General features: G+C 67.6%; 50 protein-coding genes, 2 pseudogenes and 1 other annotated feature (1 of these 53 running past the window's edge). Of the genes and pseudogenes, 27 read left to right on the top strand and 25 right to left on the bottom strand.

Features of this window, described 5'->3' with window-relative positions:
* Positions 1-278 (top strand): IS30 family transposase (locus AB0H12_RS30875; RefSeq protein ID WP_499627928.1); only part of this gene is annotated, 278 nt, incomplete at its 5' end.
* Positions 279-285: 7 nt separating this feature from the next.
* Here the strand turns inward: AB0H12_RS30875 and AB0H12_RS30880 are convergent.
* Positions 286-1,220, bottom strand: a pseudogene (locus tag AB0H12_RS30880) (IS3 family transposase); the annotation flags it as partial.
* Positions 814-945: a sequence feature (AL1L pseudoknot), on the bottom strand. It overlaps the preceding pseudogene by 132 nt.
* A gap of 768 nt (positions 1,221-1,988) precedes the next feature.
* Here AB0H12_RS30880 and AB0H12_RS30885 point away from each other — a divergent pair.
* The 3 genes and pseudogenes from AB0H12_RS30885 to AB0H12_RS30895 form a co-directional block, all read left to right on the top strand.
* The gene (locus tag AB0H12_RS30885; RefSeq protein WP_499627700.1) at positions 1,989-2,675 is read left to right on the top strand and encodes a hypothetical protein; all 687 of its coding nucleotides are present in this window, start codon (positions 1,989-1,991) and stop codon (positions 2,673-2,675) included.
* The gene (locus AB0H12_RS30890; protein WP_499627702.1) at positions 2,672-6,037 is read left to right on the top strand and encodes an ATP-binding protein; all 3,366 of its coding nucleotides are present in this window, start codon (positions 2,672-2,674) and stop codon (positions 6,035-6,037) included. The genes AB0H12_RS30885 and AB0H12_RS30890 overlap by 4 nt, the downstream gene beginning before the upstream one ends.
* 899 nt (positions 6,038-6,936) lie before the next feature.
* Positions 6,937-7,760, top strand: a pseudogene (locus AB0H12_RS30895) (phosphorothioated DNA-binding restriction endonuclease); the annotation flags it as partial.
* A 326-nt stretch (positions 7,761-8,086) separates the two neighbouring features.
* On the opposite strand, the gene AB0H12_RS30900 reads toward AB0H12_RS30895, so the two are convergent.
* On the bottom strand, positions 8,087-9,169 hold the full coding sequence (locus tag AB0H12_RS30900) for a restriction endonuclease (RefSeq protein WP_499627704.1): 1,083 nt from the start codon (positions 9,167-9,169) through the stop codon (positions 8,087-8,089).
* 1,246 nt (positions 9,170-10,415) lie between these two features.
* Positions 10,416-10,682 (bottom strand): hypothetical protein, encoded by a 267-nt coding sequence (locus tag AB0H12_RS30905; protein WP_499627705.1) that lies wholly within the window; start codon positions 10,680-10,682, stop codon positions 10,416-10,418.
* A gap of 419 nt (positions 10,683-11,101) precedes the next feature.
* Here AB0H12_RS30905 and AB0H12_RS30910 point away from each other — a divergent pair, with 419 nt between their 5' ends.
* The 5 genes from AB0H12_RS30910 to AB0H12_RS30930 all read left to right on the top strand — a co-directional run bounded on the left by AB0H12_RS30910 (position 11,102) and on the right by AB0H12_RS30930 (position 16,052).
* Positions 11,102-12,001: a RuBisCO large subunit C-terminal-like domain-containing protein gene (locus AB0H12_RS30910; RefSeq protein WP_499627930.1), complete on the top strand. Its 900-nt coding sequence runs from the start codon at positions 11,102-11,104 to the stop codon at positions 11,999-12,001.
* Positions 11,998-12,636, top strand: a complete 639-nt coding sequence (locus AB0H12_RS30915) for a histidine phosphatase family protein (RefSeq protein ID WP_499627707.1) — start codon at positions 11,998-12,000, stop codon at positions 12,634-12,636. The genes AB0H12_RS30910 and AB0H12_RS30915 overlap by 4 nt, the downstream gene beginning before the upstream one ends.
* 173 nt (positions 12,637-12,809) lie before the next feature.
* Entirely contained in the window at positions 12,810-13,754 is a 945-nt protein-coding gene (locus tag AB0H12_RS30920; RefSeq protein WP_499627709.1) for a hypothetical protein, read from the top strand.
* Complete coding sequence (locus AB0H12_RS30925; protein WP_499627711.1) at positions 13,741-14,211, top strand: RpiB/LacA/LacB family sugar-phosphate isomerase; 471 nt, start codon at positions 13,741-13,743, stop codon at positions 14,209-14,211. Before AB0H12_RS30920 ends, AB0H12_RS30925 begins: the two co-directional genes overlap by 14 nt.
* 842 nt (positions 14,212-15,053) lie before the next feature.
* Positions 15,054-16,052, top strand: a complete 999-nt coding sequence (locus AB0H12_RS30930) for an IS481 family transposase (protein ID WP_499627713.1) — start codon at positions 15,054-15,056, stop codon at positions 16,050-16,052.
* 167 nt (positions 16,053-16,219) lie between these two features.
* Here AB0H12_RS30930 and AB0H12_RS30935 read toward each other — a convergent pair whose 3' ends face one another.
* Positions 16,220-17,227 (bottom strand): TRM11 family SAM-dependent methyltransferase, encoded by a 1,008-nt coding sequence (locus AB0H12_RS30935; RefSeq protein ID WP_499627715.1) that lies wholly within the window; start codon positions 17,225-17,227, stop codon positions 16,220-16,222.
* Between the two features lie 471 nt (positions 17,228-17,698).
* Between AB0H12_RS30935 and AB0H12_RS30940 the strand changes: the two genes are divergently transcribed.
* From AB0H12_RS30940 to AB0H12_RS30950, 3 genes are all read left to right on the top strand, one after another.
* Complete coding sequence (locus AB0H12_RS30940; protein ID WP_499627716.1) at positions 17,699-18,748, top strand: tyrosine-type recombinase/integrase; 1,050 nt, start codon at positions 17,699-17,701, stop codon at positions 18,746-18,748.
* Positions 18,749-19,075 (top strand): helix-turn-helix domain-containing protein, encoded by a 327-nt coding sequence (locus tag AB0H12_RS30945; RefSeq protein WP_499627718.1) that lies wholly within the window; start codon positions 18,749-18,751, stop codon positions 19,073-19,075.
* Positions 19,076-19,618: 543 nt separating this feature from the next.
* A complete protein-coding gene (locus AB0H12_RS30950) occupies positions 19,619-20,701 on the top strand; it encodes a hypothetical protein (protein WP_499627720.1) in 1,083 nt (360 codons plus the stop codon).
* Here the strand turns inward: AB0H12_RS30950 and AB0H12_RS30955 are convergent.
* A complete protein-coding gene (locus AB0H12_RS30955; RefSeq protein WP_499627722.1) occupies positions 20,617-21,342 on the bottom strand; it encodes a hypothetical protein in 726 nt (241 codons plus the stop codon). The genes AB0H12_RS30950 and AB0H12_RS30955 overlap by 85 nt on opposite strands.
* A 220-nt stretch (positions 21,343-21,562) precedes the next feature.
* Here AB0H12_RS30955 and AB0H12_RS30960 point away from each other — a divergent pair, with 220 nt between their 5' ends.
* The 9 genes from AB0H12_RS30960 (at position 21,563) to AB0H12_RS31000 (ending at position 33,766) form a co-directional block, all read left to right on the top strand.
* Positions 21,563-21,781 carry a hypothetical protein gene (locus AB0H12_RS30960; RefSeq protein WP_499627723.1) on the top strand — a complete coding sequence of 73 codons (219 nt, stop codon included), beginning with the start codon at positions 21,563-21,565 and terminating at the stop codon, positions 21,779-21,781.
* A 519-nt stretch (positions 21,782-22,300) separates the two neighbouring features.
* Positions 22,301-23,335 (top strand): hypothetical protein, encoded by a 1,035-nt coding sequence (locus AB0H12_RS30965; RefSeq protein WP_499627725.1) that lies wholly within the window; start codon positions 22,301-22,303, stop codon positions 23,333-23,335.
* A 191-nt stretch (positions 23,336-23,526) separates the two neighbouring features.
* Positions 23,527-23,844, top strand: a complete 318-nt coding sequence (locus AB0H12_RS30970; protein WP_499627727.1) for a pilin — start codon at positions 23,527-23,529, stop codon at positions 23,842-23,844.
* 530 nt (positions 23,845-24,374) lie between these two features.
* A complete protein-coding gene (locus AB0H12_RS30975; RefSeq protein WP_499627729.1) occupies positions 24,375-25,904 on the top strand; it encodes a TrbL/VirB6 family protein in 1,530 nt (509 codons plus the stop codon).
* Positions 25,901-27,022, top strand: coding sequence for a PrgI family protein (locus AB0H12_RS30980; RefSeq protein WP_499627732.1), 1,122 nt, complete (start codon positions 25,901-25,903; stop codon positions 27,020-27,022). The genes AB0H12_RS30975 and AB0H12_RS30980 overlap by 4 nt, the downstream gene beginning before the upstream one ends.
* On the top strand, positions 27,022-28,965 hold the full coding sequence (locus tag AB0H12_RS30985) for a VirB4 family type IV secretion system protein (protein ID WP_499627733.1): 1,944 nt from the start codon (positions 27,022-27,024) through the stop codon (positions 28,963-28,965). Before AB0H12_RS30980 ends, AB0H12_RS30985 begins: the two co-directional genes overlap by 1 nt.
* A gap of 32 nt (positions 28,966-28,997) precedes the next feature.
* Positions 28,998-31,610 (top strand): type IV secretory system conjugative DNA transfer family protein, encoded by a 2,613-nt coding sequence (locus tag AB0H12_RS30990; protein ID WP_499627735.1) that lies wholly within the window; start codon positions 28,998-29,000, stop codon positions 31,608-31,610.
* 92 nt (positions 31,611-31,702) lie between these two features.
* The gene (locus AB0H12_RS30995) at positions 31,703-32,761 is read left to right on the top strand and encodes a replication-relaxation family protein (protein ID WP_499627738.1); all 1,059 of its coding nucleotides are present in this window, start codon (positions 31,703-31,705) and stop codon (positions 32,759-32,761) included.
* Positions 32,762-32,782: 21 nt separating this feature from the next.
* A complete protein-coding gene (locus AB0H12_RS31000) occupies positions 32,783-33,766 on the top strand; it encodes a C40 family peptidase (protein WP_499627932.1) in 984 nt (327 codons plus the stop codon).
* Between the two features lie 967 nt (positions 33,767-34,733).
* Here AB0H12_RS31000 and AB0H12_RS31005 read toward each other — a convergent pair.
* The 3 genes from AB0H12_RS31005 to AB0H12_RS31015 all read right to left on the bottom strand — a co-directional run bounded on the left by AB0H12_RS31005 (position 34,734) and on the right by AB0H12_RS31015 (position 36,354).
* A complete protein-coding gene (locus tag AB0H12_RS31005) occupies positions 34,734-35,066 on the bottom strand; it encodes a PadR family transcriptional regulator (RefSeq protein WP_499627741.1) in 333 nt (110 codons plus the stop codon).
* Positions 35,063-35,380 carry a PadR family transcriptional regulator gene (locus tag AB0H12_RS31010; RefSeq protein ID WP_499627742.1) on the bottom strand — a complete coding sequence of 106 codons (318 nt, stop codon included), beginning with the start codon at positions 35,378-35,380 and terminating at the stop codon, positions 35,063-35,065. Before AB0H12_RS31010 ends, AB0H12_RS31005 begins: the two co-directional genes overlap by 4 nt.
* A gap of 278 nt (positions 35,381-35,658) precedes the next feature.
* A complete protein-coding gene (locus AB0H12_RS31015; RefSeq protein ID WP_499627744.1) occupies positions 35,659-36,354 on the bottom strand; it encodes an MBL fold metallo-hydrolase in 696 nt (231 codons plus the stop codon).
* Positions 36,355-36,930: 576 nt separating this feature from the next.
* On the opposite strand from AB0H12_RS31015, the gene AB0H12_RS31020 reads away from it, so the two are divergent.
* From AB0H12_RS31020 to AB0H12_RS31040, 5 genes are all read left to right on the top strand, one after another.
* Positions 36,931-37,572, top strand: coding sequence for a MarR family transcriptional regulator (locus tag AB0H12_RS31020; protein WP_499627746.1), 642 nt, complete (start codon positions 36,931-36,933; stop codon positions 37,570-37,572).
* Positions 37,573-37,637: 65 nt separating this feature from the next.
* Positions 37,638-38,570 carry a DUF4192 domain-containing protein gene (locus AB0H12_RS31025; RefSeq protein WP_499627747.1) on the top strand — a complete coding sequence of 311 codons (933 nt, stop codon included), beginning with the start codon at positions 37,638-37,640 and terminating at the stop codon, positions 38,568-38,570.
* Positions 38,571-39,938: 1,368 nt separating this feature from the next.
* Positions 39,939-40,280, top strand: coding sequence for an SAV_915 family protein (locus AB0H12_RS31030; protein WP_499627934.1), 342 nt, complete (start codon positions 39,939-39,941; stop codon positions 40,278-40,280).
* On the top strand, positions 40,277-40,573 hold the full coding sequence (locus tag AB0H12_RS31035) for a DUF6317 family protein (protein ID WP_499627748.1): 297 nt from the start codon (positions 40,277-40,279) through the stop codon (positions 40,571-40,573). Before AB0H12_RS31030 ends, AB0H12_RS31035 begins: the two co-directional genes overlap by 4 nt.
* Before the next feature lie 113 nt (positions 40,574-40,686).
* Positions 40,687-41,646, top strand: coding sequence for a hypothetical protein (locus AB0H12_RS31040; protein ID WP_499627750.1), 960 nt, complete (start codon positions 40,687-40,689; stop codon positions 41,644-41,646).
* Positions 41,647-41,712: 66 nt separating this feature from the next.
* On the opposite strand, the gene AB0H12_RS31045 is transcribed toward AB0H12_RS31040, so the two are convergent.
* The 5 genes from AB0H12_RS31045 to AB0H12_RS31065 all read right to left on the bottom strand — a co-directional run bounded on the left by AB0H12_RS31045 (position 41,713) and on the right by AB0H12_RS31065 (position 45,818).
* A complete protein-coding gene (locus tag AB0H12_RS31045) occupies positions 41,713-42,087 on the bottom strand; it encodes a hypothetical protein (RefSeq protein ID WP_499627752.1) in 375 nt (124 codons plus the stop codon).
* A gap of 122 nt (positions 42,088-42,209) precedes the next feature.
* Entirely contained in the window at positions 42,210-42,467 is a 258-nt protein-coding gene (locus AB0H12_RS31050; RefSeq protein ID WP_499627754.1) for a hypothetical protein, read from the bottom strand.
* Between the two features lie 79 nt (positions 42,468-42,546).
* Positions 42,547-44,358, bottom strand: a complete 1,812-nt coding sequence (locus tag AB0H12_RS31055) for a hypothetical protein (protein WP_499627756.1) — start codon at positions 44,356-44,358, stop codon at positions 42,547-42,549.
* A gap of 49 nt (positions 44,359-44,407) precedes the next feature.
* Positions 44,408-45,649: an AAA family ATPase gene (locus AB0H12_RS31060; RefSeq protein ID WP_499627757.1), complete on the bottom strand. Its 1,242-nt coding sequence runs from the start codon at positions 45,647-45,649 to the stop codon at positions 44,408-44,410.
* Between the two features lie 34 nt (positions 45,650-45,683).
* Positions 45,684-45,818 carry a hypothetical protein gene (locus AB0H12_RS31065; RefSeq protein ID WP_499627759.1) on the bottom strand — a complete coding sequence of 45 codons (135 nt, stop codon included), beginning with the start codon at positions 45,816-45,818 and terminating at the stop codon, positions 45,684-45,686.
* A 964-nt stretch (positions 45,819-46,782) separates the two neighbouring features.
* Between AB0H12_RS31065 and AB0H12_RS31070 the strand changes: the two genes are divergently transcribed.
* Positions 46,783-47,058 (top strand): hypothetical protein, encoded by a 276-nt coding sequence (locus AB0H12_RS31070; protein ID WP_499627761.1) that lies wholly within the window; start codon positions 46,783-46,785, stop codon positions 47,056-47,058.
* 32 nt (positions 47,059-47,090) lie between these two features.
* Here AB0H12_RS31070 and AB0H12_RS31075 read toward each other — a convergent pair whose 3' ends face one another.
* From AB0H12_RS31075 to AB0H12_RS31130, 12 genes are all read right to left on the bottom strand, one after another.
* Positions 47,091-50,282 (bottom strand): AfsR/SARP family transcriptional regulator, encoded by a 3,192-nt coding sequence (locus AB0H12_RS31075; RefSeq protein WP_499627763.1) that lies wholly within the window; start codon positions 50,280-50,282, stop codon positions 47,091-47,093.
* 113 nt (positions 50,283-50,395) lie between these two features.
* A complete protein-coding gene (locus AB0H12_RS31080) occupies positions 50,396-50,815 on the bottom strand; it encodes a hypothetical protein (protein WP_499627765.1) in 420 nt (139 codons plus the stop codon).
* A 50-nt stretch (positions 50,816-50,865) separates the two neighbouring features.
* Entirely contained in the window at positions 50,866-51,345 is a 480-nt protein-coding gene (locus AB0H12_RS31085; RefSeq protein WP_499627767.1) for a hypothetical protein, read from the bottom strand.
* Positions 51,342-51,749 (bottom strand): pilus assembly protein TadE, encoded by a 408-nt coding sequence (locus AB0H12_RS31090; RefSeq protein ID WP_499627768.1) that lies wholly within the window; start codon positions 51,747-51,749, stop codon positions 51,342-51,344. The genes AB0H12_RS31085 and AB0H12_RS31090 overlap by 4 nt, the downstream gene beginning before the upstream one ends.
* Before the next feature lie 138 nt (positions 51,750-51,887).
* Entirely contained in the window at positions 51,888-52,271 is a 384-nt protein-coding gene (locus tag AB0H12_RS31095) for a TadE/TadG family type IV pilus assembly protein (protein WP_499627936.1), read from the bottom strand.
* A 71-nt stretch (positions 52,272-52,342) separates the two neighbouring features.
* Positions 52,343-52,531 carry a hypothetical protein gene (locus tag AB0H12_RS31100; protein WP_054044579.1) on the bottom strand — a complete coding sequence of 63 codons (189 nt, stop codon included), beginning with the start codon at positions 52,529-52,531 and terminating at the stop codon, positions 52,343-52,345.
* A gap of 50 nt (positions 52,532-52,581) precedes the next feature.
* Positions 52,582-53,475 carry a type II secretion system F family protein gene (locus AB0H12_RS31105; RefSeq protein WP_499627770.1) on the bottom strand — a complete coding sequence of 298 codons (894 nt, stop codon included), beginning with the start codon at positions 53,473-53,475 and terminating at the stop codon, positions 52,582-52,584.
* Between the two features lie 5 nt (positions 53,476-53,480).
* Positions 53,481-54,416: a type II secretion system F family protein gene (locus tag AB0H12_RS31110; RefSeq protein WP_499627772.1), complete on the bottom strand. Its 936-nt coding sequence runs from the start codon at positions 54,414-54,416 to the stop codon at positions 53,481-53,483.
* Positions 54,404-55,777: a TadA family conjugal transfer-associated ATPase gene (locus AB0H12_RS31115; protein WP_499627938.1), complete on the bottom strand. Its 1,374-nt coding sequence runs from the start codon at positions 55,775-55,777 to the stop codon at positions 54,404-54,406. The genes AB0H12_RS31110 and AB0H12_RS31115 overlap by 13 nt, the downstream gene beginning before the upstream one ends.
* Before the next feature lie 104 nt (positions 55,778-55,881).
* Positions 55,882-56,784 (bottom strand): MinD/ParA family ATP-binding protein, encoded by a 903-nt coding sequence (locus tag AB0H12_RS31120; protein WP_499627774.1) that lies wholly within the window; start codon positions 56,782-56,784, stop codon positions 55,882-55,884.
* Entirely contained in the window at positions 56,784-57,368 is a 585-nt protein-coding gene (locus tag AB0H12_RS31125) for an SAF domain-containing protein (protein WP_499627776.1), read from the bottom strand. Before AB0H12_RS31125 ends, AB0H12_RS31120 begins: the two co-directional genes overlap by 1 nt.
* 251 nt (positions 57,369-57,619) lie before the next feature.
* A protein-coding gene (locus tag AB0H12_RS31130; protein WP_499627778.1) for a hypothetical protein crosses the window boundary here: on the bottom strand, positions 57,620-57,671 show its 3' end. Its footprint extends 773 nt past the window's final position; 52 of the gene's 825 nt are visible here — the last part of the coding sequence; the start codon falls outside the window, past its right edge; the stop codon is at positions 57,620-57,622.

Raw genomic sequence — 57,671 nt, forward strand, 5'->3', positions numbered from 1 at the left:
GGCACGCGCAGCTGCGGATCGAGACCGGGTTGACGGTCTACTTCGCCGATCCGCACAGCCCGTGGCAGCGCGGCACGAACGAGAACACCAATGGCCTGCTGTGCCAGTACTTTCCCAAAGGAACCGACCTCTCCCGATGGGACTTCGACGAGATCGAAGCCGTCGCCGCCGCACTGAACAGCAGACCTCGCAAGACCCTCGGCTGGAGGACGCCTGCGGAAGCCTTGAACGATCATCTATCCTCGCTCCAACAAGCCGGTGTTGCGACGACCGATTGAATCCGCCCTGGCTGCCCGCGTCGGAGTGGTGGACCAGGCCGGGGCCTGCGGGGCGGCCGGCGTGGTCGCGGGTCCACAAGGCCATCTCCAGCGCGTCGAGCACCAGGCCGGTGCGCATCCGGGTGTCGGCCTTCCAGCCCACGATCCGGCGGGAGAACACGTCGATCACAAACGCGACGTAGACGGTGCCCGACCGGGTGGCCACGTAGGTGAAGTCGGCCACCCACAAGGCATTCGGGCGTTCGGCCGTGAACCTCCGATCGACCAGGTCACCGGCGCGCACGCCGTCCGCGGCGGGAACGGTGGTGCGCTTGGCCTTGCCGCGCGTGGCGCCGGTGATGCCCAGCTCGCGCATCAGCCGCTCGACCGTGCACCTGGCCACACTGATTCCCTTGCGGTGCAGGGCCTGCCATACCTTCCGCGCCCCGTAGACCTCGTAGTTGTTCTTCCACACCGTCGTGATCTCGACCGACAGCCACTCGTCACGGCGAGCCCGCACCGACGGCGGACGCGACTTGGCCGCGTAGTAGCTGCTCGGGGCGATCGCGACTCCCGCCTGGCGCAGGACGGCGCAGATCGGCTCGACCCCGAATCGATCCCTGTGCACGTCGATGTAGGCGATCACCTGGTGTGTGGGCGGTCGAGCTCCGCCGCGAAGAAACTGGCCGCGGACTTCAGGATCTCGTTGGCCCGCTTGAGCTCCGCGTTCTCGCGCCGCAACCGCTTGAGCTCCGCCGCCTCGTCCGTCGTGGTCCCCGGACGTTGTCCGCCGTCGACCTCGGTCTGACGCACCCAGTTGCGCAGCGTCTCGCCGGACACCCCGAACTTCTCCGCGATCGAGCAGATCGCCGCCCACTCCGACCGGTACTCGTCACGGTGCTCCCGGACCAGACGCACCGCGCGCTCCCGCACCTCGACCGGGTGCCGTGAAGGTCGTGCCATGACTCCATCCTCTCAAGGAATGGAGCCTCCACCACAACCGGAGCGCTTCATGGTCGCGGTCGAACGAAACTCAGGTCACCAGCAGCAAGCCCACCCGACCCCAGGAGGTCAGGAGCAGGTAAATGATCAATCCGAGTTCCTGACCGAACGTGAAGTGGAACGGTCCACCATCCGGATTGTCCGCGAGTTGAGCAGGCCGCCCCGCTCACGCATCAAGATCAGGACTTCGAACGCCCCGCGAGCGCGTCACGCGCCTACCTACGCACAGGTTCGTCTCCCAGGCGGGAGTACTGAAAGCTTGGAACAGGGGCCGACCAGCAGATTATCGCAGCAGTCCAGTGGTCGAAGGCCGCTTGGGCTCCAGCTGTCCGAGTGAGTGACTAGCGGTGGGCGGAGCGTGACCGAACCGCCCACCGCTTACCTGCTGCTCGGCTCCGGTGCACCCTGCCGAGACCGGACACGTTGTGCACTTGATCGGGCGGCTCCCTGCAGCTGTTTGCCTCGTCTTGTCGGCCCTCGGCGTAGCGTGCATGGTCATCGCGAAGGGAGTCGCGGAGATCGGTCGGTCACGCTGCCACAGGTGGTTCTGCTGGGAAGCATGGCACGGGTATCCCGGCCCCGGTGAGGTACGCATGAAGAAGATCGGCGTGGGTCCGCACGTCGGCGACAACGGTTTCGCTGGGACTGTAACGCTCCGCGACGTAGACCGATGTGCCTTTTGTAGGCAGTGCGGAGGTTGCGGATCGGCTGACCGGAGTATCAATGAACGTGGATACCGCTGAGCAGGACCGTCTGATCGAAGCGATCATCGGGCCTGCTAGTGAGGCCTACTACTCGGATCGAGTGCGATCGAGTGGGGCGGCACGAGTCAGGGCGCAAGCTGCCCAGTCCGCCACCACGGTGTTCTTTGGCGGCCTTGTTGCAACCTTCACTGCCACCGCATTGGCGGAGCGGCCACTTGAAATCCGCATCGCGGGATTCGTGGCTGTGGCGCTATGGTTGAGTGCGGGAATTTTGTACCTGTGGGCAGTGGCCGCGCCTGTGCGCGAATCGACTGACGGCCGTCATGTGAAAAGTCGGCACGAATTGATAGCCCACGTTCTGAAGAAAGCCGACAATGAAGCGAAGCAGGTGGACACCCGGCAGCGGTGGGCCAATTTAGTTGTCCTGCTTGCGATGACTGCGACTGTGGCCTGCTTCGGTCTGTTTGTCTTCGGCTCCGCTGACAGAACAGCTCACGGCGAGCTGGTGGTGAGCTCTAAACAGGTCGAAGAGCTGAAAAAGCTCTGCGGTGCACTCGAGGACCGAATAAAAGGTTTAATTGACAAAGAGTCTCTTGGTGCACAGTTTGTCAAAGTTGACGTGGTCGCTAGCGGGTGCAATCCGGTGAAGTTTACATTGCATGTTCCTAGGGGCGAAGTGATCGCCATTCTCCTGGAGGGATCTGCAGGATGAACGAATCTGTGCATGTGCTCCCCTTGTTCGGCGGTTCTACTGATCCAGAGGTGCTTGACGCCCTCCGGAGATGTACGAAAACACACGTCGACAAAGCAAGCCAACTCGGCGGAATTATCGATCTCGTTCTTCTTTTCAGTGCAGGGTCTGCTCATTTTGTCGACGGCCGAGGTGGTGCTCTCGTAGATGCGATACTTGAAGGTTTCGTGGATGCGGGAGCCGCTGACCTGCCAGTAATCGTCCCAGTCCCGGGGCCTGGTGATGTCTGCTCTGTTCCTCAGGGGCGCATGCTGTTCGATGCGCTTGTGAACCGATGGCCTGAAATCGGGGAAAGGCTGTGGTCGGGGGAACAGGAGGACGTCCTTGAAGGGATTGAGGGGTCTGTTTTCTCAAGCTTCAACTCCTGGCGGCAGGGCTTCTTTGAAGATCCACCTTTTTGGCGAAGCGGTGCCCTACCGGGTGAGGGTAGCTTCCTGGTCGAATCTGCTGACCGGAGTCTTGGCATCGCTGTCGTCAATTCAGTGTTTCGCGACGTCGATGGACGGCCGCTTGGCGGGCGTGGCACTCTCGTGAGCCCACAGCTGGATAAAGTTGCCGGAGGCTCATGGGAAAGCTGGGTCAACCAGAATGATCTGACCATCGTGGCTTCTGGTGTCGCCGTACCTCCGCCGGACTTGCTTGATGGTGGTGCACCCACGCTGCTCATCGCGGGGCAGCACCTCGCGGCCGAGCAGCAGCGCGGCCAGCGGAACTGGTTTGTCGTGAACTCCGAAAACTCGGCGCTGCTGAGGATCGAGTTCAGCGATGAGCGTCCTACGCGAGTTGAGGAGATCTCGGGCTCACGAAGCAGAGGTGTCGGACTTCTACGTACCAGTAATAAAGTTTCCACGAAATCCAGAAGCGAGACGGATCTCAGCGATGGAGCCGATGCAGAGCAGGCGCTGTCGGAATTCTATCGCCAGCTTGAGTCCGGACAGATGATCGCGGTAGTAGTTTCGGGTCTCGACGGCAGCGATGCCGGTGAGCTCGATTCAATCTTCCATCAGTTGGCGATTGATGCGTTCGGTCGAATGCCGCAGCCTCAACCTACGCAGGATGAGATTTGGCGCGCTGCGCGCGATCGGCTGAGTGAAAGCCAGTTGACTGCGCGTTTTCAAGGGCTGGCCGGTGTCGATGGAGTCAACTATCCGGATTTATACCGGGTCTTCAACTCGCCGTGGTGGCGTACCTATGACTTCTCGGCGACTGGAGCGTCCAGGTCATTGGTGTCCGCGTTCCCCTCCATGTTGCTGACCAATGCTATTGCGGAGAAACCCGCCGGGCGCAAGGGTGCCATCGAGATAATTGTTATGAATGGAAGTTTCGATGGCGGGGTCGAATCGGTCGAGTTCGGCTCTTCGTTGCTGGAGTCGGCAACCGCTCGTTCGATGTGGTTCCACCGCCTGAAGGCGGAATTAGCGTGCCATCCGGTGGTATTCTTCGCTGATTCCGCTCACAGTGCTTCGCTGTGGAACGTTCTCGCCTCGTTGACCGTGTCGTCTGGGCAAGATTATCCTCGCTTCGTGGTTGCGCCGAAAGCGGATCTCTCCACAGCGTCCCGCCTCAAGCACAATGATCTCATTCACATTGCAGAGTCGCCCACCGAGTTTTCTCGGTCGAGGCTGCTTCCGGGCGATCAGCGGCTCTTGCAGGGCAAGCGACGTCTGACGGAGTCGCTGGCGATACGCAATGAAGCCACTGGCATTTCACTCGTCTCGACGATGCTGGGCAATATGAAGAACGGTTCTAAGGAATTTCTGAAAGGTCGAGAGCCTGACTGGGGTGACATAACCGGAAGCTTTGCGGCGACGCTGTCGATGACGGACAGGGTTCTACGCGGACGCGAAAAATTTGCGTCTGGGGCTCCCGCGATAGTTCTCTTACGCGGAGGCGCCGGGTCGGGCAAGACGACCGCGATGATGCAATGTGCTCACCAGCTTCATCGCGACGGAAAAGTTGTTGGATGGATTGATCGATCGGCTACCAAGTCGCTCGAAAAGATTCGCGCCGAAGCGGCCGAGCTGGAGCTCGATGCAATATTCGTCGATGATGTTGACATATTCGGCAGAGGCGCCGCCGAAATGATGCGGGAGTTCGCACGAGGAGGAAAGACCGTAGTGTTTGCCGCGGTCAGGAGCACTAGGATCGAGTTCATTCCAAGTGCCCTTCCAGCGGTGGAGATCTACGCGGATGACCCGCTCGATGATGATGACCTGAAGGCCTTGATCAAGGTCTTGAAGAGCAATGGCCTTGATGGAGTGCTGAAGCGGTACAAGTGGTCACCTGAGAAGCGGATGCAAAAGCTGCGCGAAATGTGCGAGCGAAGCCTGCTGGCCGCAATGATTCAAATTGTCACGGGCAAGCCATTTGAAGAGAAGGTAAAAAGCGAGTTCGAGGAGCTCGACTCTACCCAGGCGCAAGTGTACGCCGCCGTGTGCATTCTTGAGTCAGCTGAAGTCTACAAGAGTCGTGGAATCGATTTCGTGGACCTGTTGCAGGTGGTTTCCCAAGGGGCTGCCATCTCCGTGGTGCGAGATGCGATTAGATCGTTGGTGAGATCGAGGCTTGTGGTGCAGGATGCAAGCGGATTGATACGCTGCAGGCAACGAGCAATTGCGGACACCGTTGTTCAGGTAGTCCTGAAGAAGCGTCCTGAGCTGATGGGCAGCGTAGTGAAGGAGCTGCTCTACTTTTATGCGGGTTATGCGGGACACATTCGTGACAGTAATGATCCCTATCGCCGCACTATGATCCGCTTGTTGAACCACACGATGATGATCGACTTGCGCTTGCCGGACGCTATGGTGCGCGATGTGTACGACTCGGTCCTCGTTTTTCTTGAGGACGACTTCCACTACTGGTTACAGCGTGGCGAGTTCGAACTGCAGCGCAACTGTCTTGACGTCGCTGCCAACTATTTCCAGGCAGCGCGAGGCTGTGGTGGAGATGGTGACTACAAAGTCGACACTGGCTGGGCTTCTGTTACTCTGCGCCGGTCGGCGAGATATCCTGAGGATTCTGCACAAATTCGGGCTGCGCTTGACGTTTTGAAGACTTTGGAAGGGGTCTGCCGTAGTCGTGGCACGTCTTCAGAACACAGCTTCGTGGTAATGATAAGAGTGGGGACTGAATGGCTTGAGAAGGTCCACAAGAGCCTTCTTGACGAGGACTTTTCTTTTGCGGTCGGCATAATTCGGGGTGTTATCGATCTTGGGCGCAAGATACGCCTTCGTGACAATAACTTGCAGTTCGACGGCGCGATGCGCGCGTACGAGCCGAGGTTGATGGCCGTGATTGACCGCCACCAGGGGATCCCGACCTAGCCCGGAACTTTCACGTGGGTGACGTCCCGGCTTGAGAGCGTGTCCGGTGGCGGTCGGGCGTCCCACGATGCGCATCTCGGGCAGCTGTTCTGGGTGTCCCACGCCGCGGCGCACCGGGTCGTCGACACCGTCGGCCCCACTGCTCGCCTTGGCCCCGGTCCAGCGTCGGCATGTCGACCAGGTCGCGATCACAGACGGCACCCATGCACCCGTGCACCCGTGCACCCGTGCAGACGATTTCGGCGGCGTATCGCTCTACTCAGCACAGCCGCCGCTAGTCCGACGACCATCGCTCCCACCAAGGTCCGCACGGCGCGCCCTCGGCCGGGATCGAGGTGGCGTCCGGCCAGAGAAGTCGCGTCTCCCGCATGTTCGGGATGGCCCGGCGGCTCGTGATCCTGGCGTCCCAAAACCCATCCCACCGACGACGGTGAGTGCCAAGAAGACGAACGCTGACTGGGATGCAGACCGCTGACCGAAGAAGAGCCGTTCGTCGTGGGCTCTCCGCCGGTGCGGACCAGCAGGTTGGCACTGCTGGGGTAGCCCAGGGCGCGGATCTCGGCGAGCAGCTGGGTGACCGGGACGTCGGGTTGCCGCGCCAGACGAGCACGCAGGGGTCGCGATAGGAGTCGACCATGCTGCGCCGGTATAGAGGCGGGCGCCGCAGATCCTCGGTCGAGGCGACGCGGCGCGTGTAGCGCTTGCCCGTGTTGAGCGATATGCAGAGCCGTCGTGCGCACTCCAGCAGCCCGACACCCTGGTCGAGCAGTCGTGGACCGCGGCGTGCGGCTGCAGAGCCCGCTCCTTCCCCACATGGGTGCGCCGCTGCGGCCCGACATACCAGCACCTGCTGTGCGCGGTCACAGTTTCTCCGCCGCCGCGACCAGGTTGGTCCACATGGTGGGAAGCGGTCGCCGCACAAGCCGCTGCTGGCGTTAGGGCGGTTGACGAACTCCGGCACAAGCACGCTGTCCTGGGCGGCGGACGCGGGGAAGCTGGCGGCCTTGATCCGGGACTTCGGTCCGCCTTCGACGACCCAGCCTGCGCAAGCCGCCGCGTACCCGTTCACCCGCCTGCGCTCGGACGGCATCTGGACCCTCGACCACGACGTGCCCATGGACCGTGTCCAGCCGCTCGCCGCCAAGAATGTCGTCGGCTGGCTGGACCGAGGCTCGAACGCGCCCTGCGCGACCCGCGCGTCGCCGCCGCGGCGGCCCGGCACCTGGTCGAGTCCGAGTTCCCGCCCACCGTCGCACCGGACGTCCTCGCTGCGGTCAGCCTGGACCCCGACACGGTCCTCGGCGCCACCGGCACACCGGCAACCCGACGACAGCGGCAGAGCTCGTGGCCCTCGGCGGTGCTGCAGGCGTGGGACCGGCAGTGCGCCTTCTGCGGCTTCGACGGACAACTCGGCGCGGCCACCGTCGGCGTCGAGGCCGCGCACATCCGCTGGTTCGCCTTCGGCGGACCCGACAACCTCGACAACGGCCTGGCCCTGTGCTCCCTGCACCACAAACTGTTCGACCACGGCGTCCTCGGCCTTAACCTCGACCTGCGCAGCACCGTGTCCGCCAAGTTCACCAGCCGCACCACCACGGGACGAACCATCTACCAGCTGCGCCAACGCCCACTCAAACCCAGACGCGGCACCACCCCACCCGCCCCGACCCACATCGCCTGGCACACCGACGAAGTCTTCAAGAAGCTGGCGCTGACCACCTGACCACCTGACGACCGGCCGAATCCTTGATGTCGACATCAAGGCAATGAGGAATCCCTCACCTCGCGGTGTTCGACTCGACCGCACCGGGCCCAGAAATCATCTTTGCCCAGAGAAGGCTCAGCGGTCGCCGCGAGAGCAGGAGCGCGGACATCGCCCCGGGTGTGCTGCAGTTCGGGCTTCTTGTGGAAGCCCGGACGTGCGCGGTGGACCGGTCAGAAGGTCGTCCGAGTGGATGCTTCCGGGCGATCGTCGCCCGTCCGGCAGGTGGTCCTCGAACGGTGTTCCTTCCTGCATGCACTGCGCGCTTGGGCCCGTCGGGCGCGCGGTCAGCCGGTCTCCTCCACCAGGGTCCACACCTGCTTGAGCGGGAGGTCGGCCCGCACGTCCGCGGGCAGCGCGGCGTAGTGCTGGAACACCCGCGCCAGGAGGTCTTCGGAGTTCCAGACTTTGATGGCGAACCGCTGTGTGGACAGGTACTGGCGGGCCTGTTTGGTGATGCCGCCCCAGGCGACGAGCAGGCCGACCGCGCCGTGGGCGGCCATCGCGCCCTGCAACTGTTGCACCACCGGGAGGCCGACCTGCCCCGCTTCGGACTTGACCTGCACCACGAGCCTGGGTTCGCCCAGGCCGAGTGTCCCAGTGCCGGCGATGATGTCGACGCCCTGATCGGTCCCCTCCGGGGAGACCTCGCAGGTGAAGCCGTCGGCCTGTAACACTGCCGCGGTCAGGTCGGCGAGGCGGTGTCCGGCGAAGGTCTCGATCAGGCGGCTGGCGATCCGGTCGATGGCGTACTGCTCGACGTCCACCCCGAGCTGCGCTGAGTCGGTGGCATCGTCGACCGCGTCGTCACCGGCGCCGTTGCTCTTCCTGCCCGTTTTGACCGACGCCATCGGGGTGCGCGAGCCGGGGTCACGACCGTCGGTGAGCAGCTGCTGCAGGCGCCAGGCGGCGTCGTTACGGGACAGCTCGCACACCGTGGAGAAGGCGCCGAGGGAGTACAGCAGGTCCTGCTTGATCACCGTCCGGGGCAGGTCGGTCACCAGCCACTCCACCGGTCGCACGTGCCGCCGTTCGGGTTCGAGTTCGCCACCCAGGTACCGGTAGCCGCCGGTGACCCGGCCGATCGCGATGTGCGGCGAGGACTTCAAAGGCATCACGACCAGATCGCCGACACTGATCCGCTCACGCAACGCCCACAGTTGGGCGGTGAAGTTCCGGGCGGCCTGGTCCTTGGCGTCAGGCTTGGCGACCAACACCTCGTCGAGCACGGCGTCACGGGTGGCAGCGCCGCTCAGGTCGACCACGCCGCCGAACCCACCACCGGTGTGCCCGGTGGTCAGCGCCCACCGCTCGCGCTCCCCCGCCTTCCCCGCCCGCACCAGCCACGTCTGCACCCAGGACCTCCCCACGACGCCACCCGGACGAGTGAGCCTAGTGCCCGAGCCACGCGGTGCGGCTTGCGTCCGTGGTTGCGGCCTTTCCGCTCGGCTGCGACGGAAAGTCCCCGGTGGGCCGGATCTGCCGGGTTCAGGTCAATCCGAACGCCGTACTTGGTGGTGCGGCTCGCACGGCGGGGCACCGGTGGTTGGTGCAGGCGGGTCCGCCCGGGTCAGCGGCTCGCGTTAGACACCAATGAACCGCGCCCAACACCCGCCAATGCAGCCCAACTCCAGCGAAGTACAGCCACAATGGAGCCTCACTCCGCCAGCATGGTCCGGCCGTTTCACTGACCAGCACAAACAGAGAATCAGCACGTCAGCCGGTGCCTTTTACTGCCGTTTGAAGCGATTACATGTCGTTCAACTCCACCGCCTGCTCCAGATCTGCTCCACCCACCTCAGCATGAATGACGGCAGAGGCCGGACTCAAACGTCGAACATGCGTTCCCACGTACGGTGGCGAACTCGGTCCGCATCCGCAGCGCCGACGCCAGCCGCCCGGCCAATCGTGCGCCCCAGTCGTGCGACGCCGCCGACGTCGCCTCGCGCCGGAACGCCCGAGCTCGCCGGGTCGCTCAGGTCGTAGCTGAGCGCCAAATAGCACCTCTGCTGCGCGGACTCGAAATCGCCTCGTTGTGCTTGCCTATTGAACCGGCACAACGACGGCCTGATCGGACGCAGCTGGACAGCGGATGACCGGGGAACGCACCCTCATCGCTGCACGGGCGCTGTTCAATGAACTGTGACGTCGAGCCAGTGCTCAAACACCTCGATGTCCTTCGCTCCGATGCGGGCCTTGACCAGCGCGCGGTGCACGTCCTCGAACTGTGTGCGAGTACTGCCCGCGTCGCTCGCCAATCGCAAGCCAGCGACGGCTCGACTACATGGCGAGACCGGCGTGCACTGGCCCGTTCACGAGTGGTGTCGGTGACTTCGCAAGCTGGCACGCCCGGCAGTCCACGGCCTGCCGGGCTTCCGCGAGTGGGCAGTTCCACCACGTACATTTTGTGAGCATTGCTCGACATATTTGGACGGAGTTCGCCGTGGATTCGAAGACACGCCTGGGAACGTCAGGTATGACCTGCTCATACGACAGGGCGGCATAACGTGGCGCATTTTTCTTTATCTACGTCGAGACCGTCGATGTCCGGGGTCAAACAATGTTTGGCGAGACGCAACGTTAAGTAACAGCACGTGATCGATGCGTTACGTCCGACTACGCACCGCACACGCGGCGATTCAGCTTGTTACCCAAGCCGACCAATTCTTCCTCGATCGGGTGATACATCCCCGCCAGCCGCAACCTGGTACAGCAAAAGAAGATAATCACATGACTAGCATAAACGATCGCAACAGTCGGGATCGTTGCAATATGCGCAAATTTCGAAACTTGCGTTGACTGATCGCCAAGCGGAGCCGCACGTATGCACGTTAGAATATACTTATCCTCCGGTGAAAAAAATTCGGAATCATCGACCATCACGATAGGTAGAATCACACGAAAGGAGAGGCGATTGCGGCAAGTTGCGCTGGACTCGGAATGCCGGTAGTCGAACCCCATATTGGAGGGTACGAGTGCGTGCAACATACTATCTTGAATCCTGTATAGACATTCGATTTGTCGCCGAGCAAATCGCTAAAGAACAAAGCGGTGGCCATAGCCGATCGTGGGACGGAATATCGAATAGGTCCAGAGAAGCCAACAAGGCTTTCGTTGTATCAGTCGACACCGTTGAAGCGCGCGGCAATTCGCTTCCCCTATATCACGCTCGACCGGTCGACCAAACCTTTATCGGACGGTCGGCAGCAAGAGTCATTATAGATTATGAAAATTTGACTCCTGATTCCGGAATAATAGAGATTCTCAATGTTGCTCTCGGCGAGTGTCAACATCTAGCGGTGGTGTCCGCGCTCCGCTTGGAAGACATTTCACTCCCAACTGCACCTAACTCCAAGTTCCCGGGTCCACCAGATTTTGTAGATAGGTTGGTTGCAGATTCCGGTCGACGATCTTTTGTTTGCGCTCCTATTAAACCTTCTGGCCCGCTTGAACCTTCCGAAGCCGCGCATTTGGCATATGAAGCCGCGCTAGGCGGTGCAGACATAATTAAGGATGACGAGCTATCGGCTACTCATCCCGAGTTTGACTTCGCGAAGCGCTATCAAACGGTGTATGCAGCTATAACCCGTGCAAGAAATGAGACAGGCGAGTCCAAACTGTACGTCGCTAACGCAATATGCCCAATGGTCGACCTAGAAAAAAGGGTCGACGTTGCTACGAAATGCGGCGCGGATATGCTCCTAGTAGCTCCAGCATTGCAGGGCCAAGACGTTGTTTCATTTCTGCGGACGAGGGTACCGGAAACTCCTATTGTCGTGCACGGCACCTATCAAACGGTTGCGTCCCGACTAAAAAGCTACGGGCTGTCACTCGCTCTTTGGCTAAAGATTCAACGGCATGCGGGCGCGTCAGCAGCGGTTTTGCCTTCCGCCTTTGGATCCTTCGGCTATTCGCCTACAGAAACTTCGTCTTTCCTAGCAGCATGTGCAGATCCAATTGGACGGTTCAATCAATGCCTTCCCCTTCATTCTGGATCCGTTTCGCCAGCTACCGTTTCTAACTTGCATAAACTGTCGCCCTATCTGCCGGCAGGCTATACGGCTGGATCAGCCATTTTCGACCATCCCGAAGGGCCGCGTACAGGAGCTCGTGCAATGCGAACTGCTGTGGACCACATAGAGGTACCGACAGATAAACCCGACATGTGGACCCCTATTGCCGAAGATGGGTATGCCATATGAAATCGGTATCACTGATACTACGCCATGCGCCCACTCAGATGAACATGGATAGGATCTGGCAAGGGGGCGAGATTGATCCTCCCCTGTGTGCAGAGGGGATCGCTGCTTCGAAATCAACAGCACTAGAGTTGCATCCCATTTTTAATGGACAGCAAGTTAAGTTCCGAGCTTCTTCTATGCTTAGAGCAGTTCAGACGGCTGAGATTCTCGCCGAAGGTATCCGGCGCGGTTCCCAGATCACCACCTCAGCACTTCTGTCAGAAGCGAACATTGGCGAACTGAGCGGACTAGGGGAACCAGAGATAAAGCAGCGGTATCCGACAGAATACGCCGAATGGTGCAGAGGAGGAATACTAAGCTACCCAGGCGGAGAGTCTGCTGAAGCAATTCTTTCCCGGGTTGCCATTGCTCTCCCGTCAATTTTTGAAGACCGAGCGACCGTGACTGTGACTCATGAGGTGATACTTCGCGCCATACGGCGCATAGTTGGCCTACCTCCGCTTGCATCCCAGTCGCACTTGAGCGGCATAATTTTCCGCGTTGCAGAAGAATCTGATGGACCGTCGAGCGTTTGGCAAAATTATTACCTGCCTTGGGCTCGAACGGACCACAACCTGGACGGCAAGAAAGCATGAGAGGTCATCGGGAGTATACAGCGGAACGACGTGTGAGGATCGCTGTAGCATATGCTGTACTAGCCTCAGGAATCCTCCTTATTACTAGTCCGGCTTGGCTATTTACTGACCCGTCCCAGCGTGGCGTTCAGAATGCGCTATCCGGCCTTGCTGGCGCCCTAATTGGGTTCGCAGTGACCTCCTTAGTGTCAGAAAAACTCAATCCTACGTTGGATGCCGTATACGAGGTATTTGATCTCCATACCGACTCCGAGCGCGAAGGAACTTTTCGCTCAGCTATTCATGAGGAAGTAGTTCGGGCAGTTGGTCAGGTGACTGCCAGCGCGGTTGACTTTGGCCCGAGAGGGAAACTGTTCTCTAAACTGGAGATTACATCAGTACACGAAGAGTTGAGAGTTCAGTCTATCTCGATGTCGCAAAAATGGCAGTTTGCACAACTACTTGAAGAGCTGTTCAAGAAGAATGCCGAAGTTAGAGTGAGGATACTTCTGATCCATCCATATTCGCCACATGTACCTCTTCGTGAGGCAGATATTGGTTTTACTCCGAATACCATCCGCAACCTGGTCGAAGAAACTATCTTGCCTTTGGCGAGCCTACGGAGTGAGCAGAACGTGGCGGACCGACTTCAGGTAAGAGGCTACTACAGCACACCTCATTATGGATTGATTGTGTGCGATACAACTCGGTGTCTTGTCACCTTGTCCCGTGAAGGCCGCGGCGGTGATCAAAATTTCGCGATCTTTTTTGACGGATCTACACAGCCTAGTGCTTCCATGATCGGCGATCTGGAACACGGGTTCGACAATAGATGGGAACATTCATTCAACCTGATGGAACCGCTTATCTTGACCGTAGAAGTTCTCGTATCGACTGAAAAAGATAAGCTCTCGATTAAGCTTGTCAGCGAAGTGCCTCTAGATGTTCCTTCAATCAAATTCAAGTGTCTAAATGCGGTCGTTGAATCGATCGAGAATAGGGGTGACTCTGTCGATGTCGAGCTTCGACACCTCGGTCGAAGTGAAAATATCGGTGTAGACGTCGTGCGAGCACTCTCGCATGACGGCCATTCTTGGCTGGCCAAGCCTGTGGGAGTTGTAGTAAATGTCCATCAATAAAGCGGCGACAAACAAGACGGAGAGTCTATTGGTCGGCTCGGACATTGTGGGAACCGAACTGGCGGATGCACTTTGCGAAAGTCTAAAAACATCTTTCCTTGTGACGCGACTATCTACTCCCGCTGATGGCAACTACGCCGCTATTTCTCGTCGGCTGGGAAACGCTGTCATCGAAGCCTCAGGTACACGTGGTTTGCTAGTTTGCGGGACCGGGATTGGTGTTTGCATCGCGGTAAACCGACTACCAGGAGTCCGAGCAGCAGTATGCCATGATATTATTTCCGTGCGACGATCCGTTCTTTCGAATGACTGCCAGGTGCTATGCTTTGGATCTCGCATCATAGCTCCCCATAGTGCCATAGAGCTGGCGAGGGAGTGGCTTAGCCTGCGATTCAATCCGACAGATTCGAACAAGTCGGCGTGGAAAGTTCGACAGATCGATGAAGCAGGTGTTTGAAGGCATGTCTGTGAGTCTTCTACAACCCCGTCCAGCGTTGAGGCGGAGTGCGAGGACGGCCCTGGTCAGGTCGTTGATGCGGGTGGTGGTGTAGCGGAGTTTTCGCAGCAGCCGCAGTGCCTCGAGAAAGGCAGCCTGATACGGTTTCCTCGGCCAGGGGCGCCATAGGCCAGTCGACGAGTTCTGCCACGATCGTGGGCATGGCCGTCTCGGACACACCTGCGTCAGATCGTCCGCTGGTGCGAATAGAGCATCCCCTCGCACGCCCGTCACCAGGTCCGCGTCGAGTACACCTTGCGCCGGTCGAACGTGACGATTCTGGAGTCCAGAACATCCTGGCGCGAGGAATTCGGCTCGGAATGAACCCGGCGCTCGATCGCCCAACAGCGCTACGACAGCACGCGGTGGTGGCTGCACCGGCCGAACAGCAACAACCGCTGATACCGGCTCCAGGACGTCCCCGCCCAGACCCGCCCCGGACCACTGCTCATCGTCATCGACGAACCCGGCCGCGCGTTTTGGTAGTCGCCCCGACAAACCGAGCTTGAATTTGAGGCACAGGAACCCGGCGACGAGCACGCCCACCGGCTCGACCTTGACCCAGTCGACGTGCCGCAGGTCGCCGAGGTTGGAAACTTCCGGAATTTGGGCGTCGAGGATGTATTCGATGTGCGGGTTGAGGTCGGCTATCCAGGTGATCCGGCCGCCGCCGAGGGCGGCTAGTTGTACTGCCCGGGGAGGTTGCGAACGTGGGGACACGTAGTCCGATGATCTTGGAATGAGGGAGGGCCTCCGGGTTCGGTGTGGATTGCGACGTCTACACCAAGCCGACGGAGGCCCTCGTGTCCCACCGTAACGCCCCGCTGTCCGAGACCGGCAGGCTGCGCCTGGCCCGGTGTGTCGTGGAGGACCGGTGGCCGCTGCGGCGGGCCGCCGAGCGTTTCCAGGTCTCGGTGTCCACGGCCAAGCGGTGGGCCGACCGCTACCGCGACCAGGGCGAGGCCGGCATGGCCGACCGGTCCTCACGGCCCCGCACCAGTCCGCGCCGGACACCGACCCGCACCGAACGGCGGATCGTGAAGGTGCGGGTGCTGCGCCGGTGGGGACCGGCCCGCATCGCGAGCCTGTTGGGCCTGGCGGCCTCCACGGTGCACCGGGTGCCGGTCCGCTACGGCCTGGCCCGCCTCGCACACCTGGACCGGGCCACCGGCCGCGTGGTCCGCCGCTACGAGCACGCCGCGCCCGGCGACCTGGTCCATGTCGACATCAAGAAACTCGGCAACATCCCCGACGGCGGCGGCCACAGGGCCCACGGCCGCGCGGCCGGCGGGCGCAACAGCTCCGCGCACCGCGACCCCGCCAGGCCCCGCGCGGTCGGCGGCCGCCCCAACCTGGGTTACGCCTACCTGCACAACGCCGTGGACGACCACTCGCGCCTGGCCTACACCGAGATCCTGCCCGACGAGACCAGGCAGACGGCGGCCGCGTTCTGGACCAGGGCGCAGACCTTCTTCCACACCAACGGGATCACCGTCAAACGGGTCCTGACCGACAACGGCTCCTGCTACCGCTCACACCTGTGGCGCGACACCCTCGCCACCGCAGGGATCAGCCACAGGCGCACCCGTCCCTACCGGCCCCAGACCAACGGCAAGGTCGAGCGGTTCAACCGCACCCTGCTCGACGAATGGGCCTACGCCCAGGCCTACCGGTCCGAGACCGAGCGCCGCGAGGCGCTGCCGCGGTGGCTGCACACCTACAATCACCACCGCGGCCACACCGCGCTCAAAGGCCTACCACCCGCCAGCCGCGTTCCCAACCTCACGGGGCAGTACAGCTAGTACGCAGTGGTCCAGGCCGCCGTAGCCAGTGCACAGTGACCCTACGACCGGACCGGCCCCGTTGGCTGTGCGGGCCCGACACTCCAGCCCCGACGTCACCGCCGGAGCCGGGGCGAGGGCGAGCGGACGTACCGTTCGTGGGCGAGGCGATCGGGGTGGGCGGTTGGTCATGCCGCCCGGCCTTGCTCACCCGGACTGTCGCTCGCGGCACCAGCAGACCGCGCCGAGCGGTTCTTCTTGAGGGCTGCCGCATCCGCCACAGAAACACCGGTGGCCACGTGTCCTGCGGTCTTGTACTGAGGTGTGCGGAAAACCAACACATCCTCGTGGGCGATGAGGTGCAGGGGCAGTCCGGCTTCGCGTTGTTTGCGGATGAAGTCGCGTTGGAAGAAGCTGCCGCGGGCCACGAGATCGGTCTCGGCGGCGCGGGCGAGCAGTGCGACGTTGCGCTCGAACGGGATCAGGCCGACGGCGCGTCCGCAGGCGAGGATCTGGGAGGGCAGGTCGATCAGTTCGGCGTGTTCGCGCCAGGGGCGGATGGTGATGGCGATGTGCCCGCCAGGTTTGAGGAAGGTGCGCAGGGCGGCGAGGATGCGGGTGAAGCCTGCCAGCAGGCGGTGGTGGCCGATGTTGGCGAGGTTGCCGCGGTCGAGGGTGTTGCCGTAGAGGTGATGGTACTTCTGCACCCCCGCGCCCGGCGCGACCGACACCTGCCCGTGGGTCGAGGGACCGTAGGGCGGGGAGGTCACCACCAACGCCGCCTGCCCGACGTACTCCTCCGGTAGCAGGGTGACGAGTTGTCGGGCGTCGCCATGGAAGACCCGCGCGTCGTGGTCGATGCCCTGCTTCCGCGCGAGGTCGAGGTTGGCGTTGGCGACCTGCACCCAGTGGGGTTCGTACTCCACGCCGACGGCGCGGCGTCCGAGGCGGACGGCTTCGACGAGGGTAGTGCCAATGCCGCACATCGGGTCGAGCACCAGCTCGCCGGGCCGCGTGTAGTGGGTGACGGCGTGGCGGACTACCTCGGGCAGCATCTTGGCCGGGTGCGCGGTCGACTCGGGGACGTAGGTGTTCTTGCGCTGGGCGGCCGGTGACGCCTGCGCGGTGGTCCACACCGAGACCGCAGGCGGCTCGGACCGGTCGCCTTGCGGGTCACCGCCCGGCGCCGTGTCCACAGGGTTGTCCACAGCAGTGTGTAGGGCGTCGAGCCCGTCGGTGAGCGTGCGCGGGACGCGACGGGTCGGCTCGTCACCGATCGCGCCGGTGATGCCGGTCGGGGTGTTGGCGTCAGTGTCGGCGGAGGTCCGGGTGGGGTGATGTTGCGTCACGGGTTTGCCTTCCTAGCGGTACGGGCCTGGTCGGGCTGAGTGAGAAGTACGCGGCGTGCTCATCGGACGTCTTCATTCCGCACGGGTTCGTCCGTCGGAGGTTGGTGGTCGTGTGCGACAACCCGCGAGTTCTCGCGTCCGGTGTGGACGTTCCGGGGCGATGTGATCGCCTGGACATGGGCGTGTGTTCCCGTTCGGGCGATCTTGAGGCGTGATGACTCAACTTCAGAATTCATGAGCCGATCTCCATGTGGTCGAGGTTGTTACTGCGGTCATGAAGGCGAGGGCGGCGGGTTGGCGCTGGCAGCGGTACGCGACATGCGCGAGGTGCGGTCACCGACGAGTCCGGAGGAGCTCGTCGACTTCGAGACCGACGTGCTGGCCGGGTTCGTGCTTGCCCGCTCGTCGGCGGGATTGGCCGACAGCACCATCCGTGGCGACGTCGGACACCTGGATCAGGTGCGGGCATGGCTGGGCAAGCCGTTGTGGGACATGGAGCCCGAGGACGCCGACGCCTACTTCGGGCGGCTGCTGCGTGGAGTTCCCAGCGGCACTCGGCTGGCGCGGGCGCAGGCGATCACGACCTACTTCTCGTACCTGGAGCTGCGGCACCAGGCGGAGATCCACGCGATGACCGGCCGGGTCGTGACGTGCCCACTGGATGAGATGAACCGGCCACGCGGCGCCAAGCAGGCGAAGCTGCGGATCCCGCCGACCGCAGGTGAGACGGCGACGCTGTTCGCCGGCTGGTCGGCCGAGTTGGCGACCTGCCGCAAGTTCGCGCCGACGGCTCGCAACTACGCCGCCGCGCGGCTGATGGCCGAGGTGGGGCTGCGCGTCAACGAGGTGTGCGAGCTGGACCTGACCGACGTCAAGTGGCACCTGGGACGGTTCGGGAAGATCCACGTCCGGCACGGCAAGGGCTCGCGTGGTTCCGGGCCGAAGGAGCGGGTGGTGCCGCTGATCAACGGCGCCGACCGGACCCTGCGCTGGTACATCGAGGACGTGTGGGGCCACTTCGACGACGACCACACCCGCCCCGGGGCACCGCTGTTCCCTTCCGAACGAGCCGACGACGACGGCTCGAGCCCGCGGATCGGCGACGACGCGCTGCGCCGCGGCCTCGCCGACGCGGCGAAGGACCACCTGCCGAACTGGCCCGGCAAGCTCACTCCGCACGTGCTGCGGCACTACTGCGCCTCGCAGCTCTACCACGACGGCATGGACCTCGTCGCGATCCAGGAGCTGCTCGGCCATTCCTCGATCGCCACGACGATGCGCTACGTGCATGTCCATCGGACCCGGATCGAGGACGCCTGGGCCGCCGGTCAGTTGCGGGCCGCGCAACGACTGGAAGGGCTGATCTGAATGCGGTGGAATCTGCGCCTGGCCGCGGCGAACCGCGGTATCTGGAAGGCCTCGGAGCTGCAACGCAGCCTCGCCGAACGCGGCTTGGTGATCTCGGCCGGGAAGATGTCGGGCCTGTGGTCGGGCCAGCCGGCCTCGGTCAAGCTCGACGACCTCGACGTCATCTGCGCGGTCCTGGGCTGTCAGGTCGGTGAGCTGTTGTTGCCCGAACCCGACAAGGTCGCCCACTCCGGCGGTGACACGCACAGCGCACCGGCCGCGGCGGTGTCCGGTGCGATGCCGGTCGTGCCGCGGCGTCGCGACGGCCGTTCGCTGCCTCCGGCGTGACCGACGATGCGTGAGCACCGCCGCGCGGCCGGCTGCAGCGTCTGCTTCGGCTGGGGCGTGCTCCCTTGCGCCGGCGACATGTGCCGGCCGTGCGCGGAATTCACCGCCCGCCACCGCGACGTCGGCGCGTGCGCAGCGTGCGACCGACGGCTGGCCCTGTTGAAAGGCCATTGCCGGCCGTGCTGGGTGCAGGCCCGGCTGGACAGGCCGACCGGTCCCAACACGATGCTGCTGCCGCACGTGCGACAGGTTCGACAGCACCAGCTGTGCTTCACCGGCATGCCGCTGCAGCGCACCCCCGGACCGCGAACCGTCGACCCGGACGCGACACCGGATACGACGGCCCGGGCCGCGCGGCAGGAGGTGCAGCTGCTGTTGTTCGCCGACCTGCCCCGGGCCTACCGCTACGGCATGGTCGACCGGCGCGACCGCCGACCCCCGACCGACCCGTGGCTGCTCCGGGCCCTGCACATCGCCACGGCCATGGCCGAGACACGAGGTTTCAGCGCCCAGCTCACCCGGACCCTGACCCGCGACCTCACCATGCTGCTCACCCGCTACGACGAGGGCGAGCTGATCCGCTACTCGACCTACCATCCGGTACTGACGGGACGTGGCTCCAGCCTCGCCCAGAGCACCGAAGTCCTGCAGACCATGGGGATCCTGCTCGACGACCGCCAACCGGCCTTCGCGTGCTGGGTCGAGGAGAAACTCGCCGACCTGGCGCCCGGAATCCGCGACGAGACCCGCCGCTGGGCGCAGCTGATGCACACCGGTGGACCGCGCACCCGCGCCCGCAGCCATCGAACCCTGCGCGGCTACATCGACCTGCTGCGACCGGTATTGCTGGACTGGTCGTCCCGTCACGACCACCTGCGCGAGATCACCCGCGACGCGATCGTCGCCGCCGTCAACCCGCTCCACGGTGTCCGGCGGCAGATCACGCTCGTGGCGTTGCGGTCGCTGTTCTCCTGGGCCAAACGTCACGGCGTCGTGTTCGCCAACCCCGCCAGTGGTCTTCGCGTCGGCGACGTCGAGCGCACCGTCCTGCAACCCCTGACCGCCGGAGAGATCACCGGCACCGTCTGCGCCGCGACCACGCCCCAAGCGCGGGTCTTCGTCGTCCTCGCCGCCGTGCACGCAGCACGGCCCGGCGCGATCCGTGCCCTGCACCTGACCGACATCGACCTGGGCAACCGGCGCATCACCATCGCCGGCCGAACCCAGACCTTGAGCGAGCTGAGCCATCGCACATTGCTGTCCTGGCTGGAGCACCGCCGCACCAGCTGGCCGAACACCGTCAACCCGCACCTGATGGTCAACGCGATGACCGCGATCGGCACGAAATCGGTCAGCCATGTCTGGGCGAACCGAACACTGCAGGGACTGCCCGCGACGCTGGAGCGGCTGCGCATCGACCGGCAACTCGAGGAGGCACTCTCCAACGGCGCCGACCCGCTGCACCTCGCCGAGGTGTTCAGCCTCGACGCCAAGACCGCGATCCGCTACGCCGACTCCGCCCGCCAACTCCTGCGACGACCTCACGAAGACACCCCGGTCTCTTCCTCACCAACCGACCGGTCGACACCCGCAGATCGGGTCAATCCACCCGTGGGTTCGTCCTGAAAACGCATCACTTCGCGTGAACCCACGGGACTCTGCGGTTGGGCGAAGACGAGGACGTCGGAGTGGATGCGCCGATGCGGCGCGGGCAGTCCGCGCACCAGCGCCCGGTGCCGCGCACGGGCCTGTGCGTCGTCGGTGTCGGCGTGGTCCGACGTGCCGTCGCAGTGGTGGTCGGGTGGCGTGTCGGTGAGGTGGAGGCGGCCGTCACGGACGGGTGCGTGGACGGCGACGATGTGCTGGAGATAGAGCAGGTCGGCGTTCTGCCCGGCGGTCACCACGGCACCGGTCGGGTCGGTCAGCTCACCACTCGTCCAGTCACAGTGCGTGAGCACGGCGAGGATGCCTCCGGCTCGCAACAGGCGGACCGCGTGCGGTGCGACGAGGTCTGCCGCGCGGATACCGGAGCGGCGCGGGGTCAGGCTGGTGATGACCAGGTCCGCGCTGCCGGCGGTCGTCGACCGGCCGTGCTGCGCAGTGGCTTCGATGGCAACCGCCGGTGTCGTCGGGACGCTCGCGGAAGTCGGACCTGTGCCGTAAATGAAGTCGGCCCAGAAGGGGCGGGAGGCCGGGTCGGTCGCGGTCGGGGCGGTCGGGATGTGCTCAACGCGCACGGCCCGGTCGAGGTGTTCGATCGTGTGCACGGCGTCGGCGAGCTCGGGGTTCGGGTCGGTGTCCGGCGCGTGGTCGATGACGCCGTCGATCCCCGCCGGAACGGTCCTCGGTCGTTGTTCGTCGGTGGTGGGCCAGGTGAGCAGGATGACCTGTGCGGCGGGGTAGCTGAACGCGGTGACGATCCGCTCCAGCAGCGCTGCGGGCCATGTGTCGTCGAGGTCGATCGGGTGCGCGGCGGCGGACCAGACCGTGGCAGGGGTGGGCGTGGAGGACGAGCCGCGCGACCGGGAACGGGTGGTGTCGCTGGTGGGCTTGGCGGGGCTGACGCGGGTGGTGGTCGGGGCGGTCGGCCAGGGACGACGGTCCTCGCCCCGCCGCCCGCCGGGGCGGGGCGAACTGGCGTCGGTGCGCCGTCGGGATGGGCGGCTGTCGGAGTGCTCGGATCGGGTCACGGGATCCCCTCGCTGAGGCTGGTGCGCCCCGTCGGTGCGGGACGCTGACGACACCCGAGAACTCCGAAATAAAGGCCCTCCGGGGACACGTGAGGAGCCACTTTTCCGAATGACTCCACAGCCCTATTGAAACTGGCGAAGGCTTACACCTGCCTTCGCGCATGCCAGAGTGGAGGCTTTCACGTGGGAAGGTGGCGGCGGTTTTTCGACGCGAAGTCGTCGCCGGCCCGGCTCGTCGCTTCCGCGCCGCTGCCTGCGGGACACCGCTATGACCAAACTGGTACCGAACTAGTACCGGACCCGACTAAGCGCAGCTAGAGGCGTATTGCCGCCGCGACGTCGATGATCTTGAGGACGCAGAGCCGATGATCATGCTTACCGTGGAAGTCGATCTGCGGATGATCATGTAGAGGCGCGCGGAAGGTCGTCTGTACCTTTGCGGTACTAGTCCGGTACCAGTTCGGTGAGTGGTTGGTACTACCCGCTGTGGCGTCCTGGGCGAGTCGTTGTTCCGACTCGCTTCGGGAGCTATTCCATGACTTCGTATGACGTCGTTCCGCGCTCGGGTTTCGAGCGCGGTGACATGCCGTTGGACGCCGTCCGGTCGGCGTTCGAGTGGCTGGTCGTCGGCCCGCATCCGGTGGGTGTCGACGGCCGGTTGTTCCCCGGCCTGCCGGCGCGGCGGGTGCCGCTGGACGAGCTGCGCGACCGGCTGCTGAACCGCCGTTGCCCGCAGGCGCTGCGGGACGCGGTGTGGGCGCATTTGGTCCTGCTCGCCCGCACCGAGGGCGGCACCTGGACCGTCGGCGCGGTCGGTGTCGCACTGCCCGCGCTGATCTCCATCGTCGCCACGCTCTCGGCCAAGTTCGCCGGCGATCCCCGCGACATCCACGCCGCCGTGCTCGCCGGGTTCGTCGCCGAACTCGGCGAGGTGGACCTGCGTCGGCCGCGCATCATGCTGCGGTTGCGGTGGGCGGCCTACCGCGCCGGCCACGCGGCCGTGCGCGAGGCGCTCGACCGGCCGGTTCCGTTCAGTCCGGGGTTCCGCTCGATCGTGCCGCCACCTCCGTGGGGCCACCCCGATTTCGTCCTGGCTCGCGCCGTGGCCGAGGGCGCCATCACCGCGACCGAGGCCGAACTCATCGGTTCCACCCGGCTTGAGGGCGTGTCGCTGGTCGACGCCGCGGCGACGCGTGACCTGTCCTACCAGGCGGTGAAGAAAGCGCGCCGGCGTGCCGAGCACCGCCTGGTCGCCTACCTGCTCGACGACACCGCGGACACCGCGAGCGTCGGTGCGGGCGAGGGCGATCCGGCGACCCGGGCGGTCGACTCGGTGGTCATCACCACCGCCGCCCGGCACGCGACCGGCACCGCCGATTCGTCGCGCAAAGTGACGACCTTGCAAAAGCGTGCGCCGCGGAATTCGCGGGATCGCATGTCCCCGCAGGACGGATTTTCCGGAGTTCACGGATGCGGAAGGAGTTCGGCCTCCCCCGCACTCACCACCTCCTCGCCCGAGCCGCCGCAGCGGCTGTCGGGCCCGACTCCGGGAGCGTCGCGATGCGCCTGACTCGTACCACCGTCCGTCCTCACCACCACCGTCGACACGTCCACAACCGACCCGTCGACAGTCCCGCACCGGGCCACCACGACCCCAGCTCGCACATCCGATCGGCCACCTACCTCAGCCCCGGTCCGCGCAGCTGGCGGACCGCAATCCCTCCGACCTCTCACGCGGTGCGGGGGCGCGCGTTCCGTCGCGTGCTCGTGCTCGCCAAGGTGGTCCTGCTGGTGCTGCTCGCCCCAGGGGCGGTTGCCCAGGCGGACACCGTGGTGTTGGCGATCGCAGGCAGCGTCGACGAGGTCCTCAACAACATCCGCAACTGGTTGATGGGCATTCTCGCGGGGCTTGCCACGGTGTTCCTCACCGTCGGTGGTGTGCGGCGGGTGTTCGGCGCCGGTGACCCCGGTGAGCAGGAGAAGGCCAAGCAGGCGTTCAGGTCGGCCGGGATCGGCTACGGCCTGGCCGCGCTCGCCCCACTGGTCGTCACCGTGCTCAAAGGAATCGTGGGGGCCTGACCATGGCCATCGCATCCACCGCGCACCCACACCAGCGAATCGTGTCCTCGACCGACCTCGGGTCTGCATCGCCGCCGATCGGCGGTGTCACCACTGGGCGGGCGAGCCGATGGCGACATCGCACTGTGCGGGTGTTGCTCGCCGGTGTGGTCACGACGCTGGCCTGCACCCTGGTGCTGTCGGCATCCGCGCAACCCGCCGATCCGTGTGCGGGCCCGGGACCGTACCCGGTGCCGTGTCCGCCGACCACGACGAGCTCACCGACGGCATCCTCCCCAACTGCGGTGCCGTCCACGACAGCGCCACCGAACCCGTGCCTCACCCCTCAACCGGGTCAGCCTCCACCACCGCAGTGCCTGCCTGCACCGACGACCTCATCGCAACCCACCGGCACGCCGACAGGCACTGCACCGGCGCGTCCGGCGGAGTCCGAATGCGGGATTCTCAATCCGGGTGCCTGCATCGGGGAGGGCATCGCGGGGTTCCTGCACCTGCTGGTCGGCGAGTCGCTCAACGTCCTGTTGAGCTGGGTGGGCAGCAACCTGCTGTCCACGCCGACGCTGGCCGACCTGCCCAGGGTCGGGGAGATCTGGGAGCAGTCGCGGCTGTTCGTGGTGACGGTCTACTCGCTGCTGGTGATGCTGGCCGGGATCGTGCTGATGGGGCACGAGTCCGTGCAGGCCCGCTACTCGGCACGGGAGATCGCGCCGCGCGTCGTGGTCGGGTTCCTGGCCGCCAACCTCAGCCTGATCGTGGGCGATCACGCCATCCGGCTGGCCAACGCCGCGACTATGGCCGTGCTCGGTGACGGGCTCGATCCGCAGACCTCGGGCAAGGCGGTCACCGAGCTGTTCGTCAGCCTGGTGGCCAACTCGCTGGTCACCGGTGGGCTGTTCGCCGGGGCGCTGTCGGTGGTGCTCACCATCCTGCTGGTCGCACTGCTGGTCGGCTACATCGTCCGGGTCGCGCTCACGGTGATCCTGCTGGCCGGGGCACCGCTGCCGCTGATGTGTCACGGCCTGCCCCAGACCGAAGGACTGGCGTACTGGTTCTGGCGCGCCGGAGCCGGAGTGCTGGGCATCCAGGTCGGCCAAAGCCTCACGCTGATCTGCGCGCTGAAGGTGTTCCTGCAACCCGGCGGCTTCCACTTCTTCGGCGCACCCACCGCCGACGGACTGGTCAACCTCGTCGTCCTGATCGCCCTGGTGTGGATCCTGGTCAAGATCCCCGGCTGGGTGCTGCGGCAGGTCCAGATCGGCGGGGGACGCCGGTCGTTCGTCGCCGGGATGGCACGCGCGTTCGTCTTCGGCAAGGCGATGGGCCTGCTCGACGGCCGAGCAACAGGCACCCGCGCCGCGTCCACGGTGGGCAGTGCGGGACGCGGTTCCCACGCGCCGCACGGACGTGACCCGATGTGGCCTGCGCCGGTGCGAGAGTGGGGCGGCATCGGCGGCGTGTTCAGCCCCGAAGCAGTCGGACGCCGCCTGCATATCCACCACGCCGGGGAAGTCGCGCGGCGGCGCACTGTGTCCGGTCAACAGCACCTGCGGTTCCTCCAGCCCTCACCCCAGACACCAACGCACGACCTGGCTGGCTGGAGTCCCGCAGGCAGCACCACCACACCGGACTTCAGGGCCGCATCCCCCGCCACCGACGACTCGTCGGAGCCCATTCAGCCACCGATCGGCACCACGGCGGCACCCGTGTTCCGTGCGGCGGGACAGGATGCCCGTCCTCGGTCCGCGCCACCCCCGACGCGTGCGGCGCCCGTCCCGCCCGAGCTACGGTTCCGTCCTCCAACCGACGAGGCTCCCGTCGGACCGGTCCGTGCGGCCGGACGTGCCGAGGCACCGGTGTTCCGCCCGGCCTCACCGCCACCGCCCGGTGCGCACGGCCGGCGCACCAGGACCCACACACCCGCACCCGTGCTGTTCCGGGCACCGGGTCCGTCCGCCACGCCACCGACACCACCCGGTGGTCCGCCAGCGCGAAGTGGTGTTCCTCCGGTCCCTCCCGCACGGCCCGTGCGGCCGGCGCGTCCGGGAGGTGAGCAGCGGTGAGTCACCCCGTCCGTATCCCGGCCGATGTCGACATGCACGACCGCGTGCTCGGCCCGCTGACCGCGCGCCAACTGGCTGTCCTCGCCGCGACCGGGACGGTGCTCTACCTGATCTGGCTCGCCACCCGCGCGTTCCTTCCGATCCCGGTGTTCGCGGCCTTCGCCGCCCCGGTCGGCGCGGCGGCGGCGATGCTCGCGCTGGGCAAGCGCGACGGGATGCCGCTGGACACGCTGCTGCTCGCCGCCATCCGGCAGCGCCTGGCCCCGCGCCACCACGTCGCCGCCCCCGAAGGCGGGCGACCGGCACCCGCGTGGCTCACCCCGACCGCGGACCGGACCACGGGCGACAATGGCCGCATCGAGCGACCCGAGCAGGTGTCGCCCTCGGCGCTGCGGCTGCCGGCCGAGGCGGTGACCGAGACCGGGGTGGTGGACCTGGGCGGCGACGGGCTGGCGGTGGTCGCGGTCGCCTCGACGGTGAACTTCGCGCTGCGGACCCCGCACGAGCAGGAGGCGTTGGTCGCCTCGTTCGGCCGCTACCTGCACTCGCTCACCGCCCCCGTACAGGTGCTGGTGCGCACCGAACGACTCGACCTGACCGCCCAGATCGCCGAGCTGCGTGACCGCGCGGGCGGGCTTCCCCACCTCGCGCTGGAGGCCGCCGCCGTCGAGCACGCCGACTACCTGGTCCAGCTCGACCGGCAGTCAGACCTGCTGCGCCGCCAAGTGCTGCTCGTGCTGCGCGAACCGCTCGACGGCACCGTCCCGACCGACAGTCTGAGCGGGCCCGGGCCGCTGACGGTACTCGGCGCGATGGCGGGCAAGCGCCGCAAGCGAACGGGCGGCGAGGCCGCTGCCGGGGCGCGGCGGGCGGCGGAGTCACGCCTGGTGCGCCGCCTCGGAGAGGCGATCGACCTGCTCGCCCCGGCCGGAATCGTGGTCACCCCGCTGGATGCCGGGCAGGCCACGGCGGTGCTGGCCTCGGCGTGCAACCCCGACAGTCTGCTGCCCCCATCCGCTGGCCTGGCCGGCTCAGAAGAGGTCATCACCACGTCCGGCTCGGACCCGATCGACGACGTCGACGGCTGGGATTACGAGGACGAGAGGGGACGGTCCTGATGGCCTCCCGCACACGACGCGACCACAACTCGGTCGCCCCGGCGGCGTCCTCCGCAGCCGCCGCGTTCACCCCCGACGCCCTGTCGGTCGCCGCGCGGCACGTGGAGGTCGGCGGCGAATGGGTTTCCAGCTTCGCGGTAGTCGGCTTCCCGCGTGAGGTGCACCCGGGCTGGCTCGCGCCGTTGCTGATCTATCCCGGACGGCTGGACGTGTCGCTGCACGTGGAGCCGATCGACCCGGCCATCGCCGCCTCACGGCTGCGCAGGCAGTTGGCGAAGTTGGAGGCCGGGCGCCGGCACACCGCCGAGCACGGCCGCCTGTTCGACCCGCAGGTCGAGGCCGCCACCGAGGACGCCTACGACCTCAGCTCCAGGGTCGCCCGCGGGGAGGGCAAGCTGTTCCGGGTCGGGCTGTACCTGACCATCCATGCCACCTCGGAAAAGGCGCTGGCCGACGAGGTGTCCGCGCTGCGGTCGCTGTGCGCCTCGCTGTTGCTGGACGCCAAGCACACCACCTATCGCAGCCTGCAGGGCTGGGTGTCGACCCTGCCGATGGGCTTGGACCTGATCGGCATGAGACGGACCTTCGACACCAGCGCGCTGGCCGCCGCGTTCCCGTTCACCAGCCCCGACCTCCCCGCTCCCGACCCGACATCCGTGGCCGCACCGTCCGGGGTGCTCTACGGCTACAACATCGGCTCCCAGGGTCTGGTGCACTGGGACCGGTTCGGCGACGGGATGCACAACCACAACAGCGTCATCCTGGGCCGCTCCGGCGCGGGCAAGTCCTACCTGGTCAAGCTGGAACTGCTGCGCAACCTGTACCGGGGCATCGAGATCGCCGTCGTCGACCCCGAGGACGAGTACGCCCGCCTGGCCGCCGCGGTCGGCGGCACCTACATCCACCTCGGCGCGCGAGGCGTCCGACTGAACCCGTTCGACCTGCCCATCCACACCCGACCGGATGGCCGCCGCACCGCACCGAAGGACGCGCTCGTGCGCCGGTCGCTGTTCCTGCACACCGTCATCGCCGTGCTCATCGGCGGCGAGCCGACGGCGGCCGAACGGGCGGCGCTGGACCGGGCGATCGCCGCGACCTACCAGAGCGTCGGGATCACCGCCGACGCCCGCACCTGGACCCGCCCCTCCCCCGCCCTGCGGGACTTGCGCGACCAACTCGCAGACGCCGGACAGGCCGGCGACCGGGCCGCCGGCGAGCTGGCGGCACGATTGCACCCCTACGTGGAGGGCGCGTTCAAGCAGCTGTTCGACGGGCCCTCCAGCGTCAACCCCGAAGGCCACCTGGTGGTGTTCAGCCTGCGTGACCTGCCCGACGAGCTCAAGGGCATCGGCACGCTGCTCACCCTGGACGCAGTGTGGCGGCGGGTGTCCAACCCAGCCATCCGGCGCCCGCGGCTGGTCGTGGTGGACGAGGCATGGCTGCTGATGAAGCAACCCTCCGGCGCCGAGTTCCTCTTCCGCATGGCCAAGGCCTCCCGCAAGCACTGGGCGGGCCTCACAGTGGCGACACAGGACACCGCCGACGTGCTCGGCAGCGACCTGGGCAAGGCCGTCGTGGCCAACGCCGCCACCCAGATCCTGCTGCGACAGGCGTCGCAGGCCATCGACGAGATCACCCGGACCTTCGACCTCTCCGCCGGGGAACGGGCCTTCCTGCTCTCCGCCGACCGCGGACAGGGCCTGCTCTCGGCCGAGACCCAGCGGGTGGCGTTCCAGGCCATCGCCTCCCCGACCGAGCACTACCTGGTCACCAGCGACCCGGCCGAACTCACCGCCTACGCCGACACCGGGACGGACGAGGAAGCCGACACCGCGTTCCTCGACCTGGGCCTCGACGGTGAGGACCACCAAGCCGTCGTGGGCGACGAGTTCGGTTCCGACGTCGACATCGGCGTCGACCAGGTCCACCTCGACGCCGCATGACCACCCTCATTCCTCGTTTGTGGAGGACCGCCATGCTCGTGTGGATACCGGCTGCCCTGATGCAACCACCGGAGTCAATCGCGAACCCCTCGCCGTCAACGGCCTTGGTGGCCGGGTGGTTGGAGGACTACCTGCGTGACCCCGGCGGCGCCCTGCTCGCGGTGCTGGGCCGGATGCGCGGCCTCCTGCTGGAGTGGGGCCCGATCGCGGCCCCGGTCCTCGCCGTACTCACCACGATGGCCGTCCTCGGCAAGCGGCAGTGGGCACAGCATTGCCACGAGCTACTGCTCGCCGACGCCCGTCAGATCACCGTCCTCGCCCCACCCACCGTGGACCCCGCAGGCGGCGCCGCGTTGTGGTCGAACCTGGTCGGGCTGCTGCGGCCGGGCTGGCGGCGGGCGTTCACCGGCCAACCCCACGTGGCGTGCGAATACGTGTTCTCCGAGGCCGGAGTCGCCATCCGGCTGTGGGTGCCCGGCGTCATCCCACCCGGCCTGGTCGAACGCGCCGTCGAGGCGGCCTGGCCCGGCGCGCACACCCGCGTCGGTCCCGCCGAGCCACCCCTGCCCGCACCGACCGAGGGGCAGCGGCGACTGGTGGTCGGCGGCGAGCTGCGGCTGGCACGCCCCGAGGCCCTGCCGATCCGCAGCGACTTCGCCGCCGACCCGATCCGCGCGTTGATCGGGGCACCGGTCGGACTCGGCCGCGACGAACACGCCTGCGTGCAGGTCCTGGCCCGCCCGGTCACCGGCCGCCGGGTCCAGAAGGCCCGCCGCAACGCCCGACGAGTGCACACCGGCGGCTCGACCCACCTGGTCGGCCGCCTGCTGGACCTCCTCACTCCCGGCACGGGCAGCCGATCACCACGTTCAACAGCGGCACGGACGAAGACCGGCGCCTTGCACACCGACCCGCAGACGTCGCTGGAGTACGCGGCGCAGAACCGCGCCATCGTCACCAAGCAACGAGGCAGCCAGTTCGACACCGTCGTCCGCTACGCCGTAGCCACCCTGCTACCCGACGACACCGGCGAAAACGAGGTCCGTCAGGCCCGGGACGTGGCCCGCGGCCGGGCCCACGCGCTGGCCGCCTCGTTCGCCTCCTACACCGAGCACAACCACTACCGGCGTCGTCACCTGCGCCACCCCAGGCGGGTCGTCGACTCCCGCCGCCTGGGGCACGGGGACCTGTTGTCGGTGTCCGAGCTGGCGGCGATCGCGCACCTGCCCACCGACGAGGCCATCCCCGGCATCCAACGCGCCGGTGCCCGCGCCGTCGCACCCCCACCCGGCATCGCCACACCCGGACCGGAAGCCAAACCGATCGGGGTCACCGACACCGGCCACCAACGCCCCGTCGCGCTACGCGTACCGGACGCACGCCACCACCTGCACGTCATCGGCGCGACCGGCTCGGGCAAGTCCACCCTGCTCGGGAACATGATCCTGGCCGACGCCGAGGCCGGCCGAGGGATCGTGCTGATCGACCCCAAAGGCGACCTGGTCACCGACGTCCTCTCGCGCTTGCCGCGCTCGGCCGCCGACCGGGTGGTCATCTTCGACGCGGACAGCAAGTCCCGACCGCCGTGCCTCAACCCGCTCGACGGCGGCGAGACCGACCTGACCGTGGACAACCTCGTCTCGGTGTTCCGCCGGGTCTACAGCGCGTTCTGGGGACCGCGCACCGACGACGTCATGCGCGCCGCCTGCCTCACCCTGCGCACCCAGCAAGGCGTCGCCACCCTGGCCGACCTGCCCAAGCTGCTCGCGGACACCGCCTTCCGCAGCCGCGTCACCACCGGCATCACCGACCCCGTCCTGCGCGGGTTCTGGTCCTGGTACGAAGACCTCACCGACTCCAGCCGCAGCCAGGTCATCAGCCCGCTGATGAACAAACTCCGCGCGTTCCTGCTACGCCCGTTCGTCCGCGACGCCATCGCCGGCGGCCACTCCACAGTGGACATGGCCGAGGTACTGGACGGCGGGATCTGCCTGGTGCGCATCCCCAAAGGCTCGCTCGGGGAGGAACCCACCCGGCTGATCGGGTCACTGGTGGTCGCCCGAACCTGGCAGGCCACCACCGGCCGCGCACGCACCCCGCAACGCGAGCGCCGTGACGCCTCGCTGGTGATCGACGAGTGCCACAACTTCCTCAACCTCCCCTACCCCATCGAAGACATGCTCGCCGAAGCCCGCGGCTTCCGCGTCGCCATGACCCTGGCCCACCAGCACCTCGGCCAACTCCCCCGCGAACTCAGGGAAGGCCTGTCCACCAACGCCCGCAGCAAGATCTTCTTCAACGCATCACCCGAGGACGCCCGCGAACTGTCCCGCCACACCACACCACGGCTCTCCGACCACGACCTCGCCCACCTCGGCGCCTACCACGCCGCCGTCCGCCTCGTCCTGAGCGGCGAGCAAGCCCAGCCGTTCACCATGCTCACCCAGCCACTCCCGCCCGCCGTCCCCGGCAGGGCCCGTGAGATCCGTGCCGCAGCGCGCCGGACAGCGCGGACTCGCACAACCGAGGCCGCCACCGGCACGAGTGCCCCGCCACTATGCGGACCCTCGGACGCGTCGCGACCTGGGAACCGGGCCGAGCCCGTCACGAGCCCACAGAGCGCCGACCCCCGCCGCAATGGCTGACCCCAACCCGCTTCCAACCCCCCACCGCCACTACACCCCGGCGAACGGCCGAACCGGGGCCGCTTCGCCCTGCTCACCAGGAGGTACACACCATGATCACCAACCCGACCAGGCAACGTGCCCTGCGCGGTCACAAGCCCTCCCGACCTACCCCGCGCGCGGCCAACACCGCCGAACACCAGGCCGTGCTCGCGTGGCGACTGACACCGCGTGACAAGTGGATCGCCCGGATGCTGTGGGAGCACCGGGTGCTCACCGCCCACCAGATCATCGCCTTGGCCTTTCCGTCTCTGCGGTCCGGGCGCCAACGTTTGCGCGAGCTCTACACCTGGGGCGTCGTCGACCGCTTCCAGCCCTTCGTCACCGTCGGCACCGCCCCCATGCACTACGTGCTGGCGCCCGCCGGCGCGGCCGTACTCGCCGCCGAGGACGGCCTGGACGTCAAGGAGATGGGCTACCGGCACGACCGGGTCTTCGGCATCGCCCACAGCCTGCGCCTGGCCCACACCGTCGGGGTCAACGAGTGGTTCACCGCCCTGGTCGACCGCGCCCGCCACTCCCACCCCGGCGAACAGGTGACCCTGGCAGCGTGGTGGCCGGAGACCCGCTGCGCACGCCACTTCGGCGACCTGGTCAAACCCGACGGCTACGGCCGCTGGCACGACGGCGACCAGCAGGTCGAGTGGTTCCTCGAATACGACTTCGGCACCGAGCCCCTGACCAAGCTCGCCGCCAAGCTCACCGGCTACGCCGCCCTCGCCCAAGCCACCGGCATCACCACGCCACTGCTGGTGTGGCTGCCCACCTCACGCCGCGAAGCCACCGCCCGCCGACTACTGGCACGGGCCTGGCATGACCTGGAGAACCCGCACTCGGTACCGGTCGCCACCGCGGCGGCCGAACTGCTCAACCCCGACACCGCCCACCCCAGCCCCGCCGACGAGATCTGGCTCCCGCTCGACGCCCCGACCGGCAGGACACGACGGCGAGCACTGTCCGGGCTGCCCGACGTCTGGCCGCACATTCCGCCACCGGTCACCACCATCGGCAAAGGCACGGTCGGGCCGGATTCACCGCATCCGACAGCCGCACCACCCTCGCCTATGCCGCCCACGGCGGCCTCGCGCGAAGCGGACCGATCAGGAAGGTGATGAGCCGTGCCCACCAAGCTCATGGTCGGGGCCGCCGCAGCACTGCTGCTCATCCCCGTTCTGCTCGGCCACGCCATGAGTGCCGTGTTCGACGCGCTGTTCGGCAGCTCGTCGAACACCACCGTGGACTGCACCAAGCCGATCGCCGACATCCCACCCGACTACTGCCAGCTCTACCTCACCGCCGCCCCGCACTGCCCCAACCTGGACTGGACGATCCTCGCCGCCATCGGCAAGATCGAAACCGACCACGGCCGACTACAAGCACCCGGTGTACACGAGGGCGAGAACCACGCCGGAGCCAGCGGGCCGATGCAGTTCCTCGCACCCACCTTCGACGGCGTCATCGCCGCACACCAGATCCCGCCGGGCGGCGCCACCCCGCCCTCTCGGTACAACCCCCACGACGCCGTCCACGCCGCCACATTCCTGCTGTGCGACGAAGGCGTCCGACGAGGCGACCTGCGCGCGGCGATCTTCGCCTACAACCACGCCGACTGGTACGTCGACATGGTCCTCGACCAAGCCGCCACGTACACCCAAGCCGCCGCAGCCAGTGTCGGCAACGGCGACTGCAACGCCATCCAAGCACCCAACACCGCCATCCTGAACGCGATCAACTACGCCTGCGGCATGCGCGGCCTGCCCTACGTATGGGGCGGCAACGGACCCGACGGCGGACACGAAGGCTTCGACTGCTCCGGCCTGACAAAAGCCGCCTACACCGCCGCCGGAATCACCCTGCCCCGCACCGCACAAACCCAATTCGACGCAGGCCCACACGTCCCCGGCGGGCAACCACTGCTGCCGGGCGACCTCGTCTTCTACGGCACCACCGGCGACATCCACCACGTCGGCCTCTACATCGGCAACGGACTCATGATCAACGCCCCGACCTTCGGGCAACCGGTCCAGATCGACGACTACCGGTACAACGGCGACGACTACGCCGGAGCGACCCGCCCGGCGGCTTCCATCGCTGTTGTACCTTCCGCGCGACGATGAACACATCCGTCTGCACTCGAGCACCGCATGGGCGTTTGCTCAAATAGAGCGGACGATCCGCTCGTGCCGTCATGACGACCGTCGGCACGGTTACCCGTTTGCCGGACATGAGTGACTGCCCCGTGTACATCAGCACCACGGTCGCCCGTCCTAATAACCGCACCGGTCCTTTCGACGTCCTGGTGATCCGCTGAAGCTTCCGGCCTCATCTGTCGACAACGGCCGCACGAATGCGCTCGGACGAGGAGCACAACCACCTCCCGCACTCGATATGCGCGGCTGGCCTGACCGGCAAGCTGTGGGACGGCGAGACAAGTGGCACTCGCGAGGCCTGCCACAGCCGATGGCTGCGAAGCGGCGTGCTCGAAAGGAACTCAGGTTTGACGCTTTGGGGCAGTTCAGCTTGACCCGGCACCGTGGCGACGTAGCGCAACGGCAAGAAGAGGTGAACCCAACGCAATCTGCAACGTCCAAACGGTGCGTTGCCGCCCCGAGAGATCGTACAGTCCCGACGTCCACTCCTCGATAAACCGAGGCCGCTCTTCTTTTGGCAGCAGGAAGGCTGCAGTCCTAATCAACCACCGGTGCACTAGGTCTAGCGACACTGAAGACGAACGCTGCGCCATTCGCTGCCCCAGCACTTGCCCCCAGCCCTGAATTATGGCAAGCGAGCTGTGGGCAGCCACACGCAGAGGACGGGACAGGCGCCAGAGAGACGGTAGATTTAGCGTCATACGCTCAGGTCCGACGAATGTAGACAGCAAGAACCATGACGCTGTGAATATCTTGAGAAGTCGACCCGGCGAGTGCTTGAGGTCCTCACGCAATTCGTCGAGATGGTCAACTCCGCTCTCTTTCTTCCATCGACGTGCAGCCCAGCGGACAATGCGGTCCGCAAACCAATCCGTAAGACCAAGAAATTCATTAACTCCCAGGCTTACAAGAATGGCTATAATAACGGTATCGTTCATTCCGGGCCGCCTGAAGCGTCAGAGGCAACGTCGAGCTGCCCGCCTGCGATACGTCCAGCCTTTAGCAGCAATTCTGCAGCGTGAGTTCGTCCTGCTGACGTGAAGTGGTAGACCCTACGAATGGGGCGCCCCTGAACGTGCGTGGGGTCTTCCCAGCCGTTAGCGATCCATCCTAGCGTACTGAGTCGATCCAGATTATTGTAGATAGTCGGACGACCACGCTTGGTCCTCTTGGCCAACTGGTAGGCGTACAATCCTTCTTCAGCCTCCCAAAAAGCTTGGAGGATGTCGAGAAGTGGCTCCGTGACACGCTCTGGCTGACTCATCATGCCCACCCGAGGCTGGAGCTGGGTTGCGTTGCGCGTCGCGTCGCTACGTGACGAGCTGCTACCCGCATCCCCGATGGACTGATTCTGTAACGTCGCCGGCGAGGCGCCGCTTGCCGGTTCGTATCGACTTCGCCGTCCCATTCACTGATCACCCACCCTTCCGCCTCCAATCGCGCGAGTACCGGATACAGAGCACCCATCCGCACACCGGGCGTGCGATATAGATCGACGCCGTATCGGGCCACCGCCGGATCGTCGAAGAAGACGTGCAAGACGGCCACCATCGTCGGGGTGACCCGGGAAGCCCTAGCCATGACTTAACTGTACATAGGTCCAACTAGGGTCGCAACTTGCATAGAGTTGCACCGTGTAGCGACCAGTCGACCACCTGGGCTGGTGATCGACTACGTCAGGCCCGTGCGCGTGATCAAGCAGGGCGGACACCGCTCGTTAGCCAGCGAACTAGTCATACGGAAACACTGCGGTCATCGTCCTTGGTTCCACTCAGGCTCACGCGGAACCTACAGCTGTTGCAGCTACCACTCGGACTTGAACGCCTCCGGCTGTGCTTGAGCATGTCGTGAGCGTCTGCTCAGGTACTGCGGAAGATCCGGTCGTCAGCCGCCAGTGCCGCCGTTGACAGCCGTGTTCGGTTCTCGCGGCAAGCCGCTGAACTTGCCCCTCGCGCACATCGCCCACCCACTCCCAGCCGGGCTTGGCCGATGGACCGATCCGCGGGTCGCTGGGATCGTGCCCGTCCGCGCAAGGCGAGCACGTACGCCCGATCCTGGTGGACCCGGGCGTGTAGCTGATCGACTCCGCCCACTGATCCGTGGCCGGGGACGAGGACGTCGACGTTGTCTGTCATGTCGTCGAACAGCCGCAGCGCTGTGAGGTAGTCCTCGATCGGGTCGGCGGTGTCGTTCCAGTCGAGCAGCGGGATCAGGACATCGGAGAGCATGTCGCCGGCGACGAGCACCCCGTGTTCTTCGATGAACAGCGCCGCATGGCCCGGTGCGTGTGTTCGATGTTCGATGATCCGGACTTCAGGGCCGTCCCACGGGGTCCTCGCCGTCCCGGCGGGCAGGGCAGCGATGAGGTCCAGCGGTACCCGTTCGGCGATGCCCGTCGGTTCCAGGTGGGCGGTGATCTCAGCCTTCGCGCCGAGATCGGACAGCTGATCTTGGACGGTGGCCGCGCAGCGTGCCGTGCCGTAGCGAGGGGCCGCACCGAGCCGGGCGTGCCAGAGCAGGTGATTCCAGTCCGGATGCGTCGAGAAGCCCGCCACGACGTCTACCCCGCATCGGCCAGGTCGTCCGCAAGGCAGACCATCTCGCGGTCCTGCACCCCGGGATCGATGAGCAGCACGCCAGCGCGGCCCCGCACCACAACGGCGTTGCTCTGCATGAACTCGCTCGTGTGGATTAGCACACCCTCCGCGACCTGCCTCAGTACGAGCCAGCCTCACCCATGTCGTCCGCTGCCGGTGGCTCGGTATAGCTCATTCCGTCGCCTCCTGGATCTGCTCGCGAGTCGACCGGTCTTGGACGAGAATACGGTGATCGGTGAAGAGCTGCGCCGTGCTTGTCCGGCCGTGCCGTACGGGGCGCTCGACGCAGCCTGCAGGCCTGCGAGTCCACTCGCTCAACAGTGGACGATATCCCCACCGGGGCCGGAATCGTGACGAGAACGGGATCAACACCGTCTACAAGAGACAGATAATTCGGTTTGGACATTCCACTTGACTTCATGGGGCAAGGAAGCGTCCATAGACGTGCGGCCCGATACCACCGGATGCGCACCGCGGGGCCGCACCCGCTCCGGCCGGGGCATGACCACTCACACCACTTCCTGCGAGGCAGTCATGTCCACCAACGCCAACCCGACGCTGCACGCTGTCCCCAACCTCAGGAAGCCGCGCACCGAAGCCGAGGAAAAGCTGTGGCAGGCCCTAGTCGACAACCCCGGCAGCACCGCTGTCGCGCTGTCGACCGCCGCCGGGATCGGCAAGTCCACCGCGCCGAAGATTCTCACCCGCTGGGAGAAGGAAGGCCTGGTCGCCCGCACCATCGGGATCACCGAAGGCGGGTCGCGTCCCGCCGACCGCTGGTCGATCACGACCGATGACCGACACACCGACGAAGAACGGTCCGTGGACGACGGATCGGCCGGTGACCAGCCCGCCTCCGCTCAGCCCGCTCCGGAAAACGACATGCTCACCAATGACCAGCCCACTGCGGCGGGTGACATGCAGGTGGAGATCCAGCCGAAAGGTGAGCGACTGGCACCAGGGGCGTTGCGCGGGATGGTCGAGGACTACCTGCGGGAGCACTCCGGACAGGACTTCACCCCGATCGTGATCGGCAAGGCACTGACCCGGTCGGCCGGTGCGGTGCACAACGCGCTGGAGAAGCTGGTCGCCAGCGGCTACGTCGTGCGCACCAGCGACAAGCCCAAGAGGTACGCGCTCGCCCCCATCTCCGACGACTCCACCGCGAACAGCTGAAGGGCCTGGGCGGGTATCACCGCCCGCCCCGGCACCCACACCCGACGACATACGGGAGCACGACCATGCGCACCACCAGCCCGGCCGACGCCACGACAACCGACCACGAAGTCATCACGCCCACACCGCCCTGCTCTGCCATCGCCGACTTCTACGACGAGCACAGCACCGAACCCCGATGGCTCGGAGCCCTCCAAGGCCACGCCGACCCGGGATCACTGCGCACGATCGACATCGGGCGCAAGCTGTTGGAGGCGACCGACCCGGACACCTTCACCGCCGCCGTGGCCGACCTGGTCGACGTGTGGACAGACCGGGACGACGGCCTGCGCTATCCACCGTCGGACGGGTGGCCGTGGCCGTGGTCGGACCTCCGCCACGCCGACTGGGTCTACACCTTCGACGGACACCGGGTCTGGGTCGTCACCGACCGCGCCACGGTCGGCACGATCACCCCGACAGCCCTGATTCCCGACCCGGAGGACGTTCTCGCACGACGGGTCGAACTGCTCGACGGCCTGGACCGGCGCACCGACCCTACCGCCGAGGACCACTCCGCCGCTCCGGGACAACCCAGCCCCCGCCGAGGCCGCTTCGACCTGCTGCACGAACACGTACTCCGCACCGGCGACCGCACGCAGCCGTTGACCGACCGCGAGATCGCCGACCTGGCGTTCGCGCTGAGCAACCCGCTGGTCCGCGACGCCTGCCTATCCTTCGCCACCGGCGAGCACGCCGACCACGCCGAGGCCCTGTGGACCGAACTGGTCCGGAACAGTCCCGCGCCCGAACGAGCCGAGCCGGCCGCGCTCCTGGCCGCCTACGCCTGCCTGCGAGGAGACCTCGACCTCGCCGCCGCCGCGGTCGGACACGCCGAGAGGAGCTTCCCCGGGCACCGTCTCACTGAACTGCTCGGCACCGCACTGCGCAACGGTATCGACCCGCAAGCCCTGTCCGAGCTGGCACGGCAGAGTCAGAAGCTGATCGCACAGCTGTAACCCCGGCACCCGGACACCGGGTGCCACTCTCGCCGACCTGATTCCGACCATCCGTCGGCGGCCCGAGTGGAGCCGCCGACGGCTCTTCACCGTCACAACGCGATCCGGACAGCCCGATCAGAAGGCCCGTGAACCTGTGCCGCAACCGATGCGGTGGACCGTGACGGACCGCTCGGCGAGCACGGTGGTCAGCACTTCCGGACCGCCGAGCACCGCCGTGGCGTGCGTCCTGCACAGCCGCCACATTCGCCGACCACGATGGACCACATCGCTGTCGGCGTCCGACCGGTGCCCCCGGTAGGCGAGGCCCGCCAGAATCGACTCGCACAGGGAGCAGGGTGGTTGAGCCACGGTCAGGGTAAGGCAATGGTCGCCAGGACGGCGTTGCGCCCTTATGGGTACCGGGGCGGAAGCGAAGACCTCCCGGGCAGCGCTTCGATGACCAGGGTAGTTGTATTTTTAGTGTGCACCGCGCTGCAGCCACGCCTGCCCCCTACAGGTCGGATCGAGTACGCGAGAGCCCGCTAGCACCAGCGTCGCCCCTCTTGGTGAAACGCAGGCCAACGTCCGGCGACCCTGATCGGGACCATCAGCGAGCAATCGCCTGCTGCGGTCACCCCGGTTTCGGAAGTGCTGCCAGGAGCTGACGCCGCCAATCCGACCGGGGGAAGCGGTCCACAGGGCATCGATGCACGTTGCTGGTTGCGGCGGATGACTTGCCGGACGGAGGTCCAGCCGTCGCGGAGGACACCCAGACCCCCTCCGCAACAGGGACACAGCTGACAGGTATGTCGGAGCGCCTCGTCCGTCGAGCTGTGGATCACGGTAGGCGGGCAGCCCGGCCTGGCGGTTGGCTGGGCTTGGCGACGACGGGCCGGCCTTTCAGGACAGTCACCAGTAGCCGTTGTGTGATGCCCCACGGAGGTCCATGTGGCCACACTCACCAGCAGTGACAGGCAGATCGGCTCCGGCAGCACGTCGGCCTCTCCCGTCCGTGCAGAGCCATGTCGACCTTCCGCCGGGTGACACTCATCTCGATAAAGATCAAGATTCGCCGAGGTCACCTTGTTGAGAATTCGAAGTGAGATGTACTACGACATGGGGATGCGGTCGCGCTCTCACGCTCAGGAACGTGCTCTACGAGGAGAAACTCACTCAAGTTATCGAAATTCAAGATCAATCCTTACATGTCGTTGCAAGCCGTTAGCCCGTCCGGACGACCTCATAAATCAATTTCAAGACGTACGTACGGTTTACGTCGGCGCCGTACATCAAGAGTTGCCCAAGCGCGCTTCACACGCTCGTCGATGTTGTGCACTATCTCCTCCACGCATTCGACTCGGTTGACGAAGGAGTCTCGTGGCGAGCATGGAATTCGACCGGCCTTCAGCGGCACCGCCGGTGCTGGGCGTCGACCCAGGCCAACCGGCGATGGGAGACTTCGCCGGATTGGCACTACTGTTGGGGCGTTCGTCCGGTCCCGAGGTCGGCGAGGTGACCCTGGAGATCCGCGGCCTGGATGACGGAACAACCGCGCTGCTGGCTTATGGCTCACTGTCCGCTCTGGTCACAGGTTGCGGCTCCGAGCAGCCGTGGATTGCAGTCCCTGCGGAGGCGGTCGACCGCTTGGCGATCGAGGCGCAGGTCGACGTAGTGCTTTGGGACGTGGACCTCCCCCGAGAACTCCGGCACACGGACGGTGGTCGGTGAACGGGTTCGGCGTCGACTCCTCGTATCTGAACTCGTTCTCTACCAGATTGCACGAAGCCGCCAATGGTCTGGACGACACCATTGCCGCAGCTCCCCAGCCTCCCGACACAGGAAAAGGCGAGACGAACAAAAAACTTGCTCACGTGTTCGAGGCGTTGATCGTCAGAGTGGGTGACCTGGCCGCACGCACGGGAGACATCGCCGACAAGGTGACCGAGTCGATGGTCTGCTACGCCGACACCGACGAAGCGCAACGTCGTGGCTTCGGACCTATCGGAGGGAACGACCGGTGAGCGCGAGCATTCCCACCCAGGTCCACACTGACACCGCACGATGCCGCGAGGTGGCGCGGTGGCTCGTTATGTGTGCCGCTACGGTGGAAGACGCGGCAAGTACCAAACACACTGTGCGCGGAGAGTCGGAAACCACTTGGCCCGGCGGCAGTGGCGACCTCTTCAGGTACACGTTGGCTGCGGCGGGAGACAGTGGTGACGACCTCGGCGAGCACCTCGGCCGGCTCGGCACCGCCGTGACGATCTTCACCGACGAAATCGACGCGGTGAGGGCCGCGATCGACACGGCGAGAGCAGACGCGAAGGCGGCGGGCCTCGTCCTCACCGCCACCGCGATCCACCTGCCCTTCTGCACGGAGGTGGAAACGCCGATGACCGCGACCCCCGCGTTCGCTGCGGCGTCCAACGCCGTGAAGTCCGCGCGGCATCGTGAACAGCGCGCGCACGAGCAGCTGTGGACGGTGCTCGCGGAGCTGTCCACTCTGGCCGACTTCTTCCAGGCAGGCAACGCGACGCGCCCCGCCTCCGTAGCGCGGACGCTGTACAACGATTTCGTCGGGGCGGGGCGGCTCGGTCGCTCGGCAGCGGCCAACAAGCGTCTGGCAGATGCCGCTCTGGTCGTGGCCGGGGACCACACGTTGCCTGCGGGGCTGCGGTGGAATGCTCTGCAGATCCACGGTGAGCAGGCTCAGCTGTTCCAGTCAAAGGTGGCCACGGGGCAGGCGCTCATAGGCACGAAAAAGTTCCTGCAGTCAGGAGTGCTGGAGGTCAAGGGCAAGGCGACGATCCCGTACTCCGGCGGACTGATCGCGGGCGCGGGAGTCGTTGTGTCGATCAGCAACGGCACCCCTGTGGATCGAGCCGTCGGCACCGGAGCCGCCAGCTTGCTCGCCGGCGCAGCCGTCACCGCCGGCGCTGCGCTTCTTGCTGCCAGCCCCCCGGGCTGGGCTGTCCTCATCGTCTCCACAGTCGCATCGACAGGCGTGGGCTACGCAGTCGACCAGAACTGGGATGCGATCAAGGATGGCGCAGGCGGTGTAGTGGACGACGTCAAGCACGCATTGGGCTGGTGATCTCTTCCCCGGCACGGCCGCGGTGTCCCGCGAGTGCGGTCACGCCGGGGCGAATCATGGCGACGTTCATCCCCGACCGAGCTCCGGTTGCCCGGCAGGGAAGGCAGAGTCAGTGATCACCTCAACGTCTGCGGTGCAGTAGGACTGGTGATCAACCGCCTCGCGGGGTTGCCGGGTGACTCGAGTGCCTCGGTCGGGGTCGAGGTGATCGCCGAGGTCGGCCAAGGTGGCGACACGGGCAACGGGGATCTCGACGGAACAACCGGGGCAGCGGTCGAGCAGCAACCACGCCTGGCCGGGGGTGGTGTGGTCGGGGACGAACCGCCACGCACTCCCAGTTGCCAGGTCGGTGACGGTGATCAGGTCACCGGGGACCTCTCCGGTGCGGGTGGAGTAGGTGCGGTGGGGGTCGTCGGCGACGAGCACGGCGTCGACGGGCACCTGCAGGGCGGTGGCGACGGTGCGGGCGACACGGGCGCGACGCGCCTACCGGTTCCACGCCTCGGGGTTGTCGTGGCGGCGGTGGAATCCGTAGGGGTCGGCGAGTCCGGGCGTCGTAGTGGTCATCGTGACCACCCGAGGGCGTCGGTGGCGGACTCGGGCAGGTGACCGACCTGCTCGCCGACGCCGAGCCACACCACGGGTGGCTCGGTGGGCGGGGTGCCGTCGCCCTCGGCGTCGTCGGGGGTGCACACCACCCCCGCGAGGAGGTGTTGCATCGGGTAGCCAGGCTGGACAGCGATCCTCAGGGGCGTGGTCGGGTCGTAGGCGGACAGAGCGGCGATCACGTCGCTCACGGTGGCGAGTCGGTTGTCGGTCATCCCGGGTCACCTCGTGGTCGTGGGTTGGTGCGGGGATGGGCGGTCCGGGGCGGGGTGCCCCGCCCCGGACCGGTTGGGGCTAGCGGGCGGTCGCGCGGAGGGCGGCGGTGGCGGCGTGCCCGATGGCGCGGGCGGTGGTGGTGGGGTCGGTCAGCACGTGGACGGTGGCTCCGTCGAGCGGGGTGTCGTAGGTGCCGGTGGTCAGCCACAGCACGGCGCACCCGGACGCGCGCAACCGGTCGAGTCTGCGCTGCCCGTCGATGCGGGGCTGGTAGCGGTAGTCACCGTCGGACACGATGACCAGCAGCCGCGCCGCGCCGAGGCGGGACAACCCGAGGGCACCGTCGAGGGCGTCCAGCGCGACCGGGATGTTCTCCCAGTTGTCGTTGGACTCGAACTCGGTGACCTCGGCGGGCAGCTTGCCGGGGTGGGTCAGCGGGCGCACGTGGTGGCCGAAGATCACGCTCGCGGTCTCCGTGGGCACCCTGGTGTGGCGGGCGGCGTTGGCCAGGATCCACGCCGCCGAGGCCACGTGCGCGCACGCCCATCCCATCGAGCCGGACACGTCGCACGCCAGCCCGACCCGCAACGGCGGGACGGTGACCGGGGTCCGGGTGGTGCGGGTGAACGGTTCGGCTGTCACCACCGCTCCGGCGGCACGTTGGGCTTCGGCGGCACGCACCCCGCGCATCCGCAACCGCCCCGGCGGGACCTGCGAGGTGGACTTCACCGCGACCCGTTCCCGGACCCCGGCGGTGTCCAACGCGCGCGCCAACACCCGCGCGGCGGTGCGCTCCTGCGGGGTGGGCGGGCGGGTGCCCGCCAGCCGGGTGGTCCCGGTGCGGGGACCACCGGCGGTGAACACCCGCCGTGCCGCCTTCTGCGCCTGCTTGTCGGCGGCGTCGGCTTTCGCCTTTTCGGCGGCGGCGACGGCGGCGGGGTCTTCGGGTGCCTTCTCCCGCGCCACCTTCGCCGCCACCCCGTTGAGCACGGCGGCGATCGCGTCCGCCAACGGTGACGGGTCGGCGGGGGCGTTGGGGGTACCGGTGCCGGGGGTGCCGCCGGACGGGTCGGGGGTGGCGGACGGGTCGGGTGCCGTGCCGGGGTCCGGTTCGGCGGGGGTGTTGGGGTCGGTGTCCGGGTCGGTGCCGAGGATCTCACACCATTGCCGCCCGAGGGCGAGCATGGTCTCGCCGTCGTCGTCGGCGGTGCGCAACGCTGTGCGCCACACCGCCCGCAACTTGTCCAGCACCTCGGCCCCGAGCACGTCCTCGATGACACGGGCGACCGGGGCGACCTCGGTGCGGGTGAGCACACCGCCGTCCGCGCGTCCCAGCAACAGCGCGGCGGTGTGCGCGGCGTGCGCGGGTGTCATTTGCGGGGCGGTGGCGGTGGCGGGGTCGGCGTACAGGTGCAGGTCGGCGGCGACGATGCCGCGCACGCACGCCCGCAACCAGTGGCGGTCGTCGGGGCGGCGGCGGACCTGTGCGGCTTCCATGCGCGGCTCTTCCAGCAGCATGGCGGCGGCGACCACGCCGGGCGGGGCGTCGTCCGGGGGTTCCCAGGCGGTGTGTTTGGCGTGCCCGCATTCGTGGGTCAGCGCACCCCATGCCGGGGCGTAGCGGGACCGGTCGGACAGGTTCGCGGGGTCCACGGTGGCGGGGTCCACCCCGAGGTGGTCGCCGTCGACCTCGATCAGCGCGCGGGCTGGGTAGAAACACGCCGGGGCACCCCCGCCCGCGCCGGGTGCGACGGTGACCAGGAGGTCGTCGCGGTCGGCGATGATCGGGACCTCGTCGGCGAAGGCGGCGGACAGGGTCAGCCATTCGGGGCGGGCGGGGAACACGGCGGCACCGGTGGCGGTCGGGTCGGTGGTGAAGTGGGTGCTCACGGTTACGGGTCCTTTCGCGACGGTCGTGGTTCGCGCGCGGCGGGTCAGGTCAGGGCTTGGTGGTGGTGATGCGGGCACCGAGGGCGAGCGGGGTGACGGTGCGGCCGAACGCGTCGCGCACCACGGCGGCGACGGTGGTGCGGTCCTCTTCCGGCGCGATGCCCACGAGGTTCCCGGCGGCGGCGTCGATGCCCAACACGGCGGCGATCTTCTTGAACGCCAACAACTCGCGCAGTTGGGGTGCCCACCCAACCTCGCCCCGTTCCTGCCGGGTGGCGAGGTTGCGCGCCACCCGCACCGCCTTCTTATCCACGCCCAACTGGTCGGCGAGGTCGTAGTCGGACGACACCTGGACCTGCACGGAGAACCGGGACGACAGGGCGTCGGTGAGCACCGCCCCGTGCACGCCGGGGTTGTGACCAGCCACCACGTAGAACCCCGGCGCGGCGTCCACCACCTCTCCCCCGTTGGCCTTCACGACGATCTGGCGGCGTCCGTCCATCGCGGGGTAGACCACGGCCAGCACGGTCGGCGGGATCAGGGTGGCGTCGTCGATGAACAACGGCACGCCCTCGCGCATCGCTCGCACCAGCGGACCGTGCACGAACACGAACTCGCCGTCCGGGGTTTTGGTGTAGTCGCCCACGAAGTCGGCGACCACGGTGTCCCCGTCGCCCTGCACCGTGACGCAGTCCGGGAACGCCGCCTCCACCACCGACGTCTTCCCGGTGCCGGGCGGTCCGTACAACAGGGCGGAGACCCCGGCGTCCCGCAACCGCCGCAACGCGGTCACGTCCGGCATCCCGGACAGCAACCGGGGGTGGTAGTCCATCCCGTTGGGGCGTTTCACCGGACCGGTGACCACGCCCGCCGACCCGCCCGCGCCGGACGGGGCGGGCATGGGCGTGGGCGCGGCGGTCGGTGGGCCGGTGGTGGCCGGTTTCGGGGTCTTCGGGCGGAGCGTGCGCGGTGGCGCGGGGGTGATCGTGGGCGCGGCGGCGGACGCCGTGGTCGTGGTCGCCCGGTAGGTCAGCGGGGCGGTCGAGGCGACCTCGGCCTCCCCCCGGTCGGCGAGCACCTTGCACGCGTTGCCCACCGCCCCGGATGACCGGTTCAGTGCGTGCGCGATGGTGCGCGGCGTCAGGGCGGTGCCCGTGTTGTCGGCGAGGACTTTGGCGACCATCGCGCGCAGCTCGCCGTTGCCGAGTCGTTTCGGCGTGCCCGCCGGGGCGGTCGGCGTGGTGGCAGGTGCCGGGGCGGATGGTGCGGCGGGCGGGGTGGGCGTGGTCATCGCGGGCGGTCCTTTCGGGTGTACGGGCGGCGGGTCAGGCGGCGAGCGGGGACTCGGCGGCGGCGGTCTGGTGCCGTTCGGCGTCGGCGTCCGCCGCTTCGAGGGTGGCGTGATCCGCCGACCATCCGCAGCAGCACAACGCGGTGGCGGTTCCGTCGTCATTCGTCACGGTTTCGGCGTAACACATAATCGACTCCCCGTTTTCGACATGGCTCACGCCGGACGTGACATTCGGTGTGGTTTCCGGCTCCTCCGGCGACAATTCAATTGTGACTCTGCGCCGCGCGCCATGCAATAGGTTTGGCAGCTCATTTTCAAGACTCTTTTCTATCACCCCCAATCGCCGCCATTTCGGAGGCCCCAAAGGACGCACTTCCGCACGTTTCCGACCGAAATGCCATCCCATTTCCGCAGGCCAGAGAGTAGCGAGCCGCCAGGGTCGAGCGGACAGCCGAAAGCCGGCGACGCATGGAAAATAAAAAGAAAGGACAGTGAGGGACATCAAAGAGGGGAAATCGAGACAGAAAGAAGGCGGCCGGAAGGCGGGACAGCAGCGGAGCCAATAGGGCAGACAGCCGGCCATCAGTCCGCCCCGATGTGTTCACCGGCTTGTGGCCAAGCGAGTCTGGGATACCAGCGGATCCCCCTACAGCCCCTTTGACCGGCGTCTTTACTGGCCGGAGGGGGGTGGCAATCTAACAGGATCCCCAACCTGATCCCCAATGTGATCCCCCGTGTGAACCCCCAACGGAAGTGACCGTACGCGCTGTCGATCTCCAGGCCAGCTACGCAGAGTGGCATCTCATCAGAGTTGGGCCGAGTAGGAATACGGTGGGCGACTCCGGCCGTTTGGCGCAGCGAGGGAGGCTCGGCACCTTTCGCCAGGGGAAGCGGAGGGCGACGGAACGGTCGCGCTGAACAGGCACGATCGCCTCGACGGCGGGTTCGGGGAAGAGCCTGCCGCAGAACATGACGAGCGGGCGCGCGGTGAGGGCCTCCGAGACGGCCGCCGCGTCGGGGTAGAGAATCTTTCCACGGTCAACTCGTATTCCATCGACGAGAATTGGACGGACAAACACGCCGTCCTGCACGATAGCATTCTGGCGGACACATTGAAAAAGACGCGCGAATAGATGATCATCGTCCGCGAGAGTTGCGATAAGTCTTTTCCGCCGAAAGTCATGTACTCGTTCACCCCGGCGGTCACCGAGGTGTTGACGCTGGCAGAGCCTCTGATCGAGTGGACTCGTGCCCGTTCGAATTTGCTCTCTCAGGCGCAAGCGCACAGCCGTCACAGTGGTGCGAAGACGGCCATTCTCGATGATGTCGTGGATCTCGACTCCCAGACCGGTGACGGCCGGTTCCACTCCTCCGGACGTCGCCCTGGTGCCGGTGGCGCCGTCGGGTGACCCGACGCCGTGCACGAGGGCACCGGCGGGGTTCATCCGGCTCGGCTGTGCCCGCGGTCGGCTCGCCCCGGCTCGCCGGGGGCGTCGTGGCGGCGACGTAGCCGGTCGGCCAGGTCGACGGCCTGGTGCGTGGGCCGGTCGTCGACCTCGGCGAGCCGTGTGGTGAGCAGGGTCAGGGTGCGCGGGATGGCGTCGAGCTGTCCGAGGCGTTCCTGCAGGCGCATGATGTCGCGGTAGATCAGCTCGTTGTGCGGGTCGAACGCGCGCGCGATCTCGAGCAGGTCCAGCGTCTGCTGTGGGTCGTGCTCGACCAGGGCGCGGGCCAGGGCGGCGACGGCGTCGATGGCGTCGCGGCGGATGGCCTCGCGGGCGGTCTCGATCCAGTCGGTGCTCAACCCGTCGGCCAGAGGGCCGGTGTAGCTGTCGACGATCCGCCGGTACGCCTCGACGCGATCGGCGTCGGTGACGGCGGCGCGGCGGGCGGCCGCGGCGGCGGCGAAGTGGTGGTAGTCGACCTCCACCAGGTCGGGGTCCAGCCGGTAGCGGCCCCCACCGACCACCACGAGGTCGGACAACACGTTGCCGGTTGCGGCGGCCAGGGCGCGGCGCAGACGCGAGAGCGAGGTGTTCATCGCGTTGGTGGTCCGCTCCGGTGAGCTCGTGGCCCACAGGGCGGCGATGAGCGCCTCGCGGCTGGCGCCGTCGGGGTGCAGCGCCAGGAAGACCAGCAGTTCGCGCAGGCGTGGCTGGAACGCCGAGGTGACTTCGCGTTCGGCGGCCTCGCCATCGGGTGTTGCCGGCGCGGGACGCCACCACACCCGCGGCGGCCCGAGCACGCTGACGCGCAACGGCGCCAACGACGCCTCGCGCGACTCGACGGGGCCCTGTGGCTGGCTCCCCGCTGGCCGGCCGTGCCGGTGCCCTTCACCCGTGTTCTGAGTTGTGTGGTCGGCGTCGGGGCGGACAGGCTGGACGGGACGCAGCCGAAGACCGGGTGGCGTCGCGGGCGCGGGCTCCGGCCGCAGGATCTCCAGCTGACCGTCGCCTCGCCGGTCGTCATCGCTCGGGGGTGCCAACAGCTCCAGGTCCGTGTCGGCGACCGGCACCTGGGTCGTGCCCTCGGCGGGCATGTCCTCGCCGACCGCGGGTCCGCGATCGTCGGTGCGCGCGCCGCGGCTCACCACGGTGTCCACGGGCTCGACGGTGACGGGAACGGAATCGTCCACGACGACGTGAGGACGCGGCACGACAACCGGATGCGGTTCGTCGCCGGCGGTATCAGTGAACTCGGGCCCGTCGCCGGGGTCGGCGTGACGCAGCAGGTCTAGCAGGTCGGCGAGGTGGTCGTCGCCCAGCCGGAACACGCGCGCGCCGCGCAGCGGTTCGCCGAGGCCGGGGCTGGTGGTGGAGATGGTGCCGTCGTCGCGGACGTAGGCGGTCACCCCGGCGCTCCACTGGCCCAGCAGCAGCCCGGTCAGGCCGACGGTCGAACCGTTGTCCAACACTGCCTGCAGCCTGCGGGCCTGGCGGCCGGGTGCGCGGGCCGCCAGCACCACGGGCCCCCAGGGTTGGCCGGTGGGCGGGAGCTGACCGACGCGCACCAGGGTCTCGGATTCCAGCATGTCCAGCGCGGCGTCCAGGTCGGCCGCCACCCGCACACCCGGCGGAAGCGGTGCCTGCGCCACGCGCCTGCCGAACAGCGCCGCGAGGTCGTCGGCCGGAACGATGACCGTGGCCGGCCTGTGCGTGGTGGTGAAGGCCGTGCTGAGGATGGCCACGAGTAGCGCACGGATCGTGGCGGGGGCGCCCGCGCCGAGCAGGCCCAGGCCGTGCGCGGCGGCCAGGTCCACGGCGATCTCGCGGCCGTCCCGCACACCGACCGGTAGGACCGGCGCTTGGGCCTCGGGGACGTCGTCCGCGCCGGCATCGGCATGGGTGCCGACTACGAGCGGCGGTGCCGGTGCGCGTGGTGGGCGTTCGCCCGGCCAGTCGAGGTTCACCTCCTCGTCGGCGCCGGCGGGGTCGTCGTGGTCGGCGCGCAGATGTGCCAGCCGCAGCTGGTAGACGACCGGGGCGACGGGCAGGTCGCTGCGGTCGCCGCTATCGGGCTGATACCGGCGTCGGTTCCGCCGCCGGGCCACGACCAGGGCGGCGCTCACCGCTGCGGCCAGACTGAGGCCGACGAACAGCTCCTCACCCCAGCTGATCCCCGGCTCACCAACCGCGCCTGTGCTCGGCGGCGCCTGAGTCGCCGGAGGAGCCTGAGTGGTCGGTGGGGCTTCGGTGGTGGCGGGTGGCTGCGTTGTGGAGGGGGCCGGTGTCGCCGTGCTGCTGGGCGGGGGGTCGGGCGGAGGGGGCGGGGTTACTGGTGGTGGCACCGGGGCCGTGGGTGGCGGGGAGCCGACGGTGGCGTCATCAGGCAGAGCCATCTTCTCACCGGGGAAGATCAAGCCGGGGCGAGTGAAGGTGCCGCCATTCGGTTGGGGTTTGCCCTGGTTGAGTGCGTAGATCTCCGGCCAGCGGTTGCCGTCGCCGAGGGTGCGTTCGGACATCCGCCACAGCGAGTCGTACACGCCGGTGTCGGGGTTGTACGCAAGCACCACCGCGGATTTCGCGTGGCCGGGCTGCTCGACCATCCCGGCCGTCTCGTGGTGATACGGCGCGCTGTGGACGGCCGGTCGCACCACGGTGAACTCGGCGTGCTCGGCGGGCGTGTTCCACGCGGGAGCCGTCGCCACCACCTCAGCCGCGGCACCGCCCGCAGCGGATGGGCCCGTGGCGGGCGGGCCGGCGCGTTGACCGAGAAGGGAGATCAGGACCGCGCCGACGAGCACGGCCGCGATCCGGTGCACCGGTCCGGCCGCCGACAGATTGGGTATCCGGGCGTCGCGGACGATCTCGACCGCGCAGCGGGCGACGTCGAGGGCGAAGAACGCCCACACGAGCCAGGTCAGGCAGGTGAGGAAGTCCAACAGGAACGTGGTGGTCATCGGGCCGAGCAGGGCACCCTGGACTTCCGCCCAGGAGGGCAGGTGGTCCGGCAGCGGCCAGCCGACGAAGTGCGTCAACGCCCACGGCAACCCGACCAGCAGCGCGACCAGGACTGCCGTCGCCAGCAGCCCGCGCACCAGCCGCCCGAGCACTCCGAGCACCCGCCCGGCGTCCTGCCACAACCTGCCTCGCGTTCGCAGCGTGCGGCGGGAGGGATGCGGTGATGCGGCCATGACGTGCTCGTTTCCTCAGCAGAACTGGACGTGTTCGCTCCCCGCCCGGTCACACGGCCGTGATGAGTCGGAGCTGTGGGAGAACCCCGCGGGCGGTGCGAGCGCGGGCACGGTCAGCTCGCGTGGGCGATGATCGGCTCGGGCTTGTCCAGCCCGGCAGCGGTCGAGCCCTCGCGCGAGTTGGTCCTCTGCGCGGGTGCCGCTGTCCTCGGTCCGGAGAGGGAGCGCGTATCACCCGGCGCGCCGGTCGCCGTCCTCTTGCGCTTGCTGCGGCCGGGCTTGCGCCCCTCGATCCACCCGGTGAGGTCGGATGGCTTGAGGTCGGTGAACGCCGCCAGCTCGTCGACGTCGATGACGTCCTGGGCGTCGGCCACCACCTCGCCGAGCTCACGCTCCACCTCTGCGAGCTGCTCGACGATCGCGGCTCGGCGCCCCGCGAGTTCGCCGACCTGCCGCGCGGCGGCGGCTCGGCGGGCGCTGCGGGCGGTGTCGGCCTCTTCGACGCGCCGGCGGATCTCCTCGGGTGTTGCCATGCTGCTGTCCCTTCTCTGCGATGCCGTGTTCACGACGGGTGCGGGTGTGGTCAGGGGTCGATCGCGGTCACCCCGCGCTGGGGGTGTGCGCTGCCCTGCCCATGCACGTGGAGTGACCCGATGCCGACCAGCCCGAGCAGCTGGGTGGTCTGGGAGGCGGTCACGGTGACCGTGACGGTGTCGCCGGAGACGGTCACCGTGCCGGAGGCGCCCTCGGCGGCCAGGTGCGCCTGGGCGTTGGCGACCGCCTGGGCGGGCATGAGTTGCAGGGTGCCGTTGCCGCGGTAGGCGGTGAGGTCGATGGCCTGGGCGCCGGTGCGGGCGGCGGCCTCGGCCTGGCCGTTGGCTCGTACTTTTGCGGCCAGCGCGAGGCCACCGTCGAGGGTCAGGCCGGCCAAGGCCAGGATGCCGACGGTCAGCGCCAGGACGAACGCGGTCGCCCGGCCCTCGTCGGCGCGCCACCACCGCAGGCGCGTGCGCCACCAGGTCGACCACCGACTGCACCGGAAATGACGGCCTCGCCGGGTCATGTCTCGCCCCCGGTGTTCAGGGTCGAACGCCAGAGGTCCACGGGTTCGACCGAGGTGGCCGACAGAGTCTTGCCGCCGGGCACGCCGAGGATGAGCGCGTCGCCGAAGTCGACGGCGCAGGACACGGTCACGCTGACCGTGCCACCGGGCCGCAGACCGCCGGTCGACGTGCTCACCGACAACGACGCGCACGTCACCCCCGCCGAGGACAGCGCGCTCGCGGCGGTCGACTGGGCCGCGGCGGTCGCGGCCGTCGGGGTGCGTTCGATGCTCGCGGCGCGGGCCGCTTGGTGGGCGGCGTCGTCGATGCGGATCCGCGCGTCCACCCCTCGGTGGATGACCACGCCGACGAACACCAGCAGCATGATCAGAAATGGCGCGGCGATGGTGACTTCGGCGGCCATCGAGCCGTCATCAGCACGCCACCAGGCCGCCCACCTCCACCGACCGGGGCGCACGCGGCCGTGACGCCGTCCTCGGGGCGTGACGGGTGCACGGGGCGGCGTTGTCCGCGATGGGATCGTCTGCGATGGCATCGCGGGTCACCCGCCCGCCAGGTCGGGGACGAAGCGTTCGACGGGCCCGACGGCCTCGGCGTGCACGGACAGGCTCAGGAACGGCACGACCGAGGTCGCGGTCCCGCTGACCCGTACCGAGGCCGAGGCCGCGCTGCGATCCGAGGTGACGGCGGAGCCGGTGAGCGGGCCGCTCGCGAGCTGGTCGAGCAGTTGCCGCGCGCTGGATGTGCCGGCCGCGGCGGTCCCGTTCTGGGACCGTGCGACCGCGAGCCCCTGCGAGGCGGCGGCTTGGGCGATGTGGGTGGCGTGTGACCAGAGCGCGAATTGCACGATGGCCAGCAGCATCAGCAACAGCAGTGGTGTCGCGATGACCAGTTCAGCGCTGACCGAGCCACGATCACCGCGCAGCGCTCGACGGACTCGACACCATCCGGTGCGGGTCGCTGCTGACCGGCTGCTGTGCCTGTGGCTCATGGGGATCACATGGTGATGCCGTTGGCCTTCTCGGTGACCTTCGCGATGACGATCGCGATCACCGCGAGCGCGGCCACGACGAGCAGCGCGGTCACCAGGACGGTTTCGGTCGAGTACCCGGCTTCCGGCTGGCGGCGCAACTCCTCCCAGCGTGCTTGCACCACTGTCCACAATGCCTCCACTTGTGTGCGCATCATGTTGTCCTCCCTTATCGTTCACGTTCGGTCGTTGTCCGCGCGGGATGTCAGAGTCCATTGAGTACCTGCGTGAGCGCGGGGTAGGCGATGAAGGCCAGGAATCCGAGGAACAGAGCCATCACCGGCAGGCTCATGCGTTCGGTGGCTGCTTGAGCGTCGCCTTCGGCTTCGGTGATCTGGTGGGTGCGCAGGGCGTGCGCTTTGGCGGCCAGGGAAGTGCGGACCTTGGCGCCCTCGGTGCCGGCTAGGCTGACGGAGGCGGCCAGCTCGGCGAGCTCGGTGACGTCCAGTTCTTCGCCGAGCTGGCGCAGTGTCGCCCACGGGGTCGTGCGGGTGAGGCGGGCGGTGTCCAGGGCGCGGCGGATCTGCTCGAAGGCCCACCCTCGTCCGATGTTGACCGAGTCGCCCAGCGCGCTGTCGATCCCGGCTCCCCCGGCCAGAGTGATCCACACCAGGTCCAGGTAGGCCGAGAGCGCGTGGCGGAACCCGGTGCGCAGCTTCGCGGCGTCTGAGCGGGCCTGCAGGTCCGGCAGGACGAACCCGACGGCCGCCAGGACGAGTCCGGCGATGATCGGGAACTCGAAGCCGGGTCCGAGCCCGGCCACGGTGAGGACCACGGTCAGCAGGACGGGCAACAGCAGCCCCGCGACGGTGAGCGTGGCCTTCTCCGCCAGGTGGGTCGAGGTCGAGCGGCCGATGACCGCCAGGTCCTTGGCCAGGCGCGGACCGGGGAGCCCGAGCGCGCGCAGTGGGGCGACGCCGGGCCGGCCGAGCCGGGCGGCCCAGCCGGTGTCGTCGGTGGCGAGAATGGGTGCCGGAGCAGGTGGAGCGGTGGCATGGGCCAGGACCGCACCGAGGGCCGGTCGTGGCGGGAACAGGTAGACCGCCAAGGCCCACAGGCCGATCCCGGATCCGATGCCCAGCGTGATGTAGGTGATCATGGTGTTCACTCCTGCCTCGCGGTGACGAGGACCTGCGCCGGGCTGGTCGCCGGGTGCTGGTCGGCGGTGGAGAGGAAGCGGTCGGGCTGGGCGACGCGGGCGATGCGGTTCAGCCACGCGAACCCGGCGGCGAACAGCGCTCCGACGCCCAGGAGCACGATTTGCCCGGCTGCGCTGTCGTAGGCGCCCATGTAGCTGCGGTTGAGCAGCACCACGGCGACGGCGAAGGCCAGGGTGGTGCCGACGATGACGCGCACCGAGGTGCGGGTGCGGGCGCGTCCGGCCTCGACGCGCATGCGCATCGAGGCTTGTCCGCGGGCGGCGTCGGCCAGCGAGCCCAGCAGTTCGGCGAGCTGGCGGGTCTGTTGTTCGGCGGCCAGCAGCAGGGCGGCGATGACCAGGTCGCCGACCGGGTCGTCCAGGCGTTCGCCGAGACGGCGCAGCGCGGGCGCGAGCCGGTCGCCGTTCTCGATCCCGGCGGCGAGCTCGCCGACCTCGCCGCGGATGGCCGCCGGCGCCAGCGGCGCGGTGGCGAGGATGGCCTGCTCCAGCCCGGCGGCGGCCGACAGGGTGTCGCGGAGCATCTCGGTCCAGGTGGCGATGGCCTCGATCCGTGCGACTCGGCGGGCGTGCTCGGGGTCGCGGCCCAGCACCCGCGGGAGCGCCCAGGCGGCGAGGCCGGCCAGGACGGCGCCGACGACCCAGCCGGTGAGCAGACCGGTTACCACCCCGGCGATGACGGCGAGCGCGATCCGTAGGCCGCGGTACTGATCAACGGTTTCGGCCGCGCGGGTCCGGGTGCGGCGGTGACGCCGCGGGTCGGTGCCGCGCCAGCCGAGGACCACCAGCAGCAGGCCGAGCCCGGTGCCGACGCCGAGCAGCGCGGCTGCTGCGGTGGTGGGGCTGAGGGTGATGTTCGCCGCGAGGATCACGGTGTCCACCAGCCCTCGGGGTTTTCCATCACGCCGGGGTCAAAGCCGACATCGGCCAGGTCGTCGAGGGTGTCGCTGCGCAGCGCTCCCGCCACGGGGCGGGCGCGGCGGTCAGGGCCGGGGCGGTAGACCTCGTTGGAAATGACCTGCGGGCCGTCGGCGTCGACGACTTCGCGGATCGAGGACACGACACGGGTGCGTCGGTCTTCGGCGCGGGCCAGGTGCACCACGAAGTGCACAGCCGAGGCGACCAGCAGGTTGGTGGCCTCCAGTGGTAGCCGCTCGACACCCTGGGCGGCGTAGGAGGCGAGGCGGGTGAACGCGATCCGGGAACTGGAGGCGTGCAGAGTGGCCATCGAGCCGTCGTTGCCCTGCGACATCGCGTTGCACATCGGGATGACCTCGGGCCCGCGGATCTCACCGACGATCACCCGGTCCGGGCTCATCCGCAGGCCCCACCGCACGAGTTCGGCTTGGCTGATCGCGCCCTCGCCTTCGACGTTGGCTTCACGGGCCTGGAAGGCGGTCACGTCGGCGTGGATGTCCGGGTCGTGGTCCAAGCCGAGTTCGAAGGCGTCCTCAATGGTGACGATGCGCTCCAGCGGATCCATCTCGCTGGCCAGCGCGCGCAGCAGGGTGGTCTTGCCCGCGCCGGTGCCGCCGGTGATCAGGACGTTCTTGCGGGCCTTGACCAGGGCTCGCAGGAACGCCTCCAAGCCGGGGTCCAGGGTTCCTCGGCGTCGGAGTTCGGGCAGGGTGACGGTGAGGTAGCCGTGGCGGCGGATCGACAGCGCGGTCACCCCGCCTGCGGTTAGGCCCATGACGGCGAACAGCCGTTCACCGCCGGGGAGCTGGAGGTTGACCGCCGGGGAGCCCTGGTCGAAGCGGCGTTCCTGGCTGCTGGCGCGGGCGGCGAGCAGCCGGACCAGGTCGGTCAGCTCCTCGTTCGAGCCCGCGATGGGGGCGACCGGTGCGCGGCGGCCGTCGTTGTACTGGACGAACACGCGGTCGTAGCGGTTGGCGTTGATCGTCTCCACGGTCGGGTCGTCCAGCAGCGGCTGCAGCCCGGCCATGCCGAACAGTTCGTTGACGACCTCGCCCACGATCCGCTGCTCGACCTCGCGCGGCAGCAGCTGCCGGCCCGCGGCCAGCTCGTTCTCGGTGTGCACGCGCAGCGCCTCGTCGAGGATGCCGCACGCCAGCTCGCGCCGGGCCTCGCGGGTGGCAGTGGTCCCGGTGCGGTCCTGCTGATCGGCAACCCGCTGCGGAAGCTCGGCGTTCAACCGCTCCCGCAGGTGCTGCCGCAGCCGCGTCGTGGCGGCCGACAGGTCAGCCGTGTCCTCGTCGCTGCCCCACCCCGGCGGCTGCACACCGGCGTCTGGGCCAGGTGCGGAGCTGCCGAACGGGGCCGGTCCGGGCGGCTGTTGTTGTGGACGCAGAGGCAGCAGCGCCGGGTACTGGTTGGTCGGGTACGTCACGACGCCTGCCCTCCCTGCTGGTCACGGTGGTCGGTTGCGGGGTTCGGTGCGACGCGGACACCGTTGGACGAGACCGCGCCGGGTGGCGCACCCAGAACCGAGCGCAGGACTGGGACCTGCGTCACCGGCTCAGCGGGCCGGGGCTGACTCTGGCTGGCCGGTGTGCGCTCGCGGGTGGCGAGTTCGGTGGCGACGCGGTGAGCGAATCGGCCGAGCGCCGAGTGCGCGGGGCCGCTGCGACCCCAGCGCAGGGTGTTCGGCCGTCCGCACAGCACGGCCGCGCCGTTCGGATCGTCGGGCACGCGGCCCAGCGGCGGCACGCCGAGTTCGCGGGCGACCTCGGCGGTGGAGTAGCCCTCGCCCACCAGCAGCAGTACCGGGTTCGGGCTCCAGCGGCCGACCGTGGGCAGCCGGCGCGGCAGGTGCGCGAGGTCGTCGGCGTGCGCCCGCGACAGCAGCACAACCGTGTCGGAGGCGCGCACGATCGGCAGAGCGGGCGAGCCGGGGTCCACACGCCCGCAGTCGACGATGATCACCGTGCCCGGCTGGTTGGCCGCCGCCCGCAGCACCCCGAGCCCGCTGGTCGGGTCCGGAGCCAAGGCCGACAGCGCCGCGCGGGCCTGGTCGGAATCGGGCGGGGCGGAGATCACCGGCAGGCCGCCGGGAAGCTGCTGGGTGTGCCGCCACACCAGGTCGGTGTCGCCGCCACGGCGCGCGGCGGCGGCGAGACTCACCAGGCCCGGTGTCGAGGACAGGGAGAACCGCAGGCCGAGATCGCCACCGGAAGGATCGGCCTCGACCACCAGTGCGCGTGCCGGAGCGGGCCAGCGAGCGGCCAAGGCCACTGCCAGCGTGGTGGCGCCCGGTGAGCCCTTCAGAGACAGAACCGAGACCAACATCAGCGACCTCCAGCTGAGAGCATCACGATCGACAACTGACCGGCTGGCACCGCGGCGACCTGACGGGCGGCGGCCTCGGACAGCTGCACCGAGACCACGGTGTTCTGGTCGTTCACCGGGGTGGTCACCCTGGTCACCACCGCAGGCCAGACCGTGCCGCCATCGGCGGGCGGACTGGTCGCGGTTCCGGCCTGGCCGGGGACGAACACCACGGACACCCGCGCTCCCGGTCCGACTTCTGGGGGGAACTGGCCTGGTTTGAGCGCGAGGGCGGCGATGGCCTGTCCGCTCGTCGGGAGCGCGGCGCCGCCGACGGCATCCGGGGTGAGCAGCGCCCCGGCCGACAAGCTGGTGGCCATCGGCCTGCCGACCACGGCGGCGGCCTGGTCCGCGCCAACGACGGCGACGCCGGGGTCGACCGCGACGTTGACCTGCCGCAGGTCCTGCGTGGTCAGCACGTGCCCTACCGGTACACCGCGGGCCAGCGCGAGCACGGCTTGCCGATCTCCGGAATTCAGCGAAATCAGCACGAAGCCGCCCACGCACGCCAGTACGAGCAGCGTGCCGACCAGCAGGTACGGCACGCTGCGGCGGCGCCCTGTGGTGCGCAACCGCGAGGCGGGAGGCTTCTTGCCGTCGTTGATCCAGGGGCCGTTGGCCGTGCTCGTGTCTCGGTCGGTGTCGGGCCGGATCGTCGTGTCGGTGCTCACGCCGGTACCTCCAAAAGGCATGGGGGTAGTGCGCCGCGTCGCCAGAGGATGGTCAGCGAGCGGAACAGGTGGTCATCGCTTTGTGGGCTATGCGGAGATGCCACGCCAGGAGGCAGTGGCGCTGGTCAGCCGCCGCCGTTGTTGAGCGCCTGCGACTCCGCCACGCGGAAGGTCGCG

The organism is Actinosynnema sp. NPDC023794 (assembly GCF_040639675.1).
GTDB classification, from domain to species: Bacteria; Actinomycetota; Actinomycetes; order Mycobacteriales; family Pseudonocardiaceae; genus Actinosynnema; species Actinosynnema luteola.

Excerpts from the sequence above, each read along its gene's own strand:
- AB0H12_RS30890 (WP_499627702.1), top strand. The coding sequence starts at position 2,672 with ATGAACGAATCTGTGCATGTGCTCCCCTTGTTCGGCGGTTCTACTGAT.
- AB0H12_RS30915 (WP_499627707.1), top strand. The coding sequence starts at position 11,998 with ATGAAATCGGTATCACTGATACTACGCCATGCGCCCACTCAGATGAAC.
- AB0H12_RS30925 (WP_499627711.1), top strand. The coding sequence starts at position 13,741 with ATGTCCATCAATAAAGCGGCGACAAACAAGACGGAGAGTCTATTGGTC.
- AB0H12_RS30940 (WP_499627716.1), top strand. The coding sequence starts at position 17,699 with ATGCGCGAGGTGCGGTCACCGACGAGTCCGGAGGAGCTCGTCGACTTC.
- AB0H12_RS30945 (WP_499627718.1), top strand. The coding sequence starts at position 18,749 with ATGCGGTGGAATCTGCGCCTGGCCGCGGCGAACCGCGGTATCTGGAAG.
- AB0H12_RS30950 (WP_499627720.1), top strand. The coding sequence starts at position 19,619 with ATGCTGCTCACCCGCTACGACGAGGGCGAGCTGATCCGCTACTCGACC.
- AB0H12_RS30965 (WP_499627725.1), top strand. The coding sequence starts at position 22,301 with ATGACTTCGTATGACGTCGTTCCGCGCTCGGGTTTCGAGCGCGGTGAC.
- AB0H12_RS30985 (WP_499627733.1), top strand. The coding sequence starts at position 27,022 with ATGGCCTCCCGCACACGACGCGACCACAACTCGGTCGCCCCGGCGGCG.
- AB0H12_RS30990 (WP_499627735.1), top strand. The coding sequence starts at position 28,998 with ATGCTCGTGTGGATACCGGCTGCCCTGATGCAACCACCGGAGTCAATC.
- AB0H12_RS30995 (WP_499627738.1), top strand. The coding sequence starts at position 31,703 with ATGATCACCAACCCGACCAGGCAACGTGCCCTGCGCGGTCACAAGCCC.
- AB0H12_RS31000 (WP_499627932.1), top strand. The coding sequence starts at position 32,783 with ATGGTCGGGGCCGCCGCAGCACTGCTGCTCATCCCCGTTCTGCTCGGC.
- AB0H12_RS31005 (WP_499627741.1), bottom strand. The coding sequence starts at position 35,066 with ATGATGAGTCAGCCAGAGCGTGTCACGGAGCCACTTCTCGACATCCTC.
- AB0H12_RS31010 (WP_499627742.1), bottom strand. The coding sequence starts at position 35,380 with ATGGCTAGGGCTTCCCGGGTCACCCCGACGATGGTGGCCGTCTTGCAC.
- AB0H12_RS31020 (WP_499627746.1), top strand. The coding sequence starts at position 36,931 with ATGTCCACCAACGCCAACCCGACGCTGCACGCTGTCCCCAACCTCAGG.
- AB0H12_RS31025 (WP_499627747.1), top strand. The coding sequence starts at position 37,638 with ATGCGCACCACCAGCCCGGCCGACGCCACGACAACCGACCACGAAGTC.
- AB0H12_RS31030 (WP_499627934.1), top strand. The coding sequence starts at position 39,939 with ATGGAATTCGACCGGCCTTCAGCGGCACCGCCGGTGCTGGGCGTCGAC.
- AB0H12_RS31050 (WP_499627754.1), bottom strand. The coding sequence starts at position 42,467 with ATGACCGACAACCGACTCGCCACCGTGAGCGACGTGATCGCCGCTCTG.
- AB0H12_RS31060 (WP_499627757.1), bottom strand. The coding sequence starts at position 45,649 with ATGACCACGCCCACCCCGCCCGCCGCACCATCCGCCCCGGCACCTGCC.
- AB0H12_RS31070 (WP_499627761.1), top strand. The coding sequence starts at position 46,783 with ATGATCATCGTCCGCGAGAGTTGCGATAAGTCTTTTCCGCCGAAAGTC.
- AB0H12_RS31075 (WP_499627763.1), bottom strand. The coding sequence starts at position 50,282 with ATGGCCGCATCACCGCATCCCTCCCGCCGCACGCTGCGAACGCGAGGC.
- AB0H12_RS31080 (WP_499627765.1), bottom strand. The coding sequence starts at position 50,815 with ATGGCAACACCCGAGGAGATCCGCCGGCGCGTCGAAGAGGCCGACACC.
- AB0H12_RS31085 (WP_499627767.1), bottom strand. The coding sequence starts at position 51,345 with ATGACCCGGCGAGGCCGTCATTTCCGGTGCAGTCGGTGGTCGACCTGG.
- AB0H12_RS31090 (WP_499627768.1), bottom strand. The coding sequence starts at position 51,749 with ATGGCCGCCGAAGTCACCATCGCCGCGCCATTTCTGATCATGCTGCTG.
- AB0H12_RS31100 (WP_054044579.1), bottom strand. The coding sequence starts at position 52,531 with ATGCGCACACAAGTGGAGGCATTGTGGACAGTGGTGCAAGCACGCTGG.
- AB0H12_RS31105 (WP_499627770.1), bottom strand. The coding sequence starts at position 53,475 with ATGATCACCTACATCACGCTGGGCATCGGATCCGGGATCGGCCTGTGG.
- AB0H12_RS31120 (WP_499627774.1), bottom strand. The coding sequence starts at position 56,784 with ATGTTGGTCTCGGTTCTGTCTCTGAAGGGCTCACCGGGCGCCACCACG.